Origin of the sequence: Achromobacter sp. GbtcB20, assembly GCF_019091095.1 — a bacterium.
In the GTDB taxonomy this organism is placed as follows: Bacteria; Pseudomonadota; Gammaproteobacteria; order Burkholderiales; family Burkholderiaceae_B; genus Achromobacter; species Achromobacter mucicolens.
Genome location: NZ_JAGXJZ010000003.1, coordinates 153,672 through 208,647, shown reverse-complemented (window position 1 = coordinate 208,647; position 54,976 = coordinate 153,672). Strand labels below are relative to the sequence as shown.

Genomic DNA, 54,976 nt, shown 5'->3' with positions numbered 1-54,976 from the left:
CCTGCGCGTCGACGCTATAGCGCCAACCCCCATGCTCGTCCTGAAAAACACGACGCAGAGATTCGAAGAGGCGATCAGCGTGCTGCGCGGCCGCCTCGCCAGGCGCCTGCGCAAAAACATAAAGCTGGCGCGCGCACGCCATGGCGCGATAACGCGTCACGGGCAGCGGTTCACCGCTGGCGGCGTCCAAGGATTCGTAAGGCAGTCCGAGCGCGTCGTTGAAGCCGCGGTCCAACCACATGGGCAACACGACAGAATCAAAATGCGCCCGCAGCGCGCGGATATCATCCGCAAGAAAGGAATTGGTCTGTGCGGCAGTCATCTTGGAACGGCGCAAACCCGACGAGGGCCCCAGGTTTTGGAGCAGCAACGATAACCGAAATCGTCGTCGCCATCTCGCAGGAATCCGCCACGTGCTCATGCACACACAGACCGGTCGTGCCGATCAGCTCCGTCCAGGGTGCAAGCCCTATCGGAAGATATTTTCCTCTACCCAGTTTTGCGCGAAGATTTCCGCGCGATCACGAGCTTCGTCCAACGAAGCGCAGTTGCCCAAGTGGGAAAACGCGGCATCCACTTCGGTGCCGCCCTCAGCCGTAACCGTCAGCAATACGCCATATCCGCCGGTGTCCATGGCCGCTGTGGAAACGTCGATCAGTACTTCCTGGTCACGATGCTGCATGTGCTACCTCCCAGTCGGTTACCTAAACGCGCGAACCACGCGTGACGTGCAACAGGACAAAATTTCCCGCGCAAGACAATAGACCTTCAGACGTCACGCAAAGTTCATCTTACTGGCGAGACGCTGGGCCGGATACGACGGAAAGATGTCAATTCGCACATTCCGTCTCAGGATATGCCGGACGGCACAGCGGCGGCGGCGAGGCGCACGAAATACTGCGAAAAGATTCGCAACCATGCGGTAATTTCGTTGCCGCCTTGGGCACGCGAACGCTGACATGGTGCGTAAGCCGGCGGTTGCCGCAAATGTGCGACGACCGCAAATGGCCTAACGCAAATGGATGGCGCCCGGCTCTTCCATGCGTAGCGAGAGCCTGCCCTTGTCGGTGATGACCCAGCGGCCGTCTGCGCCGGCCTGAATGCAGCGCAATGTCTCAAGCGCTTGCGCGACGTTTGCGGGCACGTCGGTCTGGACTGCGCCGGGCTCGTTGTTGTCGGCCACGACGCGCAGCCAATGTCCCAGTTCGCCCTTTTCGAAACGATGCAATGCCATGCGTGGTTCTCTCGTGAATTTGTCTACGATAGCATGGCCGTCAAGCCCGTCCGGCACGTGTCAGCCAATGGTCAGCCAAGCAGACGCGGCACCGACGACGCCAGCAACGCAACGCCCGAAACCGTCAAAAGGCCCAGTACGACGCGGCGGAACGCCACGTCGCTGATGCCGACATACACGCGCGTGCCCAAGAGTGTCGGCACCAGCATTGCCGGCACGATCAGCGCAAAGAGGGGCAGCATGTCGCGTGTGACCACGCCGGTCAGCACATAACTGGCCATCGTCACCATCAGCATCGACAAGTTGAAGTTCTGGATCACCGCGCGCTGCACGTCGCGGTCAAAGCCGCGCAAGGTGCACCACAACGTCGGAATCACCCCGGTGAACCCGCCCAGCCCGCCCATGACCCCGCCAATCGCGCCCGCGACGCCATCGGCAACCTTGCCGCCTACCGTGATGCGCGGGATGCGCGCCGCAAACAGCATGATCGGGCACCAGATCGCGAGCAGCCCGCCGATGAAGGCCTTGAACACCGTCGGATCCAGATGCGGCAGCACTTTCACGCCTAGCGGAATGCCCAGCAATCCGCCGGCGATGAATGGCAGCAGATGCGCGGCGGCAAAGCCCCGGCGCACGGTAAAAGCCGCCAGCAACTGTCCGGTCAACGCGCCAAACACCGCCATCGCCGCAGCCAGCCGCGGGTCCACGGTCCAGGCCCAGAACGACATGGCAACCATGCCGAAACCAAACCCGGACAAGCCTTGCACGAAGCCCGCGGCCATGGCGCCCACCACGACCACTACATATAACGAGTCCATATCCGCTGCGCGTTCCGCATGACGTGCCGGCACCATTTCCGGCGCACGCCATTCTAGAGCCTTCTATGAAGGTCGCAGCGCCAACGGCCGCAGGCGCGCGGCCAGCGCCGAGGCCGCCACGCTGGCCGCGATCAGCGCAAGCCCAAGCGCCAGGTCCGGCGAGATGCGTTCGTGGAACACGACGGACGACACGATCAGCCCGATCACCGGCACGCACAGCATCGCAATGGACGTCGCGGCCGGCGGCAGCTTCTGCGTCATGCTCAGCACGACAATGAACGTCAGCGCAGTGGCAAGCGGTCCGGTGTAGAGGATCAGCGGCCAGGCTTGCGCATCGACCAGAAAGGTCGGCGCGCCGTCACGCATCCAGGCCAACGCGGCCAGCGGTATCGTGGCCAATGCGGTCTGCCAGGGAATCATGTCGGCGCCCAGGCGAACGTGGCGATTGGCGCGCAGCTGGATGATGTTGCAGGCCCATGCGAACGATGCGCCAAGCAGCATCACCAGACCGATGACGGTGTGCGCCTGCCACGGGCTGAACGCGGGCGCCACGATGACGCCGATGCCCGCGTAGCTCAGCGCCGTCGCCAGCCATTGGCCCATCGACAGGCGCTCTTTCAGGATCAGCGACGACAGCGGGATCACCCAGATGGACGTCGCATAGGCAATGACAGACGCGCGTCCAGGCGCCACATACTGCAACGCCCACAGCGCGAGGGCGGTGAAGGCGCCCATCTGCAGCAAGGCCACACCCGCGACCAGCGGCCATTCCTGGCGTGTCGGCAAACGCAGGCGACCCAGCAGGGCCAGCACCAGCACGCTGATGAGCGCGGCGGATCCGAACCGGCTGGCAGCCAGCCACAACGGGCTCATGTGGGCCAACCCCAGTTTCATCACGGGCCAGTTTCCTCCCCAGATGGCGACCGCACCCGCAAGCGGGAGAAACCTGCGAAGACTGCCTTGCTGACTCATCACTACCCTGCTCTGCCGCTGAATATTCTGCATTCCGACCAAATGGCCGAAGAACGGAACAGTCTACAGGGTAAACCCCAGCATTTTTGACCGCTTTATGCGTCGTTTACCGGCATACTCGGCACACCTGCACCGTAAAACCGCCGTCTTGAGGTGACTTATGCCGGAAATCAACCTGGATGCCACCGACATCCGCATCCTGAACGAACTGCAACGCGACGCCAGGCTCACCAATGTCGAACTTGCCGCCCGCGTGAATCTGTCCGCCTCGCCTTGCCTGGCGAGAGTGCGGCGCCTGGAAACCGAAGGACTCATCGACCGCCGCGTCACGCTCTTGAACGCGCGCAAGCTTGGCCTGAAGGTGAACGTCTTCATTCAGATCTCGCTCGACAAGCAACGCAAGGCCGCGCTGGATGTGTTCGAACGCGAGATCGCGGTGCTGCCCGAAATCATGGAGTGCTACCTGATGTCGGGCGACGCCGACTACCTGATCCGCGCGCTCGTGCCCGACGTCGATGCGCTGGAACGACTGATCGTCGAACACATCACGCGCATTCCCGGGGTGGCAAGCATCCGGTCCAGCTTTGCGTTGAAGCAGGTGCTCTACACCACCGCCGTGCCGCTGGCCTGACGCCGCATCTGGTATCCATCGAGCGCTTGCGGGATAGCGGCGGCAAGCCCACAATCAAATTGCATGGCGCCGTTTCGTTCATTCCGGCGCCAGCATCCCTCCCATCGCTTAGCAAGGAGCACACCATGCCCGAAACCGACTGGTTCCCCGGCAACACGCTACCCGATCGTCAGGGTTACTTCGAAGTGGAGTTCGCCTCCGGCGAAACTGAAATCACGCGCTACGGCATGCTGGGCTGGGAGCCCGAAGAAGAGCGCGGCCACATCCTTCGCTGGCGCGGTCTGGACCCCGCCATCGAGCAAGCCGAAATCGATCGCGAAACCGCCGTCCTCAAAAACAGCGATGACGTGATCGGCTGACCGGCCGGCAAAGGCCGCGGAGCAGGTCCGCCTTGCTCCGCAGCAAAACAAAACGCCGCGGCTTGATGCCGCGGCGTTTTGACTGGGCGCTTGCGCGATCAGCGATCCAGCTTCGAGATCTTGGTGCCCGCGAGCGACACGCCAGCCATCAGACCGCCATTGTTCATGACGAAGCCCACGACCGGCTGCTGGGCCGTGTTGGTGTCGATGCGGCCATTGGCGCCGATATTGACCACCGCCACCGTGGCGTCCGCGCCAACGGTCCAGCCGCTGCTGTTGCGGAACTTGTTCAAGGCGTCATCCGTCATGAAGAGCAGGATCATCGCCTTCGATTGCGCGCCGGCCTGGAAGCCGATCGAGCCCGCCGTCGTGCTGTAGTAGCCGGCATTCGCGCCGTTCACGCGCAGCACGCCCTTGCCATGCTCGGCGCCGACAATGAAGCTGCCGCTCAACACGTCGGGGAACACCAGCACGCCCTTGGCGCGCGCAACCAGGTCCTTGGACTGGGGAGCGGCTTCATACAGCTTGGCGAGCGTGGCATTGGCCGCGCTGTTCATCGATTGCCGCTGCTCTGCCGTCGAAGCGGCCGGAGACTTGGAAGGCGTGGTCGTGGTACAGCCTGCAAACAGAACGCCGGCGGCGCCGATTGCAATCGCCATGCCGGTGCGGCGCAGAACGGGATAAGCGTCAAACATGGAACTCTCCTTTTGTTGTCATGCATGAACAACTGTACCGGGCATTCCACGTCCGACAAGACACATGAATGTGATAAACGAAACAAAACACTAGCGAGCACTAGAGAATTCCGTATCGGGGTTCGCCAGTGAACTCGTCAACGGTCCGGATGCCCGAGAGCACCAGCTCGGCATGACGCCGCGCGGCGGCAGGATCGTTGAAGGTGACGAAACGGGGCAGCGACCACCGCTGCGCGGCGGCCTCGTTGCCCTGCCGGCGGACCATGATTTCGATGGCCAAAACCCCAGTTTCCAAGTCCACCACTTCACACTGCACTTGAAAACCGTTGATATGACGCTCTGGCCACCCGCTCATGCTGCACCTCTGAATTCCGACTAACGGGCCGCAATATGCACCAAACAAAAAGGCTTGGAAAGCAGAGTTTTTAAGGGGTAAAACAGTACTAATTCGCCTAGTGCGAAGGCATCTTGAAGTTGAAAAAATCAGCGCTAAAAACCCGCATTTTTGCCCTCATCGCCGAATTGGCGAACCGGCGCATAATGTCAGGCCACTGCGCTGCGCGTAATTGATTGCCCCTACCGGCTCACATTCAAACCTGCCATCGACCCCATGAACAAACCCGTCTTCGAACCTGATACCGCTCCGCTGGAAGTCTTGCCGCGAGACCTGTCCGCCTATCGCGAGGGCAACACCGGCATCCCCTACGTTCATCGCTTCGACTCCGGCAAGCCCGGGCCGCACGTGCTCATCAACGCCATCACGCACGGCAACGAGATCTGTGGCATGGTGGCAGCCACCCACCTGCTGGATACCGGTGTGCGCCCGAAGATCGGCACCTTGACGGTCAGCTTTGCGCACGTCGAGGCCTACGAGGCTTTCGACATCGACAGACCTTACGACAACCGCCAGCTCGTGCACAACCTGAACCGCATCTGGTCGGCCGCCATGCTGGACGGTGCGGAAGACAGCCCGGAACTGCGCCGCGCCCGCGAGATGCGCCCTGTCCTGGACGCCGCCGACTTCGTGCTGGACATCCATTCCACGCGCGCCCCGGTGCAACCCTTCTGGGTCTACAACGAGATGGACCGCAACACCGCGCTGGCCGCTGCAGTCGGCTCGCCGCAGGTGCACCTGGTCATGCCGCAAGACAAGTTTCCGGGCACCGGGGTCATGGGCTACGGCCATCATGGCGACCCGCTGTCCGACAGTGGCGGTGCGCTCGTTGTCGAATGCGGCCAGCATTTTTCGCGTTCCGCGGCCGAACTCGCCACCGACGTCACCTTGCGCTTTCTCGCGCATCTGGGCCTCATCGACACGCCGGCCGGCACGCCGGCCCCGCCCACCCCGCAGCGCTATCGCCTGCTGGAGGTCCACATGGTGAAGTCCGAGGACTTCACCTTCACGCGTCCGGTGATTGGCTTTGAGACCTTCGACAAGGGCGAACTGATTGCCATGAATGGCACGGAAGAAATCCGCTCCCCGTGCGATGCTTGCACGATCTTCATGCCCACGCGCATGCCCATCGTGGGCCGCGAAGCCGTGTATCTGACGCAGGCGATCTGACGCCTGACATCGCGTGACCAAGCGACGCGGGCGCCGCACGCATGCGCCCGGCTCGCCGCGCATACCGGGCATCAAGCGCCTTGCGCCTGATGCCCGCCGAATCCTCAAAGATCCGGAATCAGGCGCTTGCCCATGCTGATCACCGCGTCCTCCTGAAAGCCCAGGCTGTCGTAGAAGCGCTTCACCGCGACGTTCTCGGAACGGATCAGCAGATTGATCTTCGGGCACCCCATCTCAAGCAGCTTGCGCTCGACCGCCCGCATCAGCGCCGAGGCGAAGTGGCGCCGCCTATGCAGGGGCGAAACGGCCAGATAATTGATCCAGCCACGATGGCCGTCGTAGCCGCCCATCACCGTCGCGACAATGGCGCCATCCAATTCACCCACCAGAAAGAGATCGGACTGCACCGTCAACTTGCGCGCGATGTCCTTGCGCGGATCGTTCCACGGCCGTGTCAGCCCGCAGGCTTGCCACAACGCGATCAGCGCGGTTTCGTCGGATGCCTGAAACGGCCGAATGGCGAGGTCTTGCTGAGACATGCTTCATTCCTTGTGATGAAAGAACGAAGGCCTTGCGATACGCCCCGGATGCAAAACGCAATCAAACAAAAAAGGCCACGAGGGGTATCGTGGCCTTCTGGGATAAGCGCCGCATAACCGGCGCCCGAACACGGCTAGCCACTCAACGGGGACGTCGAGTGATTCGTCGGAAATCTGCGCGCGATGCGGCAGCGATGTGCGGTGCGTTCATGCGCTGCAGCTTACACGAGGCGCCCTGCCGCCCGCAAACCCCGCACCGCCTTGTCAATCGGTCGCGGGCGCGGGCAATGTGCCTTCCATCACCACCACCACCTGTCCGGCCACGTTGGCCCACACGCCGTCGTCCAGCGGCTCCGCATGCGCCAGCAACAGGCTTGCACGTCCCATGTCAACGCCCTGCCCCACGCGCAGCCGCAGGGCGCCCTTGCCCGCAAGCGAGGCGCGCAGCGCCGTGACGACCGCCGTCGCACTGCCCGTGGCGGGGTCTTCGGTCATGCGGCTCGTCAGCATCCGCGCCTGGATATCGGTGGGCGCATCCATCGCCTCGCTTGCCGTGTCGGTGGTGTAGACATAGATGGACTTCGCGCCCAGTTGCGGCATCAAGGCCGCGTATCCCGCCGCATCGGGCGACGCGCGGCGCAGCGCGTCGCGGCTGGCAACCTGCACCACCAAAAACGGCAAGCCCACCGACGCCACCATCGGCGCGTGCGTTGACACCATGATGTCCGCGCAATCCAGACGCAGCGCCCTGGCCACCGCGTCCAACGGCGCCTCGCTGCCGCGCGACAGCGGCTGCGGCGCGCGCAGCTGCGCACCCTGCAGGCCGTGCTCCCCGTATGTCAACGCAATGCGCACCAGGCCAGCTTCTTCCTCGAACACGAACGCCTGCGGCGCCGGCAACCCGGCCGCGATCTGCTCGCGCGCCAGCACGACCGCAGTGCCCACATTCGGATGGCCAGCAAACGGCACCTCGCGATCCGGCGTGAAGATGCGCACGTGCGCGGTATGGGCACGGTCTTGCGGCGGCATCACGAAGCTGGTTTCCGAATAGTTGAATTCGCGTGCGATCCGCTGCATCTGGCGCGCGTCCAGACCCTGCGCGTCCAGCACGACAGCCAGCGGATTGCCGAGGTAAGCATGGCCGGTGAACACATCGGCCGTCACGTAGCGGTAGCGCATCCAAACATCCTCAAGATCCACCCGACACGGGCGGCAAGCCCAGATTGTGCGTGCCGCGGCGCGAACGTGAAAAGGCACAGAGCCGCGAAATTGCACGCATAACAGACGCCTTTCGACGCCAAGGAAGACGTGGCCGGCATGACGGCCGCACCGCCCCGCTTGGTGCGCCATCACTATTGAAAATCACAGGTCGCTGCGGAATACTTTGCGTCCCGACCAACTACTTTTGGAGGAGGTTGCAATGCAACGCGAAGACATCCAAAAGCTGGGCGCACAAGCTGCGCGAGACGGTTTGACCTTGTGGGATTGCCCGTTCTATCGGGCCGCCGCCATGCCGGGCCATACCGGCGAATCGATCTCCGAGTGGAGCGACAAGGTCGAAGCCTGGGAAGCCGGATGGATGGAGGCCACGGGCGGCGGCCAAGCGCCCCCTGGCGGCCGTTTCCGCTATGTGCCGCGCGCGATGGCGCGGCTTTGCAATTGACTCGTTGACATGCGCCCCGCCTCCGGGGCGCTTTGCATTTGGCATGGCAAGCAAATGTCGCGGTGCAGATACGAAACCGGGATAAGTGAATCGGCCCCGTTTTTTATCGACATATACTGTACATTCATACAGTATTTTTAGTTTCATCATGCGATGCACCGTCATCCGAACCCACATCCTGGGCCGGAAGCGCCACGACAACGATCCCGCCCCTGCAGTGACCGGGACGGTCCGCATGTATTCCATCATGCGCGAGGACATGCGCCGCTACATCAGCGTCATGACGCTGGACACCCTGGCCAAGTTCGGCGCGTCGCAGAAAGGCCCTATCCCCGATCTGCTCGAGCCCGAACTGCTCACCTTCGGATCCGATCGCGGCATGATGGTCTGCGGCTTCGAGGAAATCGACGGCAGGCGCTATTACCAGGGGTGGTGGATGCAGTGGGTGCATCTGTAGCCGCGCGGCAAGGCCGTGCGGACGATGATCCATCCCGCTATTTCTGCGCGTAACTTTTCTGGACAAGGATGGCGATCGCGCTCATCTTTTGGCTCAGGACCTTTCCCACGAGGAGGCGCGAATGGATGACCCCGTTCACAGAGCCGGCCAGGAAGCCGCCAGATATGGGGTGCCGCTATCTGCCTGCCCCCTCATGAAAGAAACCAACATGCCCAGCCATACCGGCGAATCTTTACCTGGTTGGCGCGCCAGATTGGCCTCGTGGCAGGCCGGCTGGCATCAGGAAAACGAAGCCCGCCTTGCCGAGCTTTGCCGCCGCCGGTTATTGCAACAATCGCTGGACTAAGCAAGTCTGGCCCGCTGGCGGGAACGGGGTTTGCTGGACCCTGATTGCCGCAGCGGCGTGATTGTCATTCGATCAAGCAGAGGGCGGCTCCGCACACTCCCTCCCTCTAGCCGCTGCGGCCCTTTCCGCCGCTTCAATTTCTCCGCGCTGTCCCCGGCAAGCGCGCTTGCTGCGCGAGCGCATCACAGTTCCCGGATGATCTTGTACCCGCAGCGCACGCATACATGGCCGTTGTAAAAGCGATCGCCCGTCAATGACGTTGCGCCCACGACGTTGTTCGAGTCACGAGACGGCCCTGCCATCAATGCTTTCGCCTTCGGCGGCGCGGTGCCAACCGCCGCGGTATCGACCGCCGCGGTATCAAACACCGGCCGGAAGTCGTGACTGAACAACCGCCCGGCCAGCCCTTTGCAGCGCATCGCTAACTCCTGAAGTGACGCGGCACAGCCAGCGCCTTCGCAAGAGCGCCGACTGCTTCAGCCTCAAGAACAATGCCTGCGATTGACCGTTGGACCATTCGATCCCCCCCGTCGATTGATAACCTGGCCAATATCCGGAAATACAAAAGGTATGTCGATAGGAACAATATGAATCCTCGTCCCGCCGCTTGAAATACATCAATCGTCGCGATCGTGTCCCGCAGCGGCCATGGCGATGGGGTAGGCCGAAATCCGCGATCGAGATACACTACCCGGCTGGGTGTCAGGCGTATTCCTTCGCGCTGGCAGGTCAACGCGCTGGTCGGGCCGCCACGCAGGAGCCCGCGCGTCCATGCAGCCCAGCATCCCCCATGCCCTCGACATCGCAGCCGCCATCATCTTTGCATTGGCGCTGATCCACACCTTCACGGTCAAACAGTTCGAGCGGCTCTCCCACCGCTATCCCCGCCACGCCGGCCTGTTTCACCTGCTCGGCGAAGTCGAGATCGTCTTCGGCTTTTGGGCCTTTGTGCTTCTGATCGTCATGGCGATAGCCGCCGGTGGAGATCAAGCGCTCGCCTACGCCGAGTCTCGCAACTACACCGAACCGCTCTTCGTATTTGTGGTCATGGTCGTGGCGGCATCCCGCCCGGTCCTCCAAACGGTCATGGTCGCCGTCAACCTGATCGCAAAGAACCTGCCTTTCCATACCTCCGTCGCCACCGCGTGGCTGGGCCTTGCCGCGGTTCCGCTGATGGGATCCCTGATCACAGAGCCGGCCGCCATGACCATTGCGGCCCTCATGCTTGCCCCGCAATTGTTTCGGCCGTCGGTTCCCGCCGTTCCCAAGTACTTCGCGCTTGGCGTGCTGTTCGTCAACATTTCGATCGGGGGAACACTGACCGCCTACGCGGCGCCCCCCGTTCTGATGGTCGCCGCCACCTGGAATTGGGACTCGGCATTCATGCTGGCCACCTTCGGCTGGAAAGCCGCCATTGCCGTGGTCGTGAACGCCACCGTGGCCACGTTCATGATGCGCAAGTATATGCTTCAACTGCCGGCCGAAAGCATGACCCGGTCCGAGCGCCCTCCCGTGCCGATCACCGTGGTCATCGTTCACCTGGTCGTGCTGGCCGCGGTCGTTGCCCTGGCGCACCATCCCGTCGCGTTTCTCGGCCTGTTCCTGATGTTCCTGGGATTCACGCAAGCCTATGAGCGGCATCAGAATCCGCTGATTCTCAAAGAGGCGCTGCTCGTTGGCTTCTTCCTGGCCGGCCTCGTCATCCTGGGAGGCATGCAGGCGTGGTGGCTGCAGCCCATCGTCTCCAGCCTGGAACCCATCGCACTATTCTTCGGATCCCTGGCGCTCACCGCGATCACCGACAACGCCGCACTGACCTATCTGGGCTCGCTGATCGACGGCATCTCCGACGAATCGAAATACATGCTGGTGGCGGGCGCCGTCGCCGGCGGCGGCTTGACGGTCATCGCAAACGCCCCCAATCCTGCGGGCGTGGCGCTGCTAAAGCGCGGCTTTTCAGACGAGACCATCAGCATCGGCGGACTGCTGCTTGGCGCGTTGGGTCCCACGGCAGTTGCGGCGGGTGCGTTGCTTTTGCTGTAGCGGGAAGAACGCGTGTGCCAAGACTTCAGGCGTGCCCCTGCAAAAGTCACTGCGCCGGGTACATGCCGAGTTTACGCATCAAAAGCTCACCGCCAGCCCGACCGAGAAGCCCGACACATTGGTGCCGAACACGTATCTTCCGACCAGCCTCGTGCGCGTGATGAACACGTCATAGGCGCTAGAGTCCAGCTCCAGACCCGCGCCCAGTGCCGTCAGCCGGTCAAAGCCCAGGGCGCCGCGCTGGTCCCCTAGAAACTCCGAATGGGTAAGCTCCAGAACATATCGCAATGGGCGCTGCAGCATGGTGATACCCGTAGGGGCCCGGTAGCGCGCCCACAAATTGGCGGACTGGGCCACCGCGCTGCCCTGCACCGCAGACGAGCTGTCGAAGCTCTTCAAGCGGATGTCGGAGTACCGCAATTCCACGTCCACCTCATAGCCCGGGCGGTAATGTTCGTAGTCCAACATCAATGACCCGCCCAACCCGTACGCGTTCAATGATCCACGATCGAGAAAGTCGACATCCCTGCCCGTGCGCTGTCCCACGTACCAACTGGCCGCGCGCAAGTCGCTCGTGACGTTGCCCAACGCGACATTGAAGATGGGGCGCAGCTTCAGTTCATCGGTCAGTTTGAAGTCCCAACCGATCCCGCCGGTAGCCGACACACTGTTCCACTTGGTTGGGATGCGGCGTTGCTCCGCGCCTTGGGTCGCAATGAAGGTGGGGTCGTAGCGGCTGCCGGCCAGCACGCCTTCAAGGTAGATAGGGACGGAATCAGAGATCGTGTCGCCCCCACCCAACTGCGTCATGAAAAACTCGGTTGAGCCCGTGGTGGAAGCACCGGCGCTGCCAATGGACAACGAACTTGTCGTAATGTCTGGCACGATGGAAAAAGACATAAGCGCCAATACCCCATTGGCACGCTTCTGTAGATCATCGTGACTCAACCGAAGGGTTGATTGGGCCGAGGCCTCGGCACCCGCCAGACACGCGAGCCCTATCACGAGGCACCCCGGCACACTGCCGCTGCGCAGCGGCCAGGGAGCGTATCGCAACCCAAATGCGCGTATGTTGAACATGCTCGTTCTCCATGGCCAACATGATTTGGCACCTTGCCATACGGTCGGATTCGTTCGAATATCACGCAATTGGCGCGAAAAACAAAGGCGCCTCCCGCATCCTGCTGGCGCGCGTTGCGCCTGCACCACAAAGCTGTAAACCGCTGCACCGCACGCGATTTCGGTCATGAAATTCCCTCGCCCACCCATTTTCCGGGCAAGGCCGCCTCCCCCTCCTTCAGGACACCCGCACGACTCGATACCTGCCGTCCGTTTCTTCCGGCGCGCCGCCGGCGTGAATCTGCCTCGATACATGGAGAGAAGTCGTTATGAAGCTCACTTCCAGTATGAACATCCTTTCCCCGTCTTCAGCAGCACGGAGATGTTCCGCCCGAGTAGCACGCAGCCAGCCTTTAAGGATCAGCACAATCACCACGGCAGTCATACTGGCATTCGCCCCCCCGGCGTGGGCCGCATCAGCGCCCAAGCCCCGCGGAACAGGCCACCAAGGACGCCAACGCCGCGCTCCTTCAGGAGTTGCCCTTTTCCGACAAGACCTCCTTCGAACTGGCGCACAAGGGATTCATCGCCCCCCTTCCTTCCGGGATGATCAAGGGCGAACAAGGCAACCTGGTCTGGGATCCGACCAAGTATGACTTCATCAAGGAAGGTGCGCCTGCGCCCGACACCGTCAATCCCAGCCTGTGGCGGCAGTCGCAACTGCTGAATATTTCGGGTCTGTTCAAGGTGATGGACGGGATTTACCAGGTTCGCAATTACGACCTGTCCAACATGACCATCGTCGAGGGCAAGGACGGCCTCACGATCATGGATCCGCTCATCTCCACCGAAACCGCGAAAGCTGCGTTGGATCTCTATTTCCAGCATCGTCCAAAGAAGCCCGTGGTCGCGGTGATCTACACGCACAGCCACGTCGATCACTACGGCGGCGTACGAGGGGTGGTGGATGAAGTGGACATGAAGGCCGGGACCGTCAAGATCTACGCGCCGCTTGGGTTTCTGGAACATGCCGTCGCGGAAAACGTCATGGCCGGCACCGCCATGAGCCGACGCGCAAGCTACATGTACGGCAACCTCCTGCCGCCCAGCGCGACGGGACAAGTGGGCGCGGGGTTGGGCACGACGACCTCAGCCGGCACGGTGACCTTGATCCCGCCTACGGACATCATCGAGAAGACGGGCGAGACGCGCACGATTGATGGGCTCACCTATGAATTCCTGTACGCACCCGGTAGCGAAGCGCCTGCCGAGATGCTGTATTACATCAAGGAGAAGAAAGCCCTGAACACGGCCGAAGACTCCACCCACACGCTGCACAACACCTATTCTCTGCGCGGCGCCAAGATCCGCGACCCGCTGGCTTGGTCGAAGTACCTGAACGAGGCGCTGGCTCTGTGGGGCGACGACGTCGAAGTCATGTACGCCATGCACCACTGGCCGGTGTGGGGCAAGAAGGAGGTTCAGGAGCAGCTGGGCCTGCAGCGAGACATGTACCGCTACATCAACGACGAGACGCTGCGCCTGGCCAACATGGGCTACAACAAGGAAGAGATCGCGGAGCAGGTCAAGCTGCCGGAGGCGATCGCCACGAAGTTCTCCAACCGCGGCTACTACGGATCGGTGAACCACAACGTCCGCGCCACATACGTCCTGTATCTAGGCTGGTTCAACGGCAACCCCGCCACCCTGCACACATTACCCATCCAGGAGGCCTCCAAGCGCTACGTTGACATGATGGGCGGCGTTCCAGCCATCCTTTCCAAGGCGCGCGAGTATTACAAGAAGGGCGATTACCGCTGGGTAGCCGAAGTTGTGAACTACGCGGTCTTTGCCGAGCCCGACAACCAGGAAGCCAAGAACCTGCAGGCCGACGCCCTGGAGCAGATGGGCTACCAGGCCGAGAGCGGCCCATGGCGCAATTTCTACCTGACCGGGGCAAAGGAACTGCGCGAAGGCGTGCAGAAACTGCCTGTCCCCGACACCGCCAGCCCGGACACCGTGCGCGCGATGACGCTGGACATGCTGTTCGATTATTTCGCGGTTCGGATAAATCGTGAGAAAGCCGCAGGCAAGCACGTGGTGCTGAACCTTGATTTCACCGACACCGACCAGAAATACACGCTCGAGATGGTGAACAGCGTGCTCAATCACACCGAAGGCAAGCAGGCCAAGGAGCCAACAGCCAGCATGTCGCTCAGCCGGGAAACGCTCAACCGGATGATGCTAAAGGAGATGACGCTCAAGGACGCGCTGGCCAAGGGTGACGTAAAAGTCAGCGGCGATCAGCAGAAAATCACGGACATGTTTGCGTCCCTGGACAACTTCGAGTTCTGGTTCAACATCGTGACACCATAGGACGAGGTCTTAAGTTGAAGTCTTAGGTCGCGGTTATTGGCAGATAGCCGACTTGATCGCAAGACCAATGAGAAAGGCCGTTAGTGATTTCTCACTAACGGCCTTGGAACTACTGGTCGGGACGGCGGGATTCGAACTCGCGACCCCTTGCACCCCATGCAAGTGCGCTACCAGGCTGCGCTACGCCCCGAAAGAAAAAGAGTATAGCAGAACTAAAAAATGTTTGCACGCATTGGTGTAAAAAAAGTGCTGAATACCGGAAAAAATTTTGCGCTTTGCGTTCGCCGTTCACATCAGTGCAAAGTGATGAAGCGGCGCGCGCGAAGCGCAAGGCACGACTAGCTGCGACGCGCGCTGCCATGAAGGCGGCCGCGCGTCGTGGGTACCGAAATCAAAGTCTGGATTGCAACCGATGCGTCGCGAAGGAAACGGCTCAGGCAGTGGGCGCGGTCTGCGTCGTCGCAGCAGCGGCGGGCTTGGTGACCGTCGTTCCCAAGGCTTCGGCGAGCATCGCCGACACGTTGCCGAGTTCCGCGCGCAGCGACTGCATCTCGGTGCCCGACAGGCGCACGGCAGCGTCCTGGTCGTGCGGCACGTCGCGCGCATCGCCCAGGCGATTGCGCGCGCCGCTGATCGTGAAGCCTTGTTCGTAAAGCAGCGAACGGATGCGGCGGATGAGCAGCACTTCGTGGTGCTGATAATAGCGGCGGTTGCCGCGGCGCTTCACGGGCTTGAGCTGAGTGAATTCCTGTTCCCAGTACCGCAACACATGAGGCTTGACGCCACACAGGTCGCTGACTTCGCCGATGGTGAAGTAACGCTTGGCGGGAATGGGCGGTAAGGTAACGGTGGATTCAGTACGTGTCATAAGCGGATTTTATGCGCGCGATGCGTGGTGCGCCGATAACAATTACCGACAAAGCGTATCACTCCGCGGCGTCGGGCGTTGTAGGAACGGCCTGCTCGACCACGCTCTTGAGTTTCTGGCTGGCGTGGAAGGTGACGACACGCCGCGCCGCGATGGGGATGGTTTCTCCGGTCTTCGGGTTGCGGCCAGGACGCGGCGGTTTGTCGCGCACCTGGAAGTTGCCGAAACCCGAGAGCTTGACGGAATCACCGCGCGCCAGGGCGTCGCGGATTTCCTCGAAGAACGTATCGACGATGTCCTTGGCTTCGCGCTTGTTCAGGCCGACCCGCTCGAAAAGCAGCTCGGCCAGCTCGGCCTTGGTGAGGGTGCGTTGCTCGGCAAGCATACTGGTCCCCATGTTCAGCCACGTTGGCGCGCGCCGTGCGCGGCAACCAGGGCTTCCTTGATGCGCGCGAGGCAGTCGGCCACGCGGGCTTCGTCCAAAGTGACCTCAGTGTCCTGTAGCCAGAAACGGAACGCAAGGCTTTTCTCGGCGACCGGTTCGCTGCCCTGCGCCTTGTCGCGCCACACGTCGAACACGCGCGCATCCTGCACAACGGCCAGTTGCGCATCGGCCTTGACGGCCTTGGCGACGGTATCGAGCATGGATTGGACGGTCACGTCCTCGTCGACCCACAGCGCCAGGTCGCGCACCACCACGGGTTGGCGCGAGAGCTCGCGCACCTGCGGCAATTCGCCTTCCGACAGCGCGTCCACGTCCAGCTCGAAGACCACCGGCGCATGCGCCAGGTCGGCCTGTTGCGCCCAGCGCGGATGCAATTCGCCGATCCAGCCCACATGCTTGCCGTCCAGCATGACGCGCGCGCCACGGCCGGGATGCAGCGCCGGATGCGCCGCAGCCTCGAAGCGCAGGCGGCGGCCGCGTGCGCCGAACAACGACTCGACGTCCATCTTGACGTCAAAGAAGTCCACCTGGCGCGTGGGCACGCCCCACTGTTCTTCGGCCGCCGGGCCCCAGGCTGCGCCCGCGAGCTTCATGGGCTGGCGCACGCCCGCCACTTGCAGCGGACCGTCCTCGGCCGACGCATCGCGGAAAAACACGCGTCCCAGTTCGAACAGGCGAACGCGCGACTGCTTGCGGTTGGCGTTGTGACGGATGTTGGCGACCAGGCCGCCGATCAGGCTGGAACGCATGACCGACAGATGGCTGGCGATCGGGTTCACAAGCCGCACGGGGTTGTCGTTGCCCGCGAAATCGCGTTCCCAGTCGGCTTCGACGAAGCTGTAGTTGACGACTTCCTGGTAGTCCTGCGCGGCCGCAAGACGGCGAAGCGCATGCGCGCCGCGTCGCACTTCGGGCTGCGAGAACATCTTGGCGCGCGCCATCGGCGGCACGTCGGGGATGCTTTCAAAACCGTAGATGCGAGCCACTTCCTCGATCAGGTCTTCTTCGATTTCCAGATCGAAACGGTACGACGGCGGGTTGACGATGAAGTCGTCGCCCTCGACCGCGTAGTCCAGGCCCAGGCTGCCGAAAATGGTTGCAACCTGCTCACGCGTGACCGGCACGCCCAGCACGCGATGGCAGCGCGCCAGGCGCATGCGCACCGGCGGACGCTGCGGCAGATTGACGATCTGGTCGTCGATGGGACCCACCTGGCCGCCGCAGATGTCGACGATGAGGCGGGTGATGAATTCAATGTGCTCGGGAATGCTGGCGTAGTCCACGCCGCGTTCGAAGCGGTGGCTGGCCTCGGAGCTGAACTTGAAGCGGCGAGCACGGCCGGCAATGGCTTGCGGCCACCAGAATGCGGCTTCGAGATAGATGTTCTGCGTGTCCAGCGTCACCGAGGTGGCTTCGCCGCCCATGATGCCGGCCAGGCTTTCGACCTGATCGCCCGCGACGACGACGCCGACCTTCGGATCGAGCGTGACGGTCTGGCCGTTCAAGAGTTCAAGCGTTTCGCCTTCACGCGCCCAGCGCACGCTGATGTCGCCGCCGATCTTGTCCAGATCGAACACGTGCGACGGGCGGCCGAGTTCAAGCATGACGTAGTTGGAGATGTCGACCAACGCGGACAGCGAGCGCTGGCCGGCGCGCTCAAGGCGCGTCTTCATCCACTCGGGCGTGGCTGCGCGCGCGTTCACGCCGCGAATGACGCGGCCGCTGAAACGACCGCACAGGTCGGGCGCTTCGATCTTGACGGGCAGGCGCTCATCGAGCGTGACGGGCACGGCAGCGGCCGTCGGCACCGACAGCGGCGCGCCGGTCAGCGCGGCCACTTCGCGCGCCACGCCCAAAATCGACAGGCAGTCGGCGCGGTTGGGCGTCAGCTTAAGCGTGAACAGCGTGTCGTCCAGGTCCAGCGCTTCGCGGATGGATTGGCCGGGGACCATGTCCGCGGGCAGTTCCAGGAGGCCCGCGTGGTCTTGCGACAGCCCCAGTTCGCGCGCCGAGCACAGCATGCCGGAGGACTGCACGCCGCGCATCTTGGCCACGCCGATCTTCATGCCGCCGGGCAATTCCGCGCCCACGCGGGCGAGCGGCACCTTCAGGCCGGCGGCCGCGTTGGGCGCGCCACACACGATCTGCAGGCGTTCGCCCGAGCCGTCGTCGACCTGGCAAACGCGCAGCTTGTCGGCGTCCGGGTGCGGGGCGATTTCGACGATGTGCGCGACGACCACGCCGGAAAAGGCGGGCGCGGCGGGTTCGGTTTCTTCGACTTCCAGGCCGGCCATCGTGAGCCGGTGCGCGAGTTCATCGGTTGCGATCGGAGGATTGACCAGCGTACGCAGCCAGGATTCGGGAAATTGCATGATCAGCCGTCTGTTATTCGTTGAACTGGCGCAGGAAGCGCAAATCGCCTTCGTAGAACTGGCGCAGATCGTTGACGCCGTAGCGCAACATCGTCAGGCGCTCGAGTCCGGAGCCGAAAGCAAAGCCGATGTAGCGCTCGGGATCCAGCCCGAAATTGCGCACCACCTGCGGATGCACCTGGCCGGATCCGGAGATCTCCAGCCAGCGGCCGCGGTTGGGACCCGAGGTGAACATCATGTCGATCTCGGCGGACGGTTCCGTGAACGGGAAGAACGACGGGCGGAATCGCACGACCAGATCGTCGCTTTCAAAGAAGCAACGCAGGAAATCGGTATACACGCCCTTCAGGTCGGCAAACGAGATGTCCTCGGCGATCCAGAGCCCTTCCACCTGGTGGAACATGGGCGAGTGCGTGGCGTCGCTGTCGACGCGATAGGTGCGCCCGGGCGCGATGACCTTGATGGGCGGCTTGTGCATGCGGGCATAACGCACCTGCATGGGGCTGGTGTGCGTGCGCAGCAACAGCGGCAGACCGTCCGCGTCGTTCATGTCGACGTAGAACGTGTCCTGCATCGAACGCGCCGGATGGTCCAGCGGGTTGTTCAATGCGGTGAAATTGGTCCAGTCGTTTTCCACTTCGGGGCCGTCGGCCACGTCAAAGCCAATGGAACGGAAGATTTCTTCCACGCGTTCCCAGGTCCGGATCACCGGATGGATACCGCCCGGCGCGCGACCGCGGCCCGGGAGGGTGACGTCAATGGTTTCGGATGCCAGGCGGGCATCCAGCTCCGCCTGCGCCAGTTCGGCACGGCGCGAGGTCAGAAGCTCTTCGATCTTCTGCTTGGCCTGGTTGATTCGTGCGCCGGCCTCTCGCTTCTGCTCGGGATCGAGCTTGCCCAGGCCTTTGAGCAGCACCGTCAAGGCGCCTTCCTTGCCCAGGAAGCGAGCTTTTGCGTTCTCAAGCGCGGCGGCATCCGTAGCCGCGGCGAACCGTTCTTGCGCCTGGGCTACCAGGTCGTCAACCAATCGAGTCATGAAATCCAGCCTTCAAAACGCAAACGGGGCCATTACAGCCCCGTTTGCAGCGATGCGCGATGAGTTAAAGCGCGCGATCAGGCAGCCAAGGCAGCCTTGGCTTGCTGCACGATGGCGGCAAAGCCGGCCTTGTCGCGCACGGCCAGATCGGCCAGGACCTTACGGTCGAGTTCGATCGAAGCCTTCTTCAGGCCAGCGATGAACACGCTGTAGCTGACGCCATGCTCACGGACGGCCGCGTTGATACGCGTGATCCACAGAGCGCGGAACGTACGCTTCTTGTTGCGGCGGTCGCGGTAGGCGTATTGGCCAGCGCGCATGACTGCTTGCTTGGCAATACGGAACACATTACCGCGGCGGCCACGGTAACCCTTGGCGGCGGCAATGACTTTCTTGTGACGTGCGCGGGCAGTTACGCCGCGTTTGACGCGAGGCATAGTAGATCTCCCTTAGATCAAGCGAAAGGCATCATGGCCTTGACGGAGGCCACGTTGGAGTCATGAACCGCCGCAGAGCCGCGCAGTTGACGCTTGGCCTTGGTGGTCTTCTTGGTCAGGATGTGACGCTTGAACGCCTGACCACGCTTGATGGAGCCGCTGCCGCGCACCTTAAAGCGCTTGGAGGCGCTTTTCTTGGTTTTCATCTTGGGCATGATGATTCCCTAAACTAAAACACGCATTGTTGATTTACATGACGCCAGGTGCTTGGCGCCAAAGACGCCAAAACTTGTAGACCTGTTGCCACTTCTGGGGGGTCGCGAAATCTGAAAAGCCGGTTCCGAACGAAGTGCATCGATTCGGTAAAGCATCCGGCCAGGCGGTTTCGCGATTGCTTCCCGAAGGCGGACAAAACTGACCCACATCCGGAAAAGCCTTTGATTATATGGTGATTTCCTGGACTTTGTCGAGTCAGCGCGTACGCCCGGAACAACGGGATCGCAGGGCCGACGCCGCCCGGGGATCATACCCCCGTACGCCGGTACTGCACCGCCTGCGCGACGTGACTGGCCGCCAGCACCGCCTGGCCGTCCAGATCCGCGATCGTGCGGGCCACGCGCAGCGCCCGGTGCATCGCCCGCGCCGAGCCTGTCAGGCGGCGCATGGCCTGCTGCAGCAGCGTCTGGGCATCGGCATCCATCACGCAGAATTCGTCCAGCTCGGCCCCGGCCAGCCCAGCGTTGATCTTGCCCTGGCGGGCCATCTGGCGTTCACGGCAGCGGACCACGCGCTCGCGGACGGCTTGCGACGATTCGCCGGGCGGCGCCGTCATCCAGGCGGGATCGGACGGCGGCAGGGCGACATGCAGATCGATCCGGTCCAGTAGCGGACCCGATATTTTGCCCGCATAACGCGTCACCTGATCCGGCGTGCAGGCGCACGTGCGCGCCGGATGGCCGCGCCAGCCGCAAGGACAGGGATTCATGGCGGCCACGAGCTGAAAACGGGCCGGAAACTGCGCGGCGTGCAATGCCCGCGAGATGACCACCCTGCCCGCCTCCAGCGGCTCTCGCAGCGCCTCGAGCGAGCGGCGGCTGAATTCCGGAAGCTCATCGAGGAACAGCACGCCATGATGCGCCAGACTGATTTCACCGGGCCGCGGGCGCCCGCCGCCGCCTACCAGCGCGGCTACCGACGCCGAATGGTGCGGCGCCCTGAACGGCGGCTGCCCGGTGAGCGTGTCGGGCATTCCGGCCATCGTTGCCACGGCCGCCGCCTCAAGCGCCTGATTGCGCTCCAGCGGCGGCAGCAGGCCCGGCAGGCGTGCGGCCAGCATGCTCTTGCCCGCACCGGGCGGCCCCAGCATCAACAGGCTGTGGCCGCCCGCCGCCGCGACTTCAAGCGCCCGCCGCGCGCCCGGCTGGCCCCGCACATCCGATAGACAGGGGACGGGCGCGGCGGGCGGCCACGGCGCGGGCGCGGCATTGGGAAGCAGGCAGACGCCCGCTGCGTGGGCTGCCACGTCCGCCAGGCAACGGGCCGACAGCACACGCAAGCCGGGAACCCAGGCGGCCTGCTCGGCGCTGCCGGCTGGCAGGATAAGCGTGGCGTCGGGCGCGTCCCGAGCGACGCTCAGGGCGATCACCAGCGGCGCGGCGACGGGCACAAGCGCCCCGGTGAGGGAAAGTTCGCCTGCAAGCACCAGCCCGGCCAGCGCGGGATCCGGTGCGCCGGCCGGCGCGTTGTCTTGCGCGGGGCCAGCCAACTGCCCGGACGCCAGCAGCACCCCCAACGCAATCGGCAGATCGAAGCGGCCGGACTCCTTGGGCATGTCCGCCGGCGACAGGTTGACGGTGATGCGCCCCGCCGGAAATTCGAAACCGCTGTTGATGATGGCCGCGCGGACCCGCTCGCGGCTTTCCCGGACTTCGGTGTCGACCAACCCGACGACGTTGAAACCCGGCAGCCCGGGCCCCAGGTGCGTTTCCACGCGGACCGCATGGGCATGCATGCCGCAAAGGGCCCGGCTGGCAAGTACAGCAAGCGTCACGACGGTCTCCGGATGGTTCGGGCCGCCAGTATCCGCAAAAAACAAACGGCCGCGGGAAGCGGCCGTGACAAAACGATCTCGCGCAGGGCCCGCGCAAAGCGGGCGCGCGGGGCTTGCTTACTTGTCCAGCCCGGTGGCCGGCCCCTTGTCCAGCCCGGTCAGGCGCTGTTCCATCTGCTGCACCTGGGCAGCCAGTTGATCGACGCGGGCGCGCGTGCGGGCAAGCAGATCCGCCTGCACGTCGAACTCTTCGCGGGTGACCAGATCCAGCTTGGAAAACGCCTGCGTCATCATGGCGCGCACATTGCGCTCGACGTCAGCCGCCGGGCTGCGCGCGATCAGGTCGGAAATGTTCTTCTGAAGGTCTTCCATCCACTGGGTGCGATTGTTCATAGTTGCCTCTCGATGTTCCGAATGCCTCAAGTGTAGTGCGTTGGTTGCCGGGTTCAGGCCGCCCCGCTTGCGCCGCCGCAAAAAAAAAGGGCGGGCCGCATGCGGTGACCGCCCTTCAAAGCACAGGAGAAAACCGGGCTGCCTGACGGCAACCCCCTACCAACACCACGAGCCTTGCCGCCGGTCGCTGAGACCGCGCTGTGCATCGGTCGTTTGCCCGATACACGTCCTGGTTTCGATTCTTCTCGACCCCACCCCTGCCAACAAGCCGATCGGTGTAAACCCTCGTATCAGGCTCGCACCCCAATTTGAGGCGCTTTGGGGCAAACGCGGCCGCCCCCGAAACCCGCACTGCATGCGCGGAGCCGCAGCCGGTAACGCTGAGCGGCCTGCGGAGCCGGCGCAACGCACGTGCCGATGCGGCGGCAGGCACGCGGACGTGCCCGACACGTCCGCATTAAATGGCTACAAATCCTTCGTGCGGCATACATCTGGTTGCATGGCGGGGATACCCATTGTTGCGCACCAAAAAGAGGCCGCTCCACGGTGCATTGCGCACCATGATGGTGCCTTCCCGCACAACATTTGCGCCTTTCCCGGCCATCCCCGGCGCTGTCCAACATGGCACGGATATTGCTTTAACCAGGGTGCGTGCAACCATGAGAGGAAATGCCATGAAACTCATCATCGCCATCATCAAGCCCTTCAAGCTCGACGAAGTGCGGGTGGCTCTGTCCGGGATCGGGGTCCAGGGCCTGACCGTTACCGAAGTCAAAGGCTTTGGCCGCCAGAAGGGCCACACCGAACTCTATCGCGGCGCGGAATACGCCGTGGACTTCCTGCCCAAGCTGCGGGTCGAGGCCGCCGTGCCCGATCACCTTGTCGATCAGGTCATCGAAGCGATCGAACAAGCCGCCCGCACCGGCAAGATCGGCGACGGCAAGATCTTCGCCGCCCCCCTTGAACAAGTCATCCGTATCAGAACTGGCGAAGCCGGCGAAGCTGCGCTGTAAATAAATAAAGCCTCAATGGAGCCTGAAAATGGATAAAGCAGATATCTCCTGGTTGCTCGTCTCTACCCTGCTTGTATTGATGATGGCCGTACCCGGCCTGGCCATGTTCTACGCCGGCCTGGTGCGCAGCAAAAACGTGCTGTCCGTCTTGCTGCAAGTGTTGTGCACGTTCGTGCTGGGCCTGGTTCTCTGGTTCATCTATGGATACTCCCTCGCGTTCACCGAGGGCAACGCCTTCTTCGGCGGCCTCTCGCGCGCCTTCTTCTCTGGCATGTTCAACCCGGCAGACGGCACGTACGCCATGTCGAACACCCTGACCGAGCTGCTGTTCGCCTCGTTCCAGGCCACGTTCGCCGGCATCACCTGCGCCCTTGTGGTCGGCAGCTTTGCCGAGCGCGCCCGCTTTTCGGCCGTGCTGGTGTTCACGGTGATCTGGTTCACGTTCGCCTACATCCCCATTGCGCACATGGTGTGGTTCGCCTCTGAAACCGCGCCGGGCCTGTTGAATGCCCAAGGCGCGCTGGACTTCGCCGGCGGCACCGTGGTGCACATCAACGCCGGCGTGGCTGGCCTGGTCGGCGCCTACGTGGTCGGCAAGCGCGTGGGCTACGGCCGCGAAGCCATGCAGCCGCACAACCTGCCGATGACGTTCGTCGGCGCCGCCCTGCTGTGGGTGGGCTGGTTCGGCTTCAATGCGGGTTCGGCGCTGGCCGCCAACGAGAACGCCACCCTGGCCTTCTTCAACACCATGATCGCCACGGCGGGCGCCGTGCTGGCCTGGCTGTTCACGGAATGGGCCATCAAGGGCAAGCCCTCGATGCTGGGTGCCGCGTCGGGCGCCATCGCCGGCCTGGTCGGCATCACTCCCGCCGCCGGCCTGGTCGGTCCGGTGGGCGCCCTGATCATCGGCGTGGTTGCCGGCGTGGTCTGCGTCTGGGGCGTGAATGGCCTGAAGCGCCTGCTGCGTGCTGACGATGCGCTGGACGTGTTCGGCATCCACGGCGTGGGCGGCATTGTCGGCGCCCTGCTCACCGGCGTGTTCAACGCGCAGGTCTTTGGTGGCCCCGGCCTGGCCGAGCCCGGCATGATCGCCCACCAACTGTGGGTGCAGCTCGAAGGCGTCCTGCTGACCGTCGTGTGGTCTGGCGTGGTGGCATGGATTGCCTACAAGATCGCCAACGCCCTGTGCGGTCTGCGTGTGCCGGAAGACCAGGAGCGCGAAGGCCTGGACGTCACCAGCCACGGCGAATCCGCCTATCACAGCTAAGCTGCTGCGACGCTCCCGCCGCGCCCTGCGGCGGGGCGGGATGGAAAATGAAAGAGCCCTTCATCATGAAGGGCTCTTTTTTTGTCAGCTTGCTTGGGAGGGTGTCAGACACCCGGCGGAAAGGGTCGGCTGCTTGCGGTCGACTCCACGGGTGTCTGACACCCGGTTCAGTCACTGCCGCGAAGGACGAATCAAGCCGGGCCGAGGGCGTCCAGGTCGACGGGCAAGGCGCGGTTCAGCGCCGAGGCCACCTTGATGCGGAGCGCGTTGGAATGCGCGCGACGCACCTCGCGTTTCACGTCCAGGAGCTGCTGCGGGTGCATGGAGAACTCGGTCAGGCCCAGGCCAAGCAGCAGGCGCGTCATGCGCGAATCGCCCGCCATTTCGCCGCAGACGGCGACCGGCTTGCCCGCGCGTTCGCCCGCATTGATGGTGTTGGCGACCAGGCGCAGCACCGCCGGATGCAGCGGATCGTACAGCGACGCCACGTCGTGGTCGCCCCGGTCGATGGCAAGCGTGTACTGGATCAGGTCGTTGGTGCCGATGGACAGGAAATCCAGCGCCTGGGCAAAGGGTTCGATCGCGATGGCGATCGCGGGCACCTCGACCATCGCCCCCACTTCCATGTGTGGCGCGTAGGCCTGACCACGGGCATCGAGTTCGCGGCGCGCAGATTCGATGGCGGCCTTGGCAGCCACGACTTCGTGCATGTGCGCGATCATCGGGATCAAGAGGCGCACCGGGCCGTGGGCGGACGCCCTGAGGATGGCGCGCAGCTGCGTCGCGAACATCTCGGGTCGCGCCAGGCAATAGCGGATGGCGCGCTGTCCCAGCGCGGGGTTGGTGGCCACGGTGGCCTCGCCGTCCAGCGTCTTGTCCGAGCCGATGTCCAGCGTTCGGATCGTGACCGGACGGCCGGCCATCACCTTGACGACTGACGCATAGGCCTCGTACTGCTCTTCTTCGCCGGGCAGGTCTGGCCGGCCCATGAAGAGGAATTCGCTGCGAAAGAGCCCGATGCCGTGCGCGCCGGACGCCAGCGCCAGCGCGGCTTCGTCCGGCAGCTCGATGTTGGCGTGCAGCACGATGTCGATGCCGTCCAGCGTGACGGAGGGCTCGTCGCGCAGGAGGCTGAGCTCGGCGCGCTCGTCTGCGTACGCAGCCTGGCGGCGGCGGTATTCCTGCAGGATACGGTCGGACGGGTTGACCACCACCGCCCCGACCGAGCCGTCGATGATCAGCATGTCGCCGTCGCGAACGAGCTCGCGCACGTTGCCAATGGCGACCACGGCGGGCACGCCCATGCTGCGCGCCACGATCGCGGTGTGAGACGTCGGGCCGCCCAGGTCAGTAACGAAGGCGGCGAACCGGCCGCCGCGCAGGCGTAGCATGTCGGCGGGAGAGATATCGTGCGCCACCACCACCAGGGCATCGTCGCCGCCCATGTGGGACATGTCGGGCAGGATCGCCGACGTGCCGGCCAGGACGTGCAGCACGCGCTCGATCACCTGGCGCACATCCGCCCCGCGCTCGCGCAGGTACTCGTCTTCCATGGCGTCGAACTGCTGCCCCAGGATCTGGCCCTGCGTCGTCAGCGCCCACTCGGCGTTGTAGTGACGGTCGGCGATCAGGGCAAGCGTCTGTTCGGCCAGAAGCGGATCGCCCAGGAGCAGGCTGTGCACATTGAGCATCGCGCCCAGTTCGCGCGGCGCGTCGGCCGGAAGCGTGTCGGCCAGTTGCAGCAGTTCCTGCTGCGCCGATGCCAGCGCTTCGGTCAGGCGTGCGCTCTCGGCGGGCACGTCTTCCGGAGAGATCCGGTAGTGCGCCACTTCAAGGGCGGCAGCGCCCATAACCACGGCGCGGCCGATGGCGTACCCCTTGGCGACGCCCTTGCCGTACAGACACACAACGGGGCTGGCAGAGCCAGCCCCGTGGGGCGCGCCAGCAGCGGGCGCGCCGGTCGCGGGTGCAGGCGAACCGGCCCGAGCCGGGCCGGCAGCTTCAGAAGACGTTTTATTCCTGCTCACCGAATTTGCTGTCGAACAGAGTTTCGATTTCGGACAAGGCTTGCTCGGCATCGCTGCCGGAGGCCTCGAGCTTGACCGTGACGCCCAGACCGGCCGCCAGCATCATGACGCCCATGATGCTCTTGGCGTTCACGCGCTGCGCACCGCGCGAAATGAAGATTTCGCTGGAAAACTTGCTGGCAAGCTGCGTCAGCTTGGCCGCGGCCCGAGCGTGCAATCCCAGTTTGTTGCTGATGACAATGTCAGTATTAGGCATAGGAAAGATGGTGACCGCGGACCATGCCGCAGTGTTGATCGCAGCCAATCGTCGAACCGATCGTCGGCTTGAAATAATAGCCGACATAATAGGGCAATTTTCTGCCCCTCAGTCTACCCGCAAGACACCTTGCACGCCGCCGGCAAGCGCCTTTTCGCGGGTTTCAGCCAATGGCAGGTTGCGGTAGGTCAACGCGCGCAACAGCATCGGGGTGTTGAGACCCGCGAGTACACAGCACTGGATGCCCTGGGCCTGCGCGTCGGCGACCGCGCGCTTGGAAATATTGGCGGGGGTGGCGCCGATCAGGTCGGTCAGCACCAGCACGCCCGCGCCGTGGTCCTGTTCGAGGATGTCTTTCAGGACATCCGGCGCCAGGTCGTCCGGCTGATCTTCCGGCTGGATGTCGTGAATAGCCAGCATGCCGTCCAGATCGCCCATGACGTGGCTCGCGCATTCGCGCATTGCGGCGCCCAGGGGCGCATGCACGACGATCACAATACCCGTGGTCATGTCGGTTCCGGAAAATCAGGCTGCAACGGCGGCAGCGCCTGCAGCCTTGGCCGCCACCGCTTTCTCGAGCGCCTGCACGAACATGCCGGCCACATCGAAACCGGTCTGCTCGGCAATTTCGACGAAACAGGTGGGGCTGGTGACGTTGACTTCGGTGACGAAGTCGCCGATGACGTCCAGGCCAACCAGAAGCAGGCCGCGGGCGGCCAGCTTGGGCGCCACTGCTTCGGCGATCTGGCGGTCCCGGGGGGAGAGCTCCTGGGCGACACCGCGGCCGCCGGCGGCCAGATTGCCGCGCGTTTCGCCAGCCAACGGGATGCGCGCGAGCGAATACGGCACGGGTTCACCGCCGATCAGCAGGATGCGCTTGTCGCCCTTGACGATGTCCGGAATGAAGCGCTGCGCCATGATGGTGCGCGCGCCGTTGTCGGTCAGCGTCTCCAGGATGGCGTTCAGGTTGGGGTCCTTGGGCTGCAGGCGGAACACGCCCGTGCCGCCCATGCCGTCCAGCGGCTTGACGATGACATCCTGGTGCTTGTCATGAAACGCCTTGAGGCGAGCCATGTTGCGGGTCACCAGCGTCGGGGCGGTGAACTCGCTGATCTCGGTGATGGCCAGTTTTTCGGGGTGGTTGCGGATGGCCGCGCCGCCGTTGAACACGCAGGCGCCCTGCGCCTCGGCATATTCGAGCAGATGCGTGGAATACACGTATTCCATGTCGAACGGGGGGTCTTTGCGCATCACGACCGCGCCAAAATCCGCCAGCGGCAGATCCTGAGGGGCGGATTCGCGCCACCAGTCGTGGCCGTGCAGGTCGGCATCGGCGACGAGCTCGATCGGGGTGGTCTGCGCCTTGACGACGCCCGCCTCGATGTAGAGGTCGCCCTGCATGGCCACGCTGAGCGTATGGCCGCGCGCCACGAGGGCACGCATCATGGCGACCGAACTATCCTTGTACGCCTTGAGCAGCGGCAAGGGATCCAAAACGAACAAAACGTGCATCGCGACACCCTGAACGGACGCCGCCTCCCCTGATGGGAAGGCGGCTATGCTTTGTGACATCGTAGCGTAGAGCCAGCCAATAAGCGAACCCGCCGGTCACGAGACGGACACGGCGGGTTGCAGGAATGGGCGGCTGGGCCCTGCCTGTCGGTACGGCTGGGACTCAGGCTGCCGATTCAGGCTTGCCTGCAGGCACAGCCTTCTTTTTCGGCGCCAGCACCATGACCATCTGACGGCCTTCGAGCTTGGGCATGGCTTCGACCTGGGCAAGCTCAAGGAGATCGTCGCGCACGCGCTCAAGGACGCGCATGCCAAGTTCCTGGTGAGCCATTTCGCGGCCGCGGAAGCGCAGCGTGACCTTGGCCTTGTCGCCTTCCTCGAGGAAGCGGCGCAGGTTGCGCAGCTTGACCTGATAGTCGCCCTCGTCGGTCGCCGGGCGGAACTTGACTTCCTTGACCTGGATGACCTTTTGCTTGGAGCGGGCTTCGGCCTGGCGCTTTTGCTCTTGGTACTTGAACTTGCCGTAGTCCATCAAACGGCAGACCGGGGGCTCGGCGTTCGGCGCGATTTCCACCAGATCCACGTCGTTTTGCTCGGAAAGACGGAAGGCGTCGGCAATCTTGACGATGCCCAGCTGTTCTCCGTCCAGACCTATCAGGCGCACCTCGGGGACGCGGATTTCACCGTTGATGCGATTGGCTTTTTCAGTGGCGATGTTGAAAGCTCCTAGAAATGTTAAGCAGCGCTGCTATCAAGTCGGTTGGACGTCGCGGCGGGCGGCCACGTCGTCGGACAACCGGGAAACGAAGTCGTCGAAGGGGATGGCGCCAAGGTCCAGGCCGCCCAGCCCGCGTACGGCAACAGTGCCGTTTTGCTTTTCCTTGTCGCCGACGACAAGAATGTACGGCACCTTTTGCAGGCTGTGTTCCCGGATTTTACGAGTGATTTTTTCACCGCGCAAATCGGACTCGACTCTAAAGCCTTGTTTTTTCAGGCTTTGCGTAATTTGCGCCGCATAATCGGCCGAAGGTTCGGAAATGCAGCACACAACTGCTTGCACGGGCGCCAGCCACGGCGGCATGGCGCCGGCGTGGTTTTCGATCAACATCCCGATGAAGCGCTCGAGCGAACCGAGGATCGCGCGGTGCAGCATGACGGGCGGGCGGCGCTGGTCGTTCTGGTCCACGTACTCGGCGCCCAGGCGCACGGGCATGGAGAAGTCGACCTGAATCGTGCCGCACTGCCAGTGCCGGCCGATGGCGTCCTTGAGGGTGTATTCGACCTTCGGGCCGTAGAAGGCACCCTCGCCCGGCGAGATTTCGAATTCGCAGCCCGTGCGGCGCAGGCTTTCCATCAGGGCGGCTTCCGCCGTATCCCAGACTTCGTCCGTGCCGATTCGCTTTTCGGGGCGCGTGGCAACCTTGTACAGGACTTCGGTAAAGCCGAAATCGCGGTAGACCTTTTGCAGCAGTGCCGTGAAATCGGCGCATTCGTCCTGCAGTTGCTCTTCGGTACAGAAGATGTGACCGTCGTCCTGCGTAAAGCCGCGCACGCGCATCATGCCGTGCAGCGAGCCGGAGGGCTCGTTGCGGTGGCATTGGCCGAATTCGCCGTAGCGCAGGGGCAGTTCGCGGTAGGAATGCAGGCCCGCATTGAAGATCTGCACGTGGCCCGGGCAGTTCATCGGCTTCAGGCCATAGACGCGGTTTTCGGACTCGGTCGTGAACATGTTTTCACGGTAGTTGTCCCAGTGGCCCGTCTTCTTCCAGAGCGAAATATCCAGGATCTGCGGCGCCTTGACTTCCTGGTAGCCGTTGTCGCGGTACACGCTGCGCATGTACTGCTCGACCTGCTGCCACAGGGTCCAGCCCTTGGGGTGCCAGAAGATCAGGCCCGGGGCTTCGTCCTGGAAGTGGAACAGGTCGAGTTCGCGGCCGATCTTGCGGTGGTCGCGGCGCTCGGCCTCTTCGAGCATGTGCAGGTAGGCTTCCTGTTCTTCCTTGGTCGCCCAGGCGGTGCCGTAGATGCGCTGGAGCATCTCGTTCTTGCTGTCGCCGCGCCAGTAGGCGCCGGCCACCTTCATCAGCTTGAAGACCTTGAGCTTGCCGGTGGACGGCACGTGCGGGCCGCGGCACAGGTCGATGAAATCGCCTTCGCGGTACAGGCTGAGCGTCTCGTTGGACGGGATCGAGGCGATGATTTCCGCCTTGTACTTTTCGCCGATGCCCTTGAAGAATTCGACAGCGTCGTCGCGCGACCATTCTTCGCGCGTGACGACTTCGTCCTTTTTGGCCAGTTCGGCCATCTTCTTTTCGATGGCAGTCAGGTCTTCGGGCGTGAAGGGGCGCTTGTACGAGAAGTCGTAGTAGAAGCCGTTGTCGATCACGGGGCCGATGGTGACCTGGGCGTCCGGGAAGAGCTCTTTGACGGCGTAGGCCAGCAGGTGAGCCGTCGAGTGGCGGATCAGATCGAGGCCGTCCGCGTCCTTGGCCGTCACGATGGCCAGGCGGGCGTCTTGCGCGATGCGGAAACTGGTGTCGACGAGCTTGGATTCCGCGCCGTCGAACGTCACGCGGCCGCCCAGGGCAGCCTTCGCCAGGCCCGTACCGATCGATTGCGCCACTTCGGCGACCGTGACCGGTCCCGGAAATTGGCGCTGCGAACCATCGGGCAATGTGATCTGTACCATCGGGAGTGCTTCCTGGGGTTCTTGGAACTGAAAAACGAAAACAGAAACGAAAAACGCGGCTTCAAAGCCGCGTTCATTTGATTGTCTTGATGAGTCCTACCGCTGACCTGACACGGTGAAACCCGACGCACGAAAAAACTAACGCGACATGGGGCGAAAGTTCCGGGTCGTAGTTCGTGCGTACGGGAAAAGCATGTTTTGAGCCTGTGGGGGCGCGCGCGAAGCGCAGCGCAAATCAAGGTGCAGCAAGACAAATGCAGCCGAAATAGCTGCATGGATCGTTGCCGATTGTAGCACCGTTTGCGCCCTGCCCGTGGCGAAAACGCCACGGAGGATTGCAGGGCGACGCGGGGGACCGCAACGGATCAATTGCGCCGAGTGCATCGGTCTGATTTTGCCTCGTTTGGCGACCCAAACGCGCGCCGACCACGTAATCTGCCCACCAATTTCAGGGCTGCTCAAGGAAACGCGCCACGCGACCGCCCCTCGTGGCCGCCCGGATCGCCCTGAACCCCCATCCGATCGTGGAGCAACGATGAATTGCGTTTCAGAGACTGCAAGCCAGATGACCGGCGGCTCGCTTCACGGCCCGTTTATCGCGCCGGAGGACGGCTTTGAAACCCGAAAGCACCTGCTGCTGTCGCGGCCGCCGCCCGTCATCCGGGTCGCGGTCCTGGACGACCATCCCGTGGTGGCGTTGGGCATCGGCGCGTTCCTCGAAAGCCGGCCTGGCTTTCATGTCGTTCATCGCGAAACCTCCGCGCGCGCGTTGCTGGAAAAGCTGGCGAAGCAGCCGTGCGACGTCGCGCTCATTGATTTCTATCTGCCGCTGGAACCCTGCGACGGCGTCAACTATCTGCGTCGGGTGCGCCGCTACCACCCCAGCATGGCGGTCATCACGTTTTCGGCCGGCAACCGGCAAGAGACCGAGTACGCGGCATACCGCGCCGGCGCCGCCGGCTATCTGGCAAAGCAATGGGGGCTGGTCTTGCTGCCGGACATGATCCGCGGCGTCATCGAGGCCAAGGCGCCCTTTCTGACGGTAGAGGACGGAAAGATCCGCGGCATGGAGCCGACGGCGCCGCACGCGCTGTTGACGACTTCGGAAGTGGAAATCCTGCGCCACATCAGGCAGGGGATGTCGGTGACGCAGATCGCCGAAAGGCTGGTGCGCAGCAAGAAGACAGTCAGCACGCACAAGCGCCGCGCCATGCGCAAGTTGGGACTGTCCGATGATTTGTCGCTGGCGCTGTACCTGCGCGACAAGTTTGCCGAATGAGCGCGCGGCGCCGCGGCCGCGCGCAGGTCAGATGATGCGGGAGTACCTGGCGGTCGGCATGGCCGAGCGCAGGTATTTGTCGAAGGTCATGGCCACCGCCCGCACGAAATACCAACCCAGGCCGGTGACGCGCAGTTCTCCGAGGTGCAGGTTCACCAGGCCCAGTTCGGCCAGGCTGGCCATCTGCGAGAGCTCGCGGCTGAAGTAGTCGCCGAACTGCAGGCCGTGCTTGGCTTCGATCCGCGAAAAGTCCACCCGGCCCTGGCACATGATGTCCATGATGACCTCGCGGCGGACCAGGTCGTCGGCGCTAAGCGTCAGGCCGCGCTCGACCGCGAACTTTCCGGATTCGATGGCCGCGTAGTATTCGTCAAGGATCTTCGCGTTCTGGCTGTAGGTGTCGCCAATGCGTCCGATGGCCGACACGCCCAGCGCGATGAGGTCGCGATCCGGCTGCGTGCTGTATCCCTGGAAATTGCGGTGCAGTTCACCGCGTTGCTTGGCAATGGCCAGCGCGTCGGTGTTCAGCGCGAAATGGTCCATGCCGATGTAGGTGTAGCCCTGGTTCAGGAAGCCCTGAATGGCCGAACTGAGCAGGCCAACGCGCGTCTCGCGATCGGGCAGGTCTGCTTCGTTGATGCGCCGCTGCGGCTTGAAGCGTTCGGGCAGGTGCGCGTAGGCGTAGAGCGCAATGCGGTCGGGGCGCAGCGCGATGACCTGTTCGATCGTGCGGGCAAACGACGCCGCGGTTTGCAGCGGCAGGCCATAGATGAGATCGACGTTGACCGACGCATAGCCCAATGCCCTGGCGCTGTGCATCAGCGCGGCGACGTCATCGAAAGACTGAACCCGATGCACCGCCACCTGCACCCGTTCGTCGAAATCCTGCACGCCGAAGCTCAGGCGGTTAAAGCCCAGCTGCTGCAGGAACGCCAGGCGCTCCGGCGTTGCGGTGCGCGGATCGACTTCGACGGAGATTTCGGCGTCGGGCTGGAAATGGAAGGCGCCGCGAAGATCGCCCATCAGGCGCGCCAGTTCCTCGTTGGACAGGAATGTGGGCGTGCCGCCCCCGAAATGCAGCTGCGACACCGGCACGCCGGGGCCGAGTTCTTGCACGTGCAAGGCGATTTCGCGGGACAGGGCATCCAGGTAGCGGGCGGCTCGGTCATGGTGGCGGGTCACCACCTTGTTACAGGCGCAGTAATAACAGACCGATTCGCAGAACGGAATGTGTACGTAGAGCGACAGCGGCTCGGCCGGACGGGTTGCGCGCCGCTGTTGCAAGGCAAGCCGGTAGTCTTGCTCGGCGAAGCCCCCGTGGTAGCGGTCCGCCGTGGGATACGAGGTGTATCGCGGCCCGTTCTTGTCCAACCGGGCCAGCAGTTGGGGAGGAAAAAACGGCTCGGCGGTGGCGGGCGCCGGCGATTCCGAAGATTGAGGGCGTAGAGCGGCTTGCATAACCCGGATTATTCGCCTGCCCCGCGCCCTTCACATTGATCTTGCGCAAACCGAGCGCAACGCATCTGCCGTTGGGCAAGCTTTGCCGGGCCGTTACCGGCCCGCGCCCTGCCCCGTAAAATGCCGCGATTCCCGCAGCAAACAAGGACCCCCAATGGAAACCGAACTGGAAGGCCGTCTGCTGGCCATGCGCCAGGCGCTGGCGATTGCGATCGCCCTATCCACCCGCAGCAGCCCCCAGGCCACCGACATGGCGCTGGAACTGCTGGGCGACCTGAAAGCCAATCTGGACAACACGCCGGCGGACAGCCCGTTCGACAAACCGGAATGGGTGATGGGCGCGCACGACGAACTGGACGGCATCGCCCGGCTGGTTCGCGCCTTCACGCAGACGCCCGAACCGGACGACCAAGCGTAGCGAACGCGGCATCCCGCCGCCTGCCCCGGCGGCGGACCTCCAAGGGCCGGTCCACTGGCCTGACCAGCAGACGAACAGCGGTGGAATCCCTCACATCGTTTTCCCTGAAAGCGCCAATTATCCCTTTTGTTTCAATGGCGAGGTGCCTATATTGGTGGCCTGACCACCAGGCCAAGCCCCCGCCCGATGAGCACCTTCCAAGCCGTCGCCGTCACCCGTCTGTATCGCATGATCGCCGACCAGATTGCCGGACGGATCCGGGCCGGCGACTTCCCGCGCGGGCGGCGTTTGCCGTCGGAGCGGGACCTGGCCGAACAACTGCAGGTCAGCCGCGCGTCGATCCGCGAAGCGCTGATCGCGCTTGAAATCGAGGGCTACGTCGAGGTCCGCGTGGGCACCGGCGTGTTCGTGGCGGACAAGGAAGGCGCCGGCTTGGCGGCCGCCGCGGGAACACCGCCCAGCGCCGCGCAGGGCGTCGACGACATCGGGCCGTTCGACCTGCTGGAAGCGCGCCTCATCATCGAACCCGAGTGCGCGGGTATGGCGGCGCAGCATGCCACGGCCGCCCAGCTGGCGGCCATCCTCGACGCCCACGACGGCATGTCCCTGACGGATTCGCCAGGCCGGCATGACCGGGAGTTTCACGGCGCGATCGCCGCCGCCTGCGGCAACGCCGCGCTGGCCGCTGCCGTCGCCCATCTGTGGAACCTGACCCAATCCAGCTCGGTGTACCGGCGGATGCAGGACTATTTCGTCGATGCCAAGGTGTGGGCCGTGGCCCACGCCGAACACCAGCGCATCCTGACCGCGATCGTGGCGCGCGACCCCATTCGTGCGCGGCACGCCATGCACGCACACCTGCTTGGCATCCTGGCGCGCCTGCGCGAGGACTTTGGCGACGTTTCCCACCCCCGAGGCGACCTATGACGACACCCCCTCTGTCCATCAACGGCAACCGGCTGTGGCAGTCCCTGATGGATCTTGCGCAGATCGGCGCGACGCCCAAGGGCGGCAACTGCCGCCTGGCGCTCACCGCGCTCGATGGGCAGGGCCGCGATCTGGTGACCGGCTGGATGCGCGAGGCCGGCATGACGGTGCGGGTGGATCAGGTGGGCAACATCTTCGCCCGGCGTGCGGGCCGCAATGACAGCCTGCCGCCCGTGATGACGGGCAGCCATATCGACACCCAACCCACCGGCGGCAAGTTCGACGGCTGCTACGGGGTGCTGGCCGGTCTTGAAGTGATCCGCACGCTCAATGACGCGGGCGTGACGACCGAGGCCCCGCTGGAAGTGGCCATCTGGACCAACGAGGAAGGCTCGCGCTTCGTGCCCGTGATGATGGGATCGGGCGTCTTTGCCGGCAAATTTCCGCTGGAAACCGCGTTATCGGCGCGCGACGCGCAGGGCATCAGCGTGCGCGACGAACTCCAGGCCATTGGTTACGCCGGCGCCGACCCCGTCGGCGGGCGCCCGGTGGACGCCTACTTCGAGGCGCATATCGAACAGGGTCCGATCCTGGAGCACGAGGAAAAGACGGTCGGCGTCGTGACGGGGTCGCTGGGCCTGCGCTGGTACGACGTGACCGTGACCGGCATGGAAATGCATGCCGGCCCCACACCCATGCCGATCCGCCGCGACGCGCTCTTCGCCACCAGCTTCCTGCTGCAGGCCGTGGTGAACATTGCCAACACCCATCAGCCTCATGGGCGCGGAACCGTGGGCGAGATCCACGCGTATCCGGGATCGCGCAACGTCATTCCGGGGCAGGTCCGTTTCACCACCGACCTGCGCCACGAAGACGAAGCGACGCTGGACCGCATGGACCGGGACTGGCGGCGCATCTGCGACGACATTGCGGTCGCGCACGGCGTTCGCGTCGACGTGAAGGACGTGCAGTATTTTCCGCCCACGCCGTTCGATCCCGATCTGGTCGACAAGGTGCGCAAGGGCGCCGAGGACCGCGGCCTGCCTGCCATGAACATCGTCACGGGCGCCGGACACGATGCCGTCTACATGGCCGCCGTGGCGCCCACCGCGATGATCTTCGTGCCGTGCAAGGACGGCATCAGCCACAACGAAATCGAAGACGCCCGGCCCGAGCATCTGGAAGCCGGCTGCAACGTGTTGCTTGACGCCATGGTGGCGCGAGCCAATGCGCCCCAAGCCGCCACCGCAGACATGGCCAGGCACCACTGAATTCTCCGCATTGGTGCGCGGCGCCTTAACCAGCACCTGAACGAAGCATTGTTGCAGCAGCTCCACCCGCAGTACCCGAGAAACGCAGGTGGCATGAGGTTTGCTTGATCCGGCACGGCGATCGCCGCGTCCGAGCGGCCGCCTGTCCGACCCTTTCCAGCCCGGAGGCTCGCAGTGAAATCGAAAAACTGGTTTTCCCTAAGCATCGGCGCATTGGTCCTTGCGGCCGCGCTGCCCGCCACGCAGGCCTTGGCTCAGACCAAGGGCGGCACGCTGAACATGATCGTCCAGCCCGAACCGCCGGTGATCGTCACGGCCATCAATCAGCAGGGGCCGACGCAATTCGTCGCGGGCAAGATCTACGAGAGCCTGCTGACCTACTCCACCGACCTCAAGCCGCAGCCCGGACTGGCCAAGTCGTGGGAGGCCGCCGCCGATGGACTGACTTACACCTTCCACCTGCAGGACAACGTGAAGTGGCATGACGGCAAGCCGTTCACGTCCGAGGACGTGGTGTTCTCGCTGGCGGACATGCTGCCCAAGACCCACGCGCGTGCCCGCGTCATCCTGAACAAGTTCGTCGAGTCCGTGCAGGCGCCCGACGCCAAGACGGTGGTCATCAAGCTGAAGACGCCGTTTCCGGCCTTCATGCTGATGTTCGAACCCGGCTTTGCGCCGATGATGCCCAAGCATCTGTACGCCGGCACGGACTACATGACCAACCCGGCCAACCAGAAGCCCGTGGGCACCGGCCCGTTCATCTTCAAGGAATGGAAGCGCGGCGAATACATCAAGCTGGCGCGCAATCCCGATTACTGGAAGCCCGGCAAGCCGTATCTGGACGAGCTGGTGTTCAACGTGATTCCGGACGCGGCGTCGCGCGCCGTGGCCTTCGAGCGGGGCAGCGTGGACGTGCTGCGCGGCGGCGACGTGGACAACGTCGACATCAAGCGCCTGCGCGGCCTGCCCAACGTGGAATACACGACCGCGGGCTGGGAAATGTTCTCGCCGCAGGCCTACCTGATCTTCAACATGCGTAAGCCGCCCTTCGACAACCTGAAGGTGCGCCAGGCGGTCATGGCGGCCATGAACCGCAACATGGTGGTCAACAACATCTTCTTCGGTCTGGGCAAGGTGTCGACCAGCCCCTTCGTGACCACCGAGATGTTCTACGACAAGAACATGCCGCCGATGCCGTTCGACATGAAGAAGGCGCGCGCGCTGATCAAGGAGTCGGGCATCAAGCCCGGCGACTACACGATCCGCCAACTGAGCTTCCCGTACGGCTCGACCTGGGACCGGCTGGGTGAATACACGAAGCAGGCGCTGGAACAGCTGGGCTTCAAGGTGAACGTGGAATCCACCGACGCGGGCGGCTGGGCAAGCCGCACCGGCAACTGGGACTTCGACCTGACCACCACCTTCACGTACCAGTACGGCGACCCCGCGCTGGGCGTGCAGCGCTTGTATATCTCGTCGAACATCGTCAAGGGGTCGCCCTTTGCCAATGTGCAGGGCTACAGCAACCCCGAGACCGACAAGCTGTGGGAGGCTGCCGCCTCCGAGGTCGATCCGGCCAAGCGCCAGGCGCTCTACACCCAGATCCAGACGACGCTCGTCAACGAGGTCGCCAATGGCTTCCTGGTCGACATGGAGTTTCCGACCCTGTATCGCGCCAACGTGAAGAACCTGGTCAAGACCGCCATCGGCCTGAACGAGTCGTTCGACGACGTCTACATCGAGAAGAAGTAAGCGCCCCCGGGGCGCCGCCGCGGATCCCGTGTCCGCGGCGGCCCCCGGCTGCGCGGCGGGCAGGGTTGCCGCGAGGCACGTCCGTCCTGAAAGGACCCGAGCATGAGATTCCTGTCTTTCCTGCTGTCCCGCATCGGCAAGGCCCTGGTGGTGGTGCTGGGCGTGGTGATCATCAATTTCTTCCTGATACGGCTTGCGCCCGGCGATCCCGCCGCCGTGCTGGCCGGCCAGGCCGGCGCGGGCGATGCCGCCTACGTGGACCAGCTGCGTGTCGCCTTTGGCCTGGACAAGCCCGTCCTGACGCAGCTTTTTCTCTACCTGAAGGGCGTGGTGCAGCTGGATCTGGGCTTTTCGTACCGCAATCACGTGCCGGTGCTGGACCTGATCGTCGAGCGCCTGCCCGCCACGTTCCTCCTGATGTCGTGCGCCTTCGTGTTTTCCATCGTGCTGGGCGTGCTGCTGGGCGTGGTGGCGGCCAAAGCGCGCTATCGCAACAAGCGCCGCTGGATCGACAGCTCGGTGATGACCGGCGCCCTGTTGCTCTACGCCACGCCGCTCTTCTGGCTGTCGCTGATGGGCATCCTGCTGTTTTCGGTGGTACTGGGCTGGCTGCCGGCCTTCGGCATGGAGACCGTGGGCGCCAACCTGACCGGCTGGGCGCGCGCGGGCGATATCGCCCTGCATCTCATCCTGCCGACCGTGACGCTGGGCTGCTTCTTCATGGCCGTCTACGTGCGGCTGACTCGCGCGTCGATGCTGGAAGTGATCGGCATGGATTTCGTGAAGACGGCGCGCGCCAAGGGCGTAAGCCCCAGCCGCGTGATCCGCGCGCACGTGCTGCGCAACGCGCTGCTGCCGGTCATCACGTTTGCCGGCATCCAGCTGGGGCAGATGGCGGGCGGCGCGGTGCTGACCGAGACCGTCTTCGCGTGGCCCGGCATCGGACGCCTGATGTTCGACGCCCTGCTGCAACGCGACTACCAGCTTCTGCTGGGCATCTTCCTGGTCACCTCTATCATGGTCGTGGTCTTCAACCTGCTGACCGACGTGCTGTACCGCCTGATCGATCCGCGCATCGGCGCGGGTGCGCAGCAAGGAGCCTCCGCATGAAGTCATTCGCCCGACGTTACCTGCGCAACTACGGGGCGGTGGCCGGCCTGGTCATCATGCTGATCGTGGTGGCCGTGGCCCTGGCGGCGCCGCTGCTGTACGAAGAGTCGCCCTGGATGATGGTGGCCGACCCGCTGATCCCGCCGTTCACCAATGCGGACTATCCGTTCGGCACGGACATGCTGGGCCGCGACATCACGGCGGGCCTGGTGTGGGGCGCGCGCGTGTCGCTGATGGTGGGCCTGCTGTCCACCGCCGTCGCGCTGCTCTTTGGCATCGTGGTCGGTTCGATCGCCGGCTACTGCGGCGGCCGCGTGGACGACGCGCTGATGCGGTTCACCGAGTTTTTCCAGACCATTCCGCAACTGGCGATGGCCGTGGTGCTGGTCGCCATCCTGAGCCCGTCGGTCTATTCGATCATGGGCGCCATCGCGGTGGTGTCCTGGCCGCCGGCCGCGCGGCTGGTCCGCTCGGAATTCATGACGCTCAAGCAGCGCGAATTCGTGCAGGCCGCGATCGTCATCGGCCAGACGCCGGCCCGCATCGTCGGCACGCAGATCCTGCCCAATGCCATGTCGCCCATCATCGTGTCGGCCTCGTTCATGGTGGCGACCGCGATCCTGACGGAGTCGTCGCTGTCGTTTCTGGGCCTGGGCGACCGCAACCTGATGAGCTGGGGTTTCATGATCGGCGCGGCGCGCACCATGATCCGCGAGGCCTGGTGGATGAGCGTGTGGCCCGGGGTCGCCATCTTGCTGACCGTGCTGGCCATCAACCTGATCGGCGAAGGCCTGAACGACGCCCTCAACCCGCAACTGCGCAAACGCGGCGAATAGGAGGCCGGCATGAATGAAAACCTGACAACCCCGTCGCTCCTGTCGATCCAGAATCTGACCATCGCATTGCCCAAGGGCGGCGACCGTCCCTACGCGGTAGAGGACGTGTCGTACGACATTCGCGCCGGTGAAATCCTGTGCATCGTGGGCGAATCGGGCTCGGGCAAGTCGATGAGCGCCAACGCCATCATGGGGCTGCTGCCCGATTACCTGACCCCGCAGGCCGGCCGCATCCTGTTCCGCGGCCAGGACCTGCTGCAACTGGACGAACCCGCCCTGCAGGCCATGCGCGGCAAGGACATGGCGATGATCTTCCAGGAGCCGCTGTCGGCCCTGAACCCGCTGATGACGGTGGGCGAACAGATCAGCGAGGTGATGCGCGTGCATAACGCCTACCCTGGCGCAGAACGCTTGAAGCGCACGCTCGAACTGCTGGAGTTCGTCGGCCTGCCGGATCCGGCCACGCTGTATCACGTGTATCCGTTCCGCTTGTCCGGCGGGCAGCGGCAGCGCGTGATGATTGCGATGGCGCTGGCGCTGGAGCCCGCGCTGCTGATCGCCGACGAGCCCACGACCGCCCTGGACGTCACCACCCAGGCGCAGATCCTGGCGCTGATCGCGCGCATCCAGAAGGAAAAAGGCATGGGCGTGATGTTCGTCACGCACGACTTCGGCGTGGTGGCCGAGATTGCCCATCGCGTCGCCGTCATGGAGAAAGGCGTGATGGTGGAGCAAGGTCCGGCCAGCGAGGTGCTCAACCGCCCGCGACATCCCTACACCCAGCGCCTGATCGCGGCCGTGCCGCACCGGCGCGGCGAGGAGCGCGCCGGGCTTGCCGACGACAGGCCCGTGCTGGAGGTCAAGGATCTGAAAAAGACCTACGTGATCGGCCACGGCTGGCTGGGCAACAAACGCCAGGTGCACGCGGTGGACGGCGTGAGCTTTGCCGTGCGGCGCGGCGAGACGCTGGGCATCGTGGGGGAATCCGGTTCGGGCAAGTCCACGATCGGCAAATGCCTGCTCAAGCTTGTCGGCATCAATGGCGGCCAGCTGCTCTTTAACGGCCAGGACATCGCCACGCTGCCCGAATCGCGCTTTCGGCCGATGCGGCACGAGATCCAGATGATCTTCCAGGACCCGTTCGCCTCGCTCAATCCCCGGCACACGGTGGGCCGCATCATCAGCGACGGCCCGGTCGCCAATGGCGTCCCGCGCGCGCAAGCCGAAGCCCGGGCGCGCGAACTGCTGTCGCTGGTGGGCATGGACCCGTCCGCCTTTGACCGCTATCCCAACCAGTTTTCGGGCGGCCAGCGCCAGCGCATCGGCATCGCGCGCGCGTTGGCGCTGGAGCCCAAGGTGCTGGTGGCCGACGAATCGGTGTCGGCGCTGGACGTGTCGGTTCAGGCGCAGGTGCTGCAACTGCTGAACGACCTGCAGCAGCGGCTGAAGATTGCGCTGGTGTTCATCACCCATGACCTGCGCGTGGCGGCGCAGATCTGCAATTCGGTGCTGGTCATGCATCACGGCAAGGTGGTGGAGTACGGATCGCCGTCCCAGATCTTCGACAACCCGCAGCACGCCTACACCCGCCAGCTGATCGCCGCCGTGCCGGGCCAGCATTGGGACCCGACCAAGGCGCAGGCCGCCTGACCGCACATCGCCTCACCATTGAATTCCAGGAGAACCGCTATGCAACGCCCCGCCGCCATCCCCACCGTGCAGATCGACAACGAACTGGTCACCGTCACCGAATGGCGCTTTCCGCCGGGCGGCGAGACGGGCTGGCACCGCCATGGCATGAACTACGTGGTGGTCCCGCAGACCACCGGCCCGCTGCTGCTGGACACGCCCAACGGCCAGGTCACCAGCCAGCTCACCACGGGGGTGGCGTATTACCGGCCGGTGGGCGTGGAACACAACGTCATCAACCCCAGCGACACGGAATTCGTGTTCGTCGAGATCGAACTCAAGCAGGCATGAGCCCCACGCATCTGGCAGCGACCGTGACGGTCTGAGCGAGGATATCCATGAAGGCGTTTTTTTCCGAAGAACAGTTGCTGCATTCGCCCCGGCAATTCATGCGGCTGGGCCGCATCAGCGCCCCCACCGACCTGCCGTCGCGCGCGGAGAGCCTGCAGCAGGCGCTGGCCGCCCGCGGCGTGAACGTCGAAGCGCCATCCGACTATGGCCGCAAGCCGCTTGAACACGTGCACAGCACGGATTATCTGGACTACCTGGAAACCGCCTTTGCGCGCTGGCAGGCCCTGAAGGCGCCGGGCGTCGATCCCGGTCCGGAAGTGCTGCCCAATCTTTCGCCCTACTACAACGGCCGCATCGATGCCGCCGGACGGGGCCCCTGCCCGTCCCCGTCCATCGTGGCGCAAACCGGGTATTACCTGAGCGACCTCGCCTGCCCCATCGGGCCGCAGACCTGGCGCTCGGCGCTGCGGTCCACGCATAGCGCGCTGGCGGCGGCGGACCATGTGGCGAGCGCCAGTGGCGTGGCCTACGCGCTCTCGCGGCCTTCCGGCCACCATGCCCATCGCGACCGCGCCGGCGGCTTCTGCTACCTGAACAACAGCGCCGCCGCGGCAAGCCGCCTGTTGCAGACGTGGTCAAAAGTGGCGGTGCTGGATGTGGATGCGCATCATGGCGACGGCACGCAGAACATCTTCTATCACCGGGCGGACGTGATGACCGTCTCGCTGCACGCCGATCCGGCCGGGTATTACCCCTTCTATACCGGCTACGCGCACGAGCGCGGGCACGGCGCGGGCGAAGGCTACAACCTGAACCTGCCGCTGGCGCACGGCTGCGGCAACGCGGAATTCCTGCAGGCGCTGGACACCGCGCTGGATGCCCTGGCGGGCTATGCGCCGCAGGCGCTGGTCCTGCCGCTGGGATTCGACACCTACAAGGACGATCCGATCAGCGTGCTCAGGCTGGACATCGACGCGTACCGCGACATCGGCGCGCGCGTCGCCGGTTTGCGCGTGCCCACCGTCGTGGTGCAGGAAGGCGGCTACATGGTCGAGGCGATCGGGCCCGCGCTGGATGCGTTTCTTGAAGGCTTTGGCCGTGGCGGCAAATGAAGGCGCGCGCCAGACCGGCGTCCTGCTGTTCTTCGCGGCGCTGGTAGCGTTCGCCACCTTCGATGCGGGCGCCAAGCAGCTTCTGGAACGCTATCCGGCGCCCTTTCTGAACGTGATGCGCTACCTGGCGGTGGTGACGCTGGCGATGGGCATGCTGTGGCGCCACGGCCGCGGCCTGCGGCTGCGCGACGCGCCGGAAAAGCCCCTGCTGGTGCTACGCGGTGTCATGCTGGCCACGGTGGCCACGTGCTTCATGACCGCGCTCATCTGGATGCCGCTGTCCGAGGCCACCGCCATCTACTTCACCGCCCCGCTCATCATGGTGGCGCTGTCGCCGTGGCTGCTGGGCGAACGCGTCCGGGCGGCGCAATGGGGCGCCGTTGCCGCGGGCTTTGCCGGCATGCTGCTGATCGTGCGGCCCGGCGGCGACCTGCCCCTGCTGGGCACGATGCTGATGGCGGTGTCGGCCGTCAGCTACGCGATCTTCCAGGTGCTGACCCGCAAGCTGTCGAACAAGGTGCCGGGGCCGGTGCAGTATGCGTACACGGCATTCATCTGCCTGATCGTGACCGCGCTGCCCGCGCCGTTCTTCCTGCCCGACCCCTGGCCCGGAACGGCCGATACCGTCATCATCCTTGCCCTGGGCGCCTGCAGCGGCCTGGCGCAGATCCTGCTGATCGCGGCCTTCCAGCGGGTTCCCGCGGCAACGCTGGCGCCCCTGAACTACTTCCAGCTGCTGCTGGCGCTGGGCTTCAGCACGTTCTGGTTCCAGCGCCCGCCAGACGCGCTGGCGCTGGCGGGCATGGGGCTGATCATCGCGGCCGGGGTCTTTCTGGCGCTGCGACCTGTCAGAACGCCATCGACGCCGGCCGCTTGAACAGGCGCGGCGCCTCTTGCGGCGGCGTCCTCAACTGGTTTCGCGCTGCACCAGTTCGAAACCCAAGTCCACATGCCGCGCGGGCACGGGTTCGCCCGCCAGGTGCTGCATGAGCAGTTGCGCGGCTGACAGGCCGATCTGGTAGCGGGGCGTGGCAATGGTGGACAGCGGCGGCGTGGTCCAGGCCGTGCCCGGGAAGTCATGAAAGCCGACGATAGCCATCTGTTCCGGCACGCGCACGCCATCCCGGCCGCACTGGAACACCGCGCCTTGCGCCAGGTCGTCGTTGCAGAAGAACACGGCGTCGCAGTCGGGATGACGCGCGTGAAGATCCTGGATCAACGACGCCCCCAGGCTGATCGACGATTTTTCCGGCGTCATGATTTCCAGGGCGGCGTCGTACAGCCCCGCGTCGCGCAACGCCTGCCGGCACCCTTCGCAGCGGCGCAGCGACCGGGGATCCAGCTGCGCGCCGATGATGCCGATGCGGCGGTAGCCGCGTTCGACCAGATGGCGGCCTGCTGCGTAGCCCGAGTCGAACTGCGAGAACCCGACGCTCATGTCCTCGCCGCCTTCCAGCGTTTCGATCGTGTGCACCGTGGGAATCGCCTGCGCGCGCAGCAGTTCCCAGACGCCCGGATTGTGGTCGATGCCGGTCAGGACCACGCCGTCGGGCGAATGCTGCAGATACTTGCGCAGCAGCGCTTCTTCTTCGTCCGGCGAATAGCCCGTCACGCCGATCAGCATGTGGTAGCCGTGCTGATCCAGCACTTCCTTGATGCCCGTGATGATGTCCACGAACACCACGTTGCTGAGCGACGGAATGAGCACCACGATGGTCTGCGACCGCGCCGACGCCAGCGCGCTGGCGGCGTGGTTGGGCACGTAGCCCAGTTCCTGGCACACCCGCGCGATTTGCTGGCGCAGATCGTGGCCCACCTTATCGGGCGTGCGCAATGCCCGCGATACCGTGATCGCGCTGACGCCCACGCGCCGCGCGACGTCCTGCATGGTGACGCGGCCGGCGCGCGAGGTTCGAGGTTTGCGGATGGACATGGACCCTCGCGGTGAATGCAAGCGCGTAGTCTGACCGAAAAAAAGGGGCTTGCCAAAGCAAAAATGTTAGCGCTAACATGATCCGCATCAAACGACTAAAAAAATTCCGGCAAACGGAGAGGAGACAAACATGCAAGCTTCCCCATTGGGGCGGCCGGGGCCATCGCGTCCGGGCCGCTCGCCGCTGGCCCGCGCCGCGGATTGGTGTTTTGCGCTACAGACCTGGCTGATGGTCGCCTGTCTGGTCATCATGGTCGTGCTGCTGTTCGGCAACGTGGCGCTGCGGTATCTCTTTAACTCCGGCATCAACGTCTCGGACGAGGTCTCGCGCCTGGCGTTCGTCTGGATGATTTTCCTGGGTTCGGTGATTGCGCTGCGCGAACACCAGCACATCGGCGTGACCATGCTGGTGGAACGCTTTGGCCCGGGCGCGCGCCGGGTGTCGCATATTGCCTGCCAGTTGATGATCCTGTGGGTGCTGTGGCTGATGGCCGAAGGCAGCTGGGTCCAGACGGTCATCGGCCTCGACACCGTATTGCCTGTCACCGGCATGCCCCAGGCCGTGTTCAACGCCGCAGGGCTGTATGCCGCGGTGGCAATGGGCATCCTGACCGTCGTCGACCTGGTCCGCGTGATTGCGGGCGGTCCGCTGCCGGCGGAATCCAGTCCGGAAGACCCGCTGGTCTGACCCGGCCCTCACCCGCCCCAACACGCGCCCCGCACCCGCCCCACATTCATCCGCCCGGATACCCGCAATGATCCTGACCGTCTTCCTAGTCGTGCTGCTGGGGCTGATTGCCCTGGGCATGCCGATCGCCTTCGCGCTTATCATCAGCGCGATCGTCATGATGTTCCAGCTGGATTTCTACGACACCCAGCTTCTTGCCCAGAACATGCTGTCCGGTGCCAACAGCTTTACGCTGATGGCCGTGCCGCTCTTCATGCTGGCCGGCGAATTGATGAATGCCGGCGGCATCTCGCGCCGCATCGTTCACCTGGCCAACACGTTTGTGGGCCACATCCAGGGCGGCCTGGGTTACGTGGCCATCTTCGCCAGCGTGCTGCTGGCATCGCTGTCGGGCTCGGCCGTGGCCGACGCCGCAGCGCTGGGGTCACTGCTGATCCCCATGCTTCGCGAAAAGGGCTATGACGCGGGGCAGGCCTCGGGCCTGATCGCCTCGGGCGGCATCATCGCGCCCATCATTCCGCCATCGATCTCGTTCATCATCTTCGGCGTCGCCACCAATGTGTCGATCACCAAGCTGTTCTTCGCTGGCATCGCGCCGGGCCTCATGATGGGGCTGACGCTGGTGGCGGTGTGGACGTGGGTGGCGCGCAAGCACGGCAGCATCACGCCCTCGCCGCGCGAGCCGTGGTCCAACCGTCTGAAAGCGCTGCGCGGATCGCTGTGGGCGCTGTTCCTTCCAGTCATCATCATCGGCGGGCTGCGCGGCGGCATCTTTACGCCCACCGAAGCCGCGGTCGTCGCTGCCGTGTATGCGCTGCTGGTCAGCATCTTCGTGTACCGCGAGATCGGCTGGCGCGACCTGGGTCCGCTGTTCATCAACGCCGCCCGCACCACGGCTGTGGTCATGTTCCTCGTGGCTGCCGCCATGGTGTCTTCCTACATGATCACGCTGGCGGACCTGCCGCAGGATCTCATCGCTCTCCTGGAACCGGTCATGGACCAGCCCAAGCTGCTGATGTTCGCGCTGCTGATCCTTCTGACGCTCGTGGGCACGGTGATGGACCTCACGCCGACCATCCTGATTCTCGGCCCCGTGCTGATGCCCGTCGTCACCAAGGCCGGCATCGACCCCGTCTACTTCGGCGTCATGTTCGTCATGGTCGGCAGCGTGGGCCTGTTGACGCCGCCGGTCGGTACGGTGCTCAACGTCGTATGCGGCGTGGCCCGCATCAATATGGAAACCATCTGCAGAGGGGTGTGGCGCTATGTCGTGGCCTACACGCTGCTGCTGGTTCTTTTGGTGATCTTCCCCGAACTGATCACCGTACCCGCACGCTGGATGCACTAGCGGCAATTACAAACCCCCGAGGAGAAACACCATGATCAAGCAATTGAAGACCCGCGTTCTTGTCCTGGCGGCGGTGCTGTCCTGCACCGTCGCCGGGGTGGCCGCGGCGGCGGACGTCAAGCCGCGCCTCATCCGCTTTGGCTACGGGCTGAACGAGGAAAGCGTGCAGGGCCGCGCGGCCCGCCATCTGGCGCAGGAACTGGAAAAGGTCAGCGGCGGCAAGCTCAAGATGAGGACGTTTGGCTCGGCCAACCTGGGTTCGGACGAGCAGATGCAGAGTGCGCTGGTGGGCGGCGCGCAGGAAATGATGGTGGGGTCGACCGCGCCGCTGGCCGGCATGGTCAAGGAGTTCGGCGTGTTCGACCTGCCCTTCCTCTTCAACAGCGAAAAGGAAGCCGACGCGGTGCTGGACGGCCAGCTCGGACAGGATCTGCTCAAGAAGCTGGAAGCCAAGGGACTGGTCGGCCTGGTGTACTGGGAAAACGGCTTTCGCAACATGACGAACTCCAAACGTCCGATCACGCGCGCCGAGGACCTGCAGGGCATCAAGCTGCGCGTCATGCAGAACCAGATTGCGCTGGGCGTCTTCAATACGCTGGGCGCCAATGCCGTGCCGATGCCGTTCTCGGAATTGTTCACCGCGCTGGAAACCCGCACCGTGGACGGCCAGGAGAACCCCATCACCACGATCCAGAGCAGCAAGTTCTACGAGGTGCAGCCCTTCCTGACCATCACGCGCCACGTCTACACGCCGTGGGTGGTGATGGCCTCCAAGAAGTGGTGGGACACGCTCTCGCCCGACGAACAGAAGCTGATCCGCCAGGCAGCCGCGTCATCGCGCGACTTCGAGCGGCAGGATAGCCGCGCCGATTCCACCAAGGCGATGGGCACGCTCGAGAAGAACGGCATGAAGATCAACACCGTCTCGCCGGAGGAAGTGGCCCGCATGCGCCAGAAGGTGCAGCCCGTGGTCGACAAGTACACCCAGGAACTCGGGCCGGAACTGATCAAGCAGTTGAACGACGAAATCCAGAAGGCGCGGAACTAACCGTGCCGGCCTGGATCCCGTGGGGGTCCGGGCCTGTGTGCAACCGAAGCAAAGCGAGACAGCCATGTCCCAGACACCCCGCCGACTGCGCAGCCAGAAGTGGTTCGACGATCCCTCGCACGCCGACATGACGGCGATCTACGTCGAGCGCTATCTCAACTATGGCCTGACGCGCCAGGAACTGCAGTCCGGGCGGCCGATCATCGGTATCGCGCAGACAGGCAGCGACCTGGCGCCCTGCAATCGCCACCATCTGGCGCTGGCCGAACGCATCAAGGCGGGCATCCGCGACGCCGGCGGCATCCCCATGGAATTCCCGGTGCATCCGCTGGCCGAACAGGGACGGCGGCCCACTGCGGCGCTGGACCGCAACCTGGCTTATCTGGGCCTGGTGGAGATCCTGCACGGCTATCCGCTGGATGGCGTGGTGCTGACCACGGGATGCGACAAGACCACGCCCGCGTGCCTGATGGCGGCGGCGACGGTGGACATTCCCGCCATCGTGCTGTCCGGCGGTCCCATGCTGGACGGCTGGCATGAAGGCCAGCGCGTGGGCTCGGGCACGGTCATCTGGCATGCCCGCAACCTGATGGCGGCCGGCAAGCTGGATTACGAAGGCTTCATGACGCTTGCCACGGCATCGTCGCCGTCCATCGGACACTGCAACACCATGGGCACCGCGCTGTCGATGAACTCGCTGGCCGAAGCGCTGGGCATGTCGCTGCCCACCTGCGCCAGCATTCCGGCGCCCTATCGCGAGCGCGGGCAGATGGCCTATGCCACCGGCATGCGCATCTGCGACATGGTGCGCGAAGACCTGCGGCCATCTCAAATCCTGACCCGCGAGGCGTTCGAGAACGCCATCGTCGTGGCCTCGGCGCTGGGCGCGTCCAGCAACTGCCCGCCACACCTGATTGCCATCGCGCGCCACATGGGCGTCGACCTCAGCCTGGACGACTGGCAACGGCTGGGCGAAGACGTGCCGCTGCTGGTCAACTGCGTGCCCGCGGGCGAGCATCTGGGCGAAGGCTTTCACCGCGCGGGAGGCGTACCCGCCGTGCTGCACGAGCTGCTGGCGGCCGGCCGCCTGCATCCGGACTGCCGAACCGTATCCGGCAAGACCATCGGCGATATTGCGACGGCGTCCAAGACCCACAATACCGACGTCATCCGGACCTGCGACGCGCCGCTCAAGCACCGCGCCGGCTTCATCGTGCTGTCGGGCAACTTCTTTGACAGCGCCATCATCAAGATGTCGGTCGTGGGCGAAGCCTTTCGCCGGGCGTACCTGTCCGAACCGGGGTCGGAAAACGCCTTCGAGGCGCGCGCGATCGTGTTCGAGGGCCCGGAGGACTATCACGCCCGCATCGAAGACCCGGCGCTTAACATCGACGAACACTGCATTCTGGTGATCCGGGGCGCCGGCACCGTGGGCTACCCCGGCAGCGCGGAAGTCGTGAACATGGCGCCGCCATCGCACCTTATCAAGCGCGGCATCGAGTCCCTGCCCTGTCTGGGCGACGGCCGCCAGAGCGGCACCTCGGCCAGCCCGTCCATCCTGAACATGTCGCCCGAAGCCGCGGTGGGCGGCGGACTGGCGCTGCTGCGCACGGGCGACCGGATCCGCGTGGACCTGAACCAGCGGTCGGTCATGTTGCAGGTGGACGAAGCGGAACTGGAACGGCGCCGCCAGGAGCCGCCGTACGAAGCGCCGCCATCGCAGACGCCGTGGCAGGAACTGTACCGGCAGACCGTGGGGCAGCTTTCCACGGGCGGATGCCTGGAGGCGGCGACGCTGTATTTGAAAGTGGTGGAGACGCGGGGCGATCCGCGGCATTCGCACTGAGGACGAAAGGGGTGCGGCTTGGCGCGCGGCTTATTCGCGCGGCGGCTTGCTGGCCGGGCCGCCCGCGCGGGGGCTGGGCCGGCTGACGACATAGGCCGCGCTGGCCAGAAAGAAGATGCCTACGCCGATGGCCAGGGGCAGCGAGGGATGGGCGCTCCAGTAAAAGATCCCGTAACCAGCCGCCATGCCCAGGCTGGCATACGTCTTGCCTTTGCGCGACACCGCGCCCTCGTCGCGCCACGCGCGCAGCGACGGACCATATGTCGGGCTATCCAGCAGCCATTTTTCAAGCCGGGGCGACGAGCGGGAGAAGCAGGCCACCGCCAGGATCAGAAAGATCGTTGTCGGCATCACCGGCAAGAAGGCGCCGATGACGCCCAGCGCCAGCATCAAGCAGCCCAGGCATAACCAAAGTGCTCTCATCATGATGGTGAGCAGGATATCGCAAATGGGCAGCCGGCAGTCCGCCAGGCATTGTGCGCCGCTTGATTCACGACGCGGCGGGCTCCGGCATCCTTGCGCGCAGCATCCTGACGAATTTCGCATCCGGACTGCCGCCCGCGGCGCGTGACTTGTGGACCATGGCCCAGGCTTCCGCGTACTGGCCACGCCAGTAATAGGCCGTGGCCCACGAGGCATACAGATAGCCCTTGTCGGGCTCCACGGCCTCGCCCTTGCGGTACCACTCGTCGGACCGGGTCGTCGCCGCGATACGCGCTTCGGGGGGCAGCGTCTTGTCCTCGGCGGCGCAACGCGCCGCGATCCGGCCGGCATCCGCATGAATGCCGCGAAACGCCGGGGGATTCATGCTGATCGCGCGGTCCATCATGCTCATCGCCTGGCAGATCTTGCGCTGGCTTTCCAGCACCATCGCGAAACCCGCGTACACCTCGGGGTTGTCGGGATTGAGCAGCCACGCCTGATTGAATTGCTGCATGGCCTGGCCCGGCCGGTCTTCGCGAAAAAGCCGGTAGCCCAGCTCGACCCGCGCCTGCGCTGCCGCGGCAGGCGATCCAAACACCTTCACGGCCTCGGCGGCCTGTTGTTCATCGCCCGCGCGCAAGGCAGCGGCCGCGCGGCGATCAACCCCGGCATACATTGGCGCCTCGACGTTGCGCGCATCGGCTTGCGCGGGCGCATTGGTCACGCAGCCGGGCAACCACAACAATTGCGCCAGAATGAATGCCTTCATGGTGAAGTGCATGGGCGGGCTTTTGAATGGAAGAAGATGGAATATAGCGGCGCGGGTATCAAACGCCGGAATCGCGCCACACGGTGATTAATGCAGCAAATACAAGCGCAGCAATGACGCGAGGAAAAGCAAAAAGCCGCGAAGTCGTAAGACTGTCGCGGCTTTTTCAGGTCTGCGTTCGACTAGCTCTATCGAACACACCTTTGCAGGAATTTGGTAGGCGGTATTGGAATCGAACCAACGACCTCCACGATGTCAACGTGGCGCTCTAACCAGCTGAGCTAACCGCCTGCAAAGAAGAAGAATTATATAATGCTTTTTTAAACTGTGCAAATCGTCTTAGAAGATTTTTTGCAGTTTTTATTGCGTTTAGGAGGTCTCAGCATTTGCCTGTCGGCTTTGCCAAACTCACCTTCGCGCAATGCGTTTAATTTGATCTTGCATTAATGCGTTGGCATTAACCAAGGTCTTTTCACACGCCCTACAGCACTACTTCTTGTCCTTCAATTTCGTGTCTGCGTCATGTGCCGCAGCAACGAAGAACGAGATTCTATCAGAACTTTTTATTCCTTGCTCGACTTCGACGCCACTACTCACATCGATCGCCCAAGGCCGCACCAATTCGATGGCGGTACCCACGTTTTCGGCGTTCAGACCGCCGGACAGGATCAAGGGGCGGGACACCGGGTCGGCCCTCACCTCATCGAGCAACGCGTAGTCAAATCCATGCCCGCTGCCGCCGTATCCGGCGCTATAGCTGTCGAACAACCAGCCCGCTGCCTCTCCGTAGGCGCGGCACGTGGCCGCAAGGCTCTCCGCCGTCTCAAGGCCCGGCGCACCGGCCCGGAAGGCCCGCAGATGGCGATGACCGTAGCGCGCGCATTCCAGCGGCGTTTCGTCACCATGAAACTGCAGCAGCTCGGGCCCCACTTCACCCAGCACGGTGCGGATCTCTTCTTCCTGCGCGTTCACGAAGAGCGCGACGACGTCGACAAAGGCCGGTACCATCCGGCGCAGTTGCGCGGCGCGCGTGGGCGAGAGGCAACGCTTGCTCTTGGGATAAAAGACAAATCCGATCGCGTCGGCGCCGGCAGCAACGGCGGCTTCGACGTCTTGTTCGCGGGTCAGCCCGCAGATCTTTATGCGTGTACGCATGACATTTTCTGGAAGTGTCGCCCCGCGGCGACTGGCTGGATCAGTATATCCGGACCGAAAAACCGGTCTCACGCGCCTGTCGAACCCAGCGTGGCCATCATGTTGTCGAAGCTGCCCTCGGCCATGCGGAACCAGGGGATCTGGTTGCCGCGCAATGCCAGCATGCTGTCGTAGAGCTTCTTGAACATCGCGTCCTTGGCGCTCAATTCATTGCAGGCCGCCACCGTGGCTTCGTGAGCGGCTTGCAGCAGCGGCCTGGAATACGCCTTCAGTTGCGCGCCTTGCGACATCAGCCGGCGCAGCGCTTGCGGATTGTTGGCATCAAAGGTTGCGATCATGTTTTCGCTTGCCGCCGCGCAAGCCAGCGACAACGCGGTCTGGTATGACTTGGGCAGTTCCGCAAAGGCGTCCTGGTTCACGTACAGCGACAACTGTTGCGTACCGGCCCACCAGCCCGGAAAGTAATAGTTTCGCGCGACGTCAAAGAGCGCCAGGCGTTCGTCCTCGAACGGTCCGATCGTGACGGCCCCGTCCGCAAGGCCTTCTGCCAGCGCCGCATGCAGTTCGCCAGCGGGGATTGCCAGCGGCGAGGCGCCCAGACGCGACAGGATGTGCGCCGTAAAGCCGTCAGCCGCCACCTTGAGTCCGCGCAGGTCATCGAGGGTCTTGATCTCGCCCCGAAACCATCCGCCCATCTGCGCGCCGGTATAGCCGCACGGAAAGTTCAGGATGCCGTACTTGCCAAAGGCTTCGCGGGTCAGCGCCAGCCCCTCGCCCTGCCGCATCCACGCGTTCATCTGGCGGGTATTCAGGCCGAATGGCATGCCACCGTCAAAGCAAATCGCGGGATCGGTGCCGAAGTAGCGGGCCGACGCCGCGTGGCCGCATTCGACGATGCGGTGCTGCACGGCCTCCAGCGCCTGACCCGACTGGAACAGCTGGCCGGCGGCGGATATCTCGATGGTGAAGCGCCCCGCCGTGACCTCGGCCACGCAACGCGCAACGTCGGTCGCGCCCGCGAACAGCGTGGCCGCGTCGGCCGGAAAATCCGAAGCCAACCGCCAGGTGAGGTTGGGAGCTTCCTGCGCAATCGCGGGGGCCGCCAGCACGGCACTGCCCGCGGCGGCGCCCAAGGCGGTTTGCTTCAGAAACGCGCGGCGTTGCATGGCGCATGCCTCCAGAAAGGCGCGGGATCCCGCCGCCTGCGCGGCGGCTTCCCTAAAAGGATTGAGTAAAGGGCGACAGCAGCGACGATCCGCCGTCGAGCTCGCGCAGTCCGAAGGATTCGGGATAGTCGATCGCGGCCAGGTACAGGCCGTCAGGCGCAAACGTGGGCGCGCCGCGCTTGCGGTCGCGCCACGCCAAGAGCTGCGTCATCCAGTCAACCGTTTCCCTGCCCTGCCCCACTTGCAGCAACGCGCCCATGATGTTGCGCACCATGTGATGCAGAAAGGCGTTTGCCTTCAAGGTAAAGACGAGAAACGGTCCCCGCTCCTCGATCTCCAGGCTGTGCATGTGCCGCACTGGATGCTTGGCCTGGCATTGCGACGAACGGAAGCTGGAAAAATCATGTTCGCCGACAAGCGCCTTAGCAGCCGCGCGCATGGCCTGCACATCCAACGGCTGGAAGCACCAGCCGGCGCGCCCCGCCCACAGCGCCGGACGCACCCGGCCGCGCCAGAGCAGGTAGACGTACGTGCGGGCGCGCGCCGAAAAGCGCGCATGGAATTCTTCGGACACTTCTTCGGCCCACTGCACCGAGATGCTGGGCGGCAGAAACGCATTCACGCCTCGGACCCAGGACTCCGTCTTGCGGGTGAGCGTCGTGTCCAGATGGACCACCTGCATCGCGCCGTGCACGCCCGTGTCGGTCCGGCCGGCGCAAATCGTGGGCACCGGCTCGGTGAAGCCACAAAAACTGGCCAGGGCGGACTCCAGGCAGTCCTGCACCGTCTGCCGGTGCGGCTGTGTCTGCCAACCCTGCCAGGCGGAGCCGTCATACGCCAGCCCCAATGCAACTCTAGACATGCTTCAAACCCGAGGACCGCCGATACGGCGCGGTTCGTCCGTGGGCGGTACGTCCAGGTCGAGATTGATGGTGTCGAGCTTGCGGTTCAGCGCTGCCGTATCCAGCGCCGGCTCGTTGTACGTGTAGCTTTCCTCGTCATCGTCGTCACGCCGCGCGCCGGCCCGGCGCAACAGCCACGCGATGGCGAAGGCGACGAGCGCCAGCACCGCGGTAACGATCACGAGAAGATTGTCGGCCAGCCAGCCCGGCATACCCGTCTGCACGGTCTTGTCCGGCAGCGTGCCGATGGGCTTGTCGGCATCGGCGGGCGCCGAGCCTGCGGCGCCTGGGGAGGTGGTGGTGTTTGACGCGCCGGTGGCGTTCGACGTGGTCGTCGCGGCGCCCGGCGTAGTTGCCGCGCCCGGAGTGCTTGCGGTGCCGGGCGTGCCCATTGCACCGGGAGAACCCGCTGCGCCGGGAGTGGCTGCTGTGCC

The 54,976-nt window shown here is 64.2% G+C and carries 57 protein-coding genes, 2 tRNA genes and 1 pseudogene (1 of these 60 running past the window's edge); 25 read left to right on the top strand and 35 right to left on the bottom strand.

Annotated features, from left to right (window positions below; genetic code table 11):
* The 5 genes from KVT32_RS06185 to KVT32_RS06165 form a co-directional block, all read right to left on the bottom strand.
* On the bottom strand, nt 1-322 hold the 5' portion of the coding sequence (locus KVT32_RS06185) for an AGE family epimerase/isomerase (RefSeq protein WP_217617829.1). The gene continues 785 nt to the left of window position 1, outside the view; only the first 322 of its 1,107 coding nucleotides appear in the window; its start codon is at nt 320-322; its stop codon lies off the left edge, out of view.
* Nucleotides 323-469: 147 nt separating this feature from the next.
* On the bottom strand, nt 470-682 hold the full coding sequence (locus KVT32_RS06180) for a hypothetical protein (protein WP_006218759.1): 213 nt from the start codon (nt 680-682) through the stop codon (nt 470-472).
* 327 nt (nt 683-1,009) lie between these two features.
* Nucleotides 1,010-1,234, bottom strand: a complete 225-nt coding sequence (locus KVT32_RS06175) for a hypothetical protein (protein ID WP_056315937.1) — start codon at nt 1,232-1,234, stop codon at nt 1,010-1,012.
* A 71-nt stretch (nt 1,235-1,305) separates the two neighbouring features.
* Nucleotides 1,306-2,052, bottom strand: a complete 747-nt coding sequence (locus tag KVT32_RS06170; RefSeq protein WP_063954780.1) for a sulfite exporter TauE/SafE family protein — start codon at nt 2,050-2,052, stop codon at nt 1,306-1,308.
* A 63-nt stretch (nt 2,053-2,115) separates the two neighbouring features.
* Nucleotides 2,116-3,024, bottom strand: a complete 909-nt coding sequence (locus tag KVT32_RS06165; RefSeq protein WP_217617828.1) for a DMT family transporter — start codon at nt 3,022-3,024, stop codon at nt 2,116-2,118.
* A 160-nt stretch (nt 3,025-3,184) separates the two neighbouring features.
* Here KVT32_RS06165 and KVT32_RS06160 point away from each other — a divergent pair, with 160 nt between their 5' ends.
* Together KVT32_RS06160 and KVT32_RS06155 are read left to right on the top strand one after the other, a co-directional pair.
* Complete coding sequence (locus KVT32_RS06160; RefSeq protein WP_006226939.1) at nt 3,185-3,655, top strand: Lrp/AsnC family transcriptional regulator; 471 nt, start codon at nt 3,185-3,187, stop codon at nt 3,653-3,655.
* Between the two features lie 125 nt (nt 3,656-3,780).
* A complete protein-coding gene (locus KVT32_RS06155) occupies nt 3,781-4,014 on the top strand; it encodes a hypothetical protein (RefSeq protein ID WP_056315928.1) in 234 nt (77 codons plus the stop codon).
* A gap of 98 nt (nt 4,015-4,112) precedes the next feature.
* On the opposite strand, the gene KVT32_RS06150 is transcribed toward KVT32_RS06155, so the two are convergent.
* Nucleotides 4,113-4,709: a YSC84-related protein gene (locus tag KVT32_RS06150; protein WP_062841872.1), complete on the bottom strand. Its 597-nt coding sequence runs from the start codon at nt 4,707-4,709 to the stop codon at nt 4,113-4,115.
* 100 nt (nt 4,710-4,809) lie between these two features.
* On the bottom strand, nt 4,810-4,989 hold the full coding sequence (locus KVT32_RS06145; protein WP_227741207.1) for a hypothetical protein: 180 nt from the start codon (nt 4,987-4,989) through the stop codon (nt 4,810-4,812).
* 330 nt (nt 4,990-5,319) lie between these two features.
* On the opposite strand from KVT32_RS06145, the gene KVT32_RS06140 reads away from it, so the two are divergent.
* A complete protein-coding gene (locus KVT32_RS06140) occupies nt 5,320-6,273 on the top strand; it encodes a succinylglutamate desuccinylase/aspartoacylase family protein (RefSeq protein WP_056315919.1) in 954 nt (317 codons plus the stop codon).
* A 104-nt stretch (nt 6,274-6,377) separates the two neighbouring features.
* Here the strand turns inward: KVT32_RS06140 and KVT32_RS06135 are convergent, their stop codons facing one another.
* A complete protein-coding gene (locus KVT32_RS06135; RefSeq protein ID WP_152383972.1) occupies nt 6,378-6,812 on the bottom strand; it encodes a GNAT family acetyltransferase in 435 nt (144 codons plus the stop codon).
* Nucleotides 6,813-7,076: 264 nt separating this feature from the next.
* Nucleotides 7,077-7,991 carry a PhzF family phenazine biosynthesis protein gene (locus KVT32_RS06130; protein ID WP_217617827.1) on the bottom strand — a complete coding sequence of 305 codons (915 nt, stop codon included), beginning with the start codon at nt 7,989-7,991 and terminating at the stop codon, nt 7,077-7,079.
* Nucleotides 7,992-8,232: 241 nt separating this feature from the next.
* On the opposite strand from KVT32_RS06130, the gene KVT32_RS06125 reads away from it, so the two are divergent.
* The 3 genes from KVT32_RS06125 to KVT32_RS06115 all read left to right on the top strand — a co-directional run bounded on the left by KVT32_RS06125 (nt 8,233) and on the right by KVT32_RS06115 (nt 9,278).
* Nucleotides 8,233-8,475, top strand: coding sequence for a CrpP-related protein (locus KVT32_RS06125; protein WP_152383971.1), 243 nt, complete (start codon nt 8,233-8,235; stop codon nt 8,473-8,475).
* 148 nt (nt 8,476-8,623) lie between these two features.
* Nucleotides 8,624-8,932, top strand: coding sequence for a hypothetical protein (locus KVT32_RS06120; RefSeq protein WP_227741206.1), 309 nt, complete (start codon nt 8,624-8,626; stop codon nt 8,930-8,932).
* 121 nt (nt 8,933-9,053) lie between these two features.
* Nucleotides 9,054-9,278 (top strand): CrpP-related protein, encoded by a 225-nt coding sequence (locus tag KVT32_RS06115; protein WP_217617826.1) that lies wholly within the window; start codon nt 9,054-9,056, stop codon nt 9,276-9,278.
* Between the two features lie 182 nt (nt 9,279-9,460).
* On the opposite strand, the gene KVT32_RS06110 is transcribed toward KVT32_RS06115, so the two are convergent.
* Nucleotides 9,461-9,697, bottom strand: a complete 237-nt coding sequence (locus tag KVT32_RS06110; RefSeq protein ID WP_217617825.1) for a hypothetical protein — start codon at nt 9,695-9,697, stop codon at nt 9,461-9,463.
* A 352-nt stretch (nt 9,698-10,049) separates the two neighbouring features.
* Between KVT32_RS06110 and KVT32_RS06105 the strand changes: the two genes are divergently transcribed.
* Complete coding sequence (locus tag KVT32_RS06105; RefSeq protein WP_217617824.1) at nt 10,050-11,321, top strand: putative Na+/H+ antiporter; 1,272 nt, start codon at nt 10,050-10,052, stop codon at nt 11,319-11,321.
* 78 nt (nt 11,322-11,399) lie between these two features.
* Here KVT32_RS06105 and KVT32_RS06100 read toward each other — a convergent pair whose 3' ends face one another.
* On the bottom strand, nt 11,400-12,401 hold the full coding sequence (locus KVT32_RS06100; RefSeq protein ID WP_227741205.1) for a hypothetical protein: 1,002 nt from the start codon (nt 12,399-12,401) through the stop codon (nt 11,400-11,402).
* 516 nt (nt 12,402-12,917) lie between these two features.
* On the opposite strand from KVT32_RS06100, the gene KVT32_RS06095 reads away from it, so the two are divergent.
* Nucleotides 12,918-14,756 (top strand): alkyl/aryl-sulfatase, encoded by a 1,839-nt coding sequence (locus KVT32_RS06095; protein ID WP_254636781.1) that lies wholly within the window; start codon nt 12,918-12,920, stop codon nt 14,754-14,756.
* A 113-nt stretch (nt 14,757-14,869) separates the two neighbouring features.
* Here KVT32_RS06095 and KVT32_RS06090 read toward each other — a convergent pair.
* The 9 genes from KVT32_RS06090 to KVT32_RS06050 form a co-directional block, all read right to left on the bottom strand.
* A tRNA-Pro gene (locus tag KVT32_RS06090) sits at nt 14,870-14,946 on the bottom strand.
* Between the two features lie 243 nt (nt 14,947-15,189).
* On the bottom strand, nt 15,190-15,624 hold the full coding sequence (locus KVT32_RS06085; protein WP_152383968.1) for a MerR family transcriptional regulator: 435 nt from the start codon (nt 15,622-15,624) through the stop codon (nt 15,190-15,192).
* Between the two features lie 58 nt (nt 15,625-15,682).
* Nucleotides 15,683-16,021, bottom strand: coding sequence for an integration host factor subunit alpha (locus KVT32_RS06080; RefSeq protein WP_081101104.1), 339 nt, complete (start codon nt 16,019-16,021; stop codon nt 15,683-15,685).
* A gap of 2 nt (nt 16,022-16,023) precedes the next feature.
* Nucleotides 16,024-18,441 carry a phenylalanine--tRNA ligase subunit beta gene (pheT, locus tag KVT32_RS06075; RefSeq protein ID WP_217617823.1) on the bottom strand — a complete coding sequence of 806 codons (2,418 nt, stop codon included), beginning with the start codon at nt 18,439-18,441 and terminating at the stop codon, nt 16,024-16,026.
* 13 nt (nt 18,442-18,454) lie between these two features.
* Nucleotides 18,455-19,477: a phenylalanine--tRNA ligase subunit alpha gene (pheS, locus tag KVT32_RS06070; RefSeq protein WP_056315894.1), complete on the bottom strand. Its 1,023-nt coding sequence runs from the start codon at nt 19,475-19,477 to the stop codon at nt 18,455-18,457.
* A 77-nt stretch (nt 19,478-19,554) separates the two neighbouring features.
* Nucleotides 19,555-19,914 carry a 50S ribosomal protein L20 gene (rplT, locus tag KVT32_RS06065; RefSeq protein ID WP_006218741.1) on the bottom strand — a complete coding sequence of 120 codons (360 nt, stop codon included), beginning with the start codon at nt 19,912-19,914 and terminating at the stop codon, nt 19,555-19,557.
* A gap of 17 nt (nt 19,915-19,931) precedes the next feature.
* Nucleotides 19,932-20,129, bottom strand: coding sequence for a 50S ribosomal protein L35 (gene rpmI, locus KVT32_RS06060; protein WP_008159912.1), 198 nt, complete (start codon nt 20,127-20,129; stop codon nt 19,932-19,934).
* Between the two features lie 308 nt (nt 20,130-20,437).
* Entirely contained in the window at nt 20,438-21,964 is a 1,527-nt protein-coding gene (locus KVT32_RS06055) for a YifB family Mg chelatase-like AAA ATPase (protein ID WP_217617822.1), read from the bottom strand.
* Between the two features lie 117 nt (nt 21,965-22,081).
* Nucleotides 22,082-22,357, bottom strand: coding sequence for an accessory factor UbiK family protein (locus tag KVT32_RS06050; RefSeq protein ID WP_056315890.1), 276 nt, complete (start codon nt 22,355-22,357; stop codon nt 22,082-22,084).
* A gap of 674 nt (nt 22,358-23,031) precedes the next feature.
* Here KVT32_RS06050 and KVT32_RS06045 point away from each other — a divergent pair.
* Nucleotides 23,032-23,370: a P-II family nitrogen regulator gene (locus KVT32_RS06045; RefSeq protein ID WP_006218735.1), complete on the top strand. Its 339-nt coding sequence runs from the start codon at nt 23,032-23,034 to the stop codon at nt 23,368-23,370.
* Between the two features lie 28 nt (nt 23,371-23,398).
* Nucleotides 23,399-24,637 (top strand): ammonium transporter, encoded by a 1,239-nt coding sequence (gene amt / locus KVT32_RS06040; RefSeq protein WP_056315887.1) that lies wholly within the window; start codon nt 23,399-23,401, stop codon nt 24,635-24,637.
* 191 nt (nt 24,638-24,828) lie between these two features.
* Here the strand turns inward: amt and ptsP are convergent, their stop codons facing one another.
* The 6 genes from ptsP to thrS all read right to left on the bottom strand — a co-directional run bounded on the left by ptsP (nt 24,829) and on the right by thrS (nt 31,121).
* Nucleotides 24,829-26,538, bottom strand: coding sequence for a phosphoenolpyruvate--protein phosphotransferase (ptsP, locus tag KVT32_RS06035; RefSeq protein WP_152385457.1), 1,710 nt, complete (start codon nt 26,536-26,538; stop codon nt 24,829-24,831).
* 112 nt (nt 26,539-26,650) lie between these two features.
* Complete coding sequence (locus KVT32_RS06030; RefSeq protein ID WP_006387993.1) at nt 26,651-26,920, bottom strand: HPr family phosphocarrier protein; 270 nt, start codon at nt 26,918-26,920, stop codon at nt 26,651-26,653.
* Nucleotides 26,921-27,028: 108 nt separating this feature from the next.
* Nucleotides 27,029-27,430, bottom strand: coding sequence for a PTS sugar transporter subunit IIA (locus KVT32_RS06025; protein ID WP_056315884.1), 402 nt, complete (start codon nt 27,428-27,430; stop codon nt 27,029-27,031).
* Nucleotides 27,431-27,445: 15 nt separating this feature from the next.
* On the bottom strand, nt 27,446-28,432 hold the full coding sequence (gene gshB, locus KVT32_RS06020) for a glutathione synthase (protein ID WP_062841882.1): 987 nt from the start codon (nt 28,430-28,432) through the stop codon (nt 27,446-27,448).
* Between the two features lie 163 nt (nt 28,433-28,595).
* Nucleotides 28,596-29,147, bottom strand: coding sequence for a translation initiation factor IF-3 (gene infC / locus KVT32_RS06015; RefSeq protein ID WP_076812461.1), 552 nt, complete (start codon nt 29,145-29,147; stop codon nt 28,596-28,598).
* Between the two features lie 36 nt (nt 29,148-29,183).
* Entirely contained in the window at nt 29,184-31,121 is a 1,938-nt protein-coding gene (gene thrS, locus KVT32_RS06010; protein WP_128827977.1) for a threonine--tRNA ligase, read from the bottom strand.
* A gap of 565 nt (nt 31,122-31,686) precedes the next feature.
* On the opposite strand from thrS, the gene KVT32_RS06005 reads away from it, so the two are divergent.
* On the top strand, nt 31,687-32,400 hold the full coding sequence (locus tag KVT32_RS06005) for a response regulator transcription factor (RefSeq protein WP_152385456.1): 714 nt from the start codon (nt 31,687-31,689) through the stop codon (nt 32,398-32,400).
* 27 nt (nt 32,401-32,427) lie between these two features.
* Here KVT32_RS06005 and hemN read toward each other — a convergent pair whose 3' ends face one another.
* Entirely contained in the window at nt 32,428-33,858 is a 1,431-nt protein-coding gene (hemN, locus tag KVT32_RS06000) for an oxygen-independent coproporphyrinogen III oxidase (RefSeq protein WP_152383964.1), read from the bottom strand.
* Nucleotides 33,859-34,012: 154 nt separating this feature from the next.
* Here hemN and KVT32_RS05995 point away from each other — a divergent pair, with 154 nt between their 5' ends.
* From KVT32_RS05995 to KVT32_RS05950, 10 genes are all read left to right on the top strand, one after another.
* Nucleotides 34,013-34,276 carry a hypothetical protein gene (locus KVT32_RS05995; RefSeq protein WP_152383963.1) on the top strand — a complete coding sequence of 88 codons (264 nt, stop codon included), beginning with the start codon at nt 34,013-34,015 and terminating at the stop codon, nt 34,274-34,276.
* A gap of 186 nt (nt 34,277-34,462) precedes the next feature.
* Nucleotides 34,463-35,203 carry a FadR/GntR family transcriptional regulator gene (locus KVT32_RS05990; protein ID WP_056315868.1) on the top strand — a complete coding sequence of 247 codons (741 nt, stop codon included), beginning with the start codon at nt 34,463-34,465 and terminating at the stop codon, nt 35,201-35,203.
* Complete coding sequence (locus tag KVT32_RS05985; protein WP_175156684.1) at nt 35,200-36,474, top strand: Zn-dependent hydrolase; 1,275 nt, start codon at nt 35,200-35,202, stop codon at nt 36,472-36,474. The genes KVT32_RS05990 and KVT32_RS05985 overlap by 4 nt, the downstream gene beginning before the upstream one ends.
* Before the next feature lie 174 nt (nt 36,475-36,648).
* Nucleotides 36,649-38,226 (top strand): ABC transporter substrate-binding protein, encoded by a 1,578-nt coding sequence (locus KVT32_RS05980; RefSeq protein ID WP_175156683.1) that lies wholly within the window; start codon nt 36,649-36,651, stop codon nt 38,224-38,226.
* A 102-nt stretch (nt 38,227-38,328) separates the two neighbouring features.
* Nucleotides 38,329-39,336 carry an ABC transporter permease gene (locus KVT32_RS05975; RefSeq protein WP_056315866.1) on the top strand — a complete coding sequence of 336 codons (1,008 nt, stop codon included), beginning with the start codon at nt 38,329-38,331 and terminating at the stop codon, nt 39,334-39,336.
* Nucleotides 39,333-40,172 (top strand): ABC transporter permease, encoded by an 840-nt coding sequence (locus KVT32_RS05970; protein ID WP_062841887.1) that lies wholly within the window; start codon nt 39,333-39,335, stop codon nt 40,170-40,172. The genes KVT32_RS05975 and KVT32_RS05970 overlap by 4 nt, the downstream gene beginning before the upstream one ends.
* A 9-nt stretch (nt 40,173-40,181) precedes the next feature.
* Nucleotides 40,182-41,822, top strand: coding sequence for an ABC transporter ATP-binding protein (locus KVT32_RS05965; RefSeq protein WP_152383958.1), 1,641 nt, complete (start codon nt 40,182-40,184; stop codon nt 41,820-41,822).
* A 39-nt stretch (nt 41,823-41,861) separates the two neighbouring features.
* The gene (locus tag KVT32_RS05960) at nt 41,862-42,152 is read left to right on the top strand and encodes a cupin domain-containing protein (RefSeq protein WP_142049609.1); all 291 of its coding nucleotides are present in this window, start codon (nt 41,862-41,864) and stop codon (nt 42,150-42,152) included.
* 47 nt (nt 42,153-42,199) lie between these two features.
* Nucleotides 42,200-43,264: a histone deacetylase family protein gene (locus tag KVT32_RS05955; RefSeq protein WP_217617821.1), complete on the top strand. Its 1,065-nt coding sequence runs from the start codon at nt 42,200-42,202 to the stop codon at nt 43,262-43,264.
* A complete protein-coding gene (locus tag KVT32_RS05950) occupies nt 43,227-44,141 on the top strand; it encodes a DMT family transporter (RefSeq protein ID WP_152383955.1) in 915 nt (304 codons plus the stop codon). Before KVT32_RS05955 ends, KVT32_RS05950 begins: the two co-directional genes overlap by 38 nt.
* A 30-nt stretch (nt 44,142-44,171) precedes the next feature.
* Here KVT32_RS05950 and KVT32_RS05945 read toward each other — a convergent pair whose 3' ends face one another.
* The gene (locus tag KVT32_RS05945; protein ID WP_152383954.1) at nt 44,172-45,197 is read right to left on the bottom strand and encodes a LacI family DNA-binding transcriptional regulator; all 1,026 of its coding nucleotides are present in this window, start codon (nt 45,195-45,197) and stop codon (nt 44,172-44,174) included.
* Nucleotides 45,198-45,327: 130 nt separating this feature from the next.
* On the opposite strand from KVT32_RS05945, the gene KVT32_RS05940 reads away from it, so the two are divergent.
* The 4 genes from KVT32_RS05940 (at nt 45,328) to KVT32_RS05925 (ending at nt 50,127) form a co-directional block, all read left to right on the top strand.
* Entirely contained in the window at nt 45,328-45,885 is a 558-nt protein-coding gene (locus tag KVT32_RS05940; protein ID WP_056315847.1) for a TRAP transporter small permease, read from the top strand.
* A gap of 67 nt (nt 45,886-45,952) precedes the next feature.
* The gene (locus KVT32_RS05935; RefSeq protein WP_152383953.1) at nt 45,953-47,233 is read left to right on the top strand and encodes a TRAP transporter large permease; all 1,281 of its coding nucleotides are present in this window, start codon (nt 45,953-45,955) and stop codon (nt 47,231-47,233) included.
* A gap of 31 nt (nt 47,234-47,264) precedes the next feature.
* The gene (locus KVT32_RS05930; protein WP_175156678.1) at nt 47,265-48,281 is read left to right on the top strand and encodes a TRAP transporter substrate-binding protein; all 1,017 of its coding nucleotides are present in this window, start codon (nt 47,265-47,267) and stop codon (nt 48,279-48,281) included.
* A 64-nt stretch (nt 48,282-48,345) separates the two neighbouring features.
* Entirely contained in the window at nt 48,346-50,127 is a 1,782-nt protein-coding gene (locus KVT32_RS05925; protein ID WP_056315842.1) for an IlvD/Edd family dehydratase, read from the top strand.
* A gap of 30 nt (nt 50,128-50,157) precedes the next feature.
* Here the strand turns inward: KVT32_RS05925 and KVT32_RS05920 are convergent, their stop codons facing one another.
* From KVT32_RS05920 to KVT32_RS05890, 7 genes and pseudogenes are all read right to left on the bottom strand, one after another.
* Nucleotides 50,158-50,553, bottom strand: coding sequence for a YbaN family protein (locus KVT32_RS05920; RefSeq protein WP_217617820.1), 396 nt, complete (start codon nt 50,551-50,553; stop codon nt 50,158-50,160).
* Between the two features lie 64 nt (nt 50,554-50,617).
* Nucleotides 50,618-51,319, bottom strand: a complete 702-nt coding sequence (locus KVT32_RS05915) for a tetratricopeptide repeat protein (RefSeq protein ID WP_227741202.1) — start codon at nt 51,317-51,319, stop codon at nt 50,618-50,620.
* A gap of 214 nt (nt 51,320-51,533) precedes the next feature.
* Nucleotides 51,534-51,610 (bottom strand) — tRNA-Val (locus KVT32_RS05910).
* 198 nt (nt 51,611-51,808) lie between these two features.
* The gene (locus KVT32_RS05905; protein WP_152383951.1) at nt 51,809-52,474 is read right to left on the bottom strand and encodes a phosphoribosylanthranilate isomerase; all 666 of its coding nucleotides are present in this window, start codon (nt 52,472-52,474) and stop codon (nt 51,809-51,811) included.
* Nucleotides 52,475-52,542: 68 nt separating this feature from the next.
* On the bottom strand, nt 52,543-53,640 hold the full coding sequence (locus tag KVT32_RS05900) for a TRAP transporter substrate-binding protein (RefSeq protein ID WP_056315829.1): 1,098 nt from the start codon (nt 53,638-53,640) through the stop codon (nt 52,543-52,545).
* 52 nt (nt 53,641-53,692) lie between these two features.
* Nucleotides 53,693-54,502, bottom strand: a complete 810-nt coding sequence (truA, locus tag KVT32_RS05895) for a tRNA pseudouridine(38-40) synthase TruA (protein ID WP_056315824.1) — start codon at nt 54,500-54,502, stop codon at nt 53,693-53,695.
* Between the two features lie 3 nt (nt 54,503-54,505).
* A pseudogene (locus tag KVT32_RS05890) lies at nt 54,506-54,976 on the bottom strand (peptidoglycan-binding protein LysM); the annotation flags it as partial.

What these genes read in the sequence shown, in the direction of transcription:
- KVT32_RS05930 (WP_175156678.1), top strand. Translation starts at nt 47,265, where the DNA reads ATGATCAAGCAATTGAAGACCCGCGTTCTTGTCCTGGCGGCGGTGCTG.
- KVT32_RS06140 (WP_056315919.1), top strand. Translation starts at nt 5,320, where the DNA reads ATGAACAAACCCGTCTTCGAACCTGATACCGCTCCGCTGGAAGTCTTG.
- KVT32_RS05955 (WP_217617821.1), top strand. Translation starts at nt 42,200, where the DNA reads ATGAAGGCGTTTTTTTCCGAAGAACAGTTGCTGCATTCGCCCCGGCAA.
- KVT32_RS06120 (WP_227741206.1), top strand. Translation starts at nt 8,624, where the DNA reads ATGCGATGCACCGTCATCCGAACCCACATCCTGGGCCGGAAGCGCCAC.
- KVT32_RS05900 (WP_056315829.1), bottom strand. Translation starts at nt 53,640, where the DNA reads ATGCAACGCCGCGCGTTTCTGAAGCAAACCGCCTTGGGCGCCGCCGCG.
- KVT32_RS06005 (WP_152385456.1), top strand. Translation starts at nt 31,687, where the DNA reads ATGACCGGCGGCTCGCTTCACGGCCCGTTTATCGCGCCGGAGGACGGC.
- KVT32_RS06025 (WP_056315884.1), bottom strand. Translation starts at nt 27,430, where the DNA reads ATGACCACGGGTATTGTGATCGTCGTGCATGCGCCCCTGGGCGCCGCA.
- KVT32_RS06180 (WP_006218759.1), bottom strand. Translation starts at nt 682, where the DNA reads ATGCAGCATCGTGACCAGGAAGTACTGATCGACGTTTCCACAGCGGCC.
- KVT32_RS06150 (WP_062841872.1), bottom strand. Translation starts at nt 4,709, where the DNA reads ATGTTTGACGCTTATCCCGTTCTGCGCCGCACCGGCATGGCGATTGCA.
- KVT32_RS06045 (WP_006218735.1), top strand. Translation starts at nt 23,032, where the DNA reads ATGAAACTCATCATCGCCATCATCAAGCCCTTCAAGCTCGACGAAGTG.
- KVT32_RS06155 (WP_056315928.1), top strand. Translation starts at nt 3,781, where the DNA reads ATGCCCGAAACCGACTGGTTCCCCGGCAACACGCTACCCGATCGTCAG.
- pheT (WP_217617823.1), bottom strand. Translation starts at nt 18,441, where the DNA reads ATGCAATTTCCCGAATCCTGGCTGCGTACGCTGGTCAATCCTCCGATC.
- KVT32_RS06170 (WP_063954780.1), bottom strand. Translation starts at nt 2,052, where the DNA reads ATGGACTCGTTATATGTAGTGGTCGTGGTGGGCGCCATGGCCGCGGGC.
- KVT32_RS06050 (WP_056315890.1), bottom strand. Translation starts at nt 22,357, where the DNA reads ATGAACAATCGCACCCAGTGGATGGAAGACCTTCAGAAGAACATTTCC.
- KVT32_RS05925 (WP_056315842.1), top strand. Translation starts at nt 48,346, where the DNA reads ATGTCCCAGACACCCCGCCGACTGCGCAGCCAGAAGTGGTTCGACGAT.
- KVT32_RS05945 (WP_152383954.1), bottom strand. Translation starts at nt 45,197, where the DNA reads ATGTCCATCCGCAAACCTCGAACCTCGCGCGCCGGCCGCGTCACCATG.
- rplT (WP_006218741.1), bottom strand. Translation starts at nt 19,914, where the DNA reads ATGCCTCGCGTCAAACGCGGCGTAACTGCCCGCGCACGTCACAAGAAA.
- KVT32_RS05960 (WP_142049609.1), top strand. Translation starts at nt 41,862, where the DNA reads ATGCAACGCCCCGCCGCCATCCCCACCGTGCAGATCGACAACGAACTG.
- KVT32_RS05995 (WP_152383963.1), top strand. Translation starts at nt 34,013, where the DNA reads ATGGAAACCGAACTGGAAGGCCGTCTGCTGGCCATGCGCCAGGCGCTG.
- thrS (WP_128827977.1), bottom strand. Translation starts at nt 31,121, where the DNA reads ATGGTACAGATCACATTGCCCGATGGTTCGCAGCGCCAATTTCCGGGA.
- truA (WP_056315824.1), bottom strand. Translation starts at nt 54,502, where the DNA reads ATGTCTAGAGTTGCATTGGGGCTGGCGTATGACGGCTCCGCCTGGCAG.
- amt (WP_056315887.1), top strand. Translation starts at nt 23,399, where the DNA reads ATGGATAAAGCAGATATCTCCTGGTTGCTCGTCTCTACCCTGCTTGTA.
- KVT32_RS06175 (WP_056315937.1), bottom strand. Translation starts at nt 1,234, where the DNA reads ATGGCATTGCATCGTTTCGAAAAGGGCGAACTGGGACATTGGCTGCGC.
- KVT32_RS05915 (WP_227741202.1), bottom strand. Translation starts at nt 51,319, where the DNA reads ATGAAGGCATTCATTCTGGCGCAATTGTTGTGGTTGCCCGGCTGCGTG.
- KVT32_RS06110 (WP_217617825.1), bottom strand. Translation starts at nt 9,697, where the DNA reads ATGCGCTGCAAAGGGCTGGCCGGGCGGTTGTTCAGTCACGACTTCCGG.
- KVT32_RS06135 (WP_152383972.1), bottom strand. Translation starts at nt 6,812, where the DNA reads ATGTCTCAGCAAGACCTCGCCATTCGGCCGTTTCAGGCATCCGACGAA.
- KVT32_RS05950 (WP_152383955.1), top strand. Translation starts at nt 43,227, where the DNA reads ATGCGTTTCTTGAAGGCTTTGGCCGTGGCGGCAAATGAAGGCGCGCGC.
- KVT32_RS05970 (WP_062841887.1), top strand. Translation starts at nt 39,333, where the DNA reads ATGAAGTCATTCGCCCGACGTTACCTGCGCAACTACGGGGCGGTGGCC.
- hemN (WP_152383964.1), bottom strand. Translation starts at nt 33,858, where the DNA reads ATGCAAGCCGCTCTACGCCCTCAATCTTCGGAATCGCCGGCGCCCGCC.
- KVT32_RS06125 (WP_152383971.1), top strand. Translation starts at nt 8,233, where the DNA reads ATGCAACGCGAAGACATCCAAAAGCTGGGCGCACAAGCTGCGCGAGAC.
- KVT32_RS05975 (WP_056315866.1), top strand. Translation starts at nt 38,329, where the DNA reads ATGAGATTCCTGTCTTTCCTGCTGTCCCGCATCGGCAAGGCCCTGGTG.
- rpmI (WP_008159912.1), bottom strand. Translation starts at nt 20,129, where the DNA reads ATGCCCAAGATGAAAACCAAGAAAAGCGCCTCCAAGCGCTTTAAGGTG.
- KVT32_RS05920 (WP_217617820.1), bottom strand. Translation starts at nt 50,553, where the DNA reads ATGATGAGAGCACTTTGGTTATGCCTGGGCTGCTTGATGCTGGCGCTG.
- KVT32_RS06030 (WP_006387993.1), bottom strand. Translation starts at nt 26,920, where the DNA reads ATGCCTAATACTGACATTGTCATCAGCAACAAACTGGGATTGCACGCT.
- KVT32_RS05940 (WP_056315847.1), top strand. Translation starts at nt 45,328, where the DNA reads ATGCAAGCTTCCCCATTGGGGCGGCCGGGGCCATCGCGTCCGGGCCGC.
- KVT32_RS06085 (WP_152383968.1), bottom strand. Translation starts at nt 15,624, where the DNA reads ATGACACGTACTGAATCCACCGTTACCTTACCGCCCATTCCCGCCAAG.
- KVT32_RS05935 (WP_152383953.1), top strand. Translation starts at nt 45,953, where the DNA reads ATGATCCTGACCGTCTTCCTAGTCGTGCTGCTGGGGCTGATTGCCCTG.
- KVT32_RS06100 (WP_227741205.1), bottom strand. Translation starts at nt 12,401, where the DNA reads ATGTTCAACATACGCGCATTTGGGTTGCGATACGCTCCCTGGCCGCTG.
- KVT32_RS06080 (WP_081101104.1), bottom strand. Translation starts at nt 16,021, where the DNA reads ATGGGGACCAGTATGCTTGCCGAGCAACGCACCCTCACCAAGGCCGAG.
- gshB (WP_062841882.1), bottom strand. Translation starts at nt 28,432, where the DNA reads ATGCACGTTTTGTTCGTTTTGGATCCCTTGCCGCTGCTCAAGGCGTAC.
- KVT32_RS06165 (WP_217617828.1), bottom strand. Translation starts at nt 3,024, where the DNA reads ATGAGTCAGCAAGGCAGTCTTCGCAGGTTTCTCCCGCTTGCGGGTGCG.
- pheS (WP_056315894.1), bottom strand. Translation starts at nt 19,477, where the DNA reads ATGACTCGATTGGTTGACGACCTGGTAGCCCAGGCGCAAGAACGGTTC.
- KVT32_RS05905 (WP_152383951.1), bottom strand. Translation starts at nt 52,474, where the DNA reads ATGCGTACACGCATAAAGATCTGCGGGCTGACCCGCGAACAAGACGTC.
- KVT32_RS05965 (WP_152383958.1), top strand. Translation starts at nt 40,182, where the DNA reads ATGAATGAAAACCTGACAACCCCGTCGCTCCTGTCGATCCAGAATCTG.
- KVT32_RS06160 (WP_006226939.1), top strand. Translation starts at nt 3,185, where the DNA reads ATGCCGGAAATCAACCTGGATGCCACCGACATCCGCATCCTGAACGAA.
- KVT32_RS05990 (WP_056315868.1), top strand. Translation starts at nt 34,463, where the DNA reads ATGAGCACCTTCCAAGCCGTCGCCGTCACCCGTCTGTATCGCATGATC.
- KVT32_RS05985 (WP_175156684.1), top strand. Translation starts at nt 35,200, where the DNA reads ATGACGACACCCCCTCTGTCCATCAACGGCAACCGGCTGTGGCAGTCC.
- KVT32_RS06105 (WP_217617824.1), top strand. Translation starts at nt 10,050, where the DNA reads ATGCAGCCCAGCATCCCCCATGCCCTCGACATCGCAGCCGCCATCATC.
- KVT32_RS06130 (WP_217617827.1), bottom strand. Translation starts at nt 7,991, where the DNA reads ATGCGCTACCGCTACGTGACGGCCGATGTGTTCACCGGCCATGCTTAC.
- KVT32_RS06115 (WP_217617826.1), top strand. Translation starts at nt 9,054, where the DNA reads ATGGATGACCCCGTTCACAGAGCCGGCCAGGAAGCCGCCAGATATGGG.